General features: G+C 48.1%; 49 protein-coding genes, 2 tRNA genes and 4 pseudogenes (2 of these 55 only partly in view). 29 read left to right on the forward strand and 26 right to left on the reverse strand.

From position 1 onward, the window contains the following. Positions 1 to 13, forward strand: partial view of an AraC family transcriptional regulator gene (locus A4308_RS12010; protein ID WP_198923225.1) — the 3' portion only. It extends 716 nt beyond the left edge of the window; only the last 13 of its 729 coding nucleotides appear in the window; the start codon falls outside the window, past its left edge; it ends in the stop codon at positions 11 to 13. An 11-nt stretch (positions 14 to 24) separates the two neighbouring features. Beyond that, on the forward strand, positions 25 to 306 hold the full coding sequence (gene yccX / locus A4308_RS12015; protein WP_045281283.1) for an acylphosphatase: 282 nt from the start codon (positions 25 to 27) through the stop codon (positions 304 to 306). Here yccX and tusE read toward each other — a convergent pair. From tusE to A4308_RS12045, 6 genes are all read right to left on the reverse strand, one after another. After that, the gene (tusE, locus tag A4308_RS12020) at positions 303 to 632 is read right to left on the reverse strand and encodes a sulfurtransferase TusE (protein WP_008499913.1); all 330 of its coding nucleotides are present in this window, start codon (positions 630 to 632) and stop codon (positions 303 to 305) included. The genes yccX and tusE overlap by 4 nt on opposite strands. Before the next feature lie 69 nt (positions 633 to 701). Continuing rightward, positions 702 to 1,253, reverse strand: a complete 552-nt coding sequence (locus tag A4308_RS12025; RefSeq protein WP_023332622.1) for a LuxR C-terminal-related transcriptional regulator — start codon at positions 1,251 to 1,253, stop codon at positions 702 to 704. Positions 1,254 to 1,263: 10 nt separating this feature from the next. After that, on the reverse strand, positions 1,264 to 2,421 hold the full coding sequence (locus tag A4308_RS12030) for a CfaE/CblD family pilus tip adhesin (protein ID WP_045281282.1): 1,158 nt from the start codon (positions 2,419 to 2,421) through the stop codon (positions 1,264 to 1,266). A 1-nt stretch (position 2,422) separates the two neighbouring features. Then, positions 2,423 to 5,140, reverse strand: a complete 2,718-nt coding sequence (locus A4308_RS12035) for a TcfC E-set like domain-containing protein (RefSeq protein ID WP_045281281.1) — start codon at positions 5,138 to 5,140, stop codon at positions 2,423 to 2,425. 72 nt (positions 5,141 to 5,212) lie between these two features. Next, positions 5,213 to 5,719: a CS1 type fimbrial major subunit gene (locus A4308_RS12040; RefSeq protein ID WP_023332625.1), complete on the reverse strand. Its 507-nt coding sequence runs from the start codon at positions 5,717 to 5,719 to the stop codon at positions 5,213 to 5,215. 75 nt (positions 5,720 to 5,794) lie between these two features. Next, a complete protein-coding gene (locus A4308_RS12045) occupies positions 5,795 to 6,538 on the reverse strand; it encodes a fimbrial protein (RefSeq protein WP_045281280.1) in 744 nt (247 codons plus the stop codon). 308 nt (positions 6,539 to 6,846) lie between these two features. Here A4308_RS12045 and A4308_RS12050 point away from each other — a divergent pair, with 308 nt between their 5' ends. Further along, on the forward strand, positions 6,847 to 7,602 hold the full coding sequence (locus tag A4308_RS12050; protein WP_032637043.1) for a winged helix-turn-helix domain-containing protein: 756 nt from the start codon (positions 6,847 to 6,849) through the stop codon (positions 7,600 to 7,602). Next, complete coding sequence (locus tag A4308_RS12055; RefSeq protein WP_032637041.1) at positions 7,599 to 8,075, forward strand: hypothetical protein; 477 nt, start codon at positions 7,599 to 7,601, stop codon at positions 8,073 to 8,075. Before A4308_RS12050 ends, A4308_RS12055 begins: the two co-directional genes overlap by 4 nt. 54 nt (positions 8,076 to 8,129) lie before the next feature. Here A4308_RS12055 and yccA read toward each other — a convergent pair whose 3' ends face one another. Next, complete coding sequence (gene yccA / locus A4308_RS12060) at positions 8,130 to 8,789, reverse strand: FtsH protease modulator YccA (RefSeq protein ID WP_013097244.1); 660 nt, start codon at positions 8,787 to 8,789, stop codon at positions 8,130 to 8,132. A gap of 269 nt (positions 8,790 to 9,058) precedes the next feature. On the opposite strand from yccA, the gene A4308_RS12065 reads away from it, so the two are divergent. Together A4308_RS12065 and A4308_RS12070 are read left to right on the forward strand one after the other, a co-directional pair. Continuing rightward, a complete protein-coding gene (locus tag A4308_RS12065) occupies positions 9,059 to 10,687 on the forward strand; it encodes an ABC transporter substrate-binding protein (RefSeq protein WP_023338218.1) in 1,629 nt (542 codons plus the stop codon). 144 nt (positions 10,688 to 10,831) lie between these two features. Continuing rightward, positions 10,832 to 10,919: transfer RNA gene (locus A4308_RS12070), tRNA-Ser, on the forward strand. Positions 10,920 to 10,985: 66 nt separating this feature from the next. Here A4308_RS12070 and A4308_RS12075 read toward each other — a convergent pair. The 5 genes from A4308_RS12075 to A4308_RS12095 form a co-directional block, all read right to left on the reverse strand. Then, the gene (locus A4308_RS12075) at positions 10,986 to 11,822 is read right to left on the reverse strand and encodes an alpha/beta fold hydrolase (RefSeq protein ID WP_014883268.1); all 837 of its coding nucleotides are present in this window, start codon (positions 11,820 to 11,822) and stop codon (positions 10,986 to 10,988) included. Positions 11,823 to 11,977: 155 nt separating this feature from the next. Further along, on the reverse strand, positions 11,978 to 12,196 hold the full coding sequence (locus tag A4308_RS12080; protein ID WP_023332630.1) for an acyl carrier protein: 219 nt from the start codon (positions 12,194 to 12,196) through the stop codon (positions 11,978 to 11,980). 17 nt (positions 12,197 to 12,213) lie between these two features. Further along, the gene (locus tag A4308_RS12085) at positions 12,214 to 13,647 is read right to left on the reverse strand and encodes an AMP-binding protein (RefSeq protein ID WP_045281277.1); all 1,434 of its coding nucleotides are present in this window, start codon (positions 13,645 to 13,647) and stop codon (positions 12,214 to 12,216) included. Continuing rightward, entirely contained in the window at positions 13,644 to 14,762 is a 1,119-nt protein-coding gene (locus A4308_RS12090; RefSeq protein WP_045281291.1) for an MBOAT family O-acyltransferase, read from the reverse strand. Before A4308_RS12090 ends, A4308_RS12085 begins: the two co-directional genes overlap by 4 nt. Before the next feature lie 128 nt (positions 14,763 to 14,890). Next, positions 14,891 to 16,027: a D-alanyl-lipoteichoic acid biosynthesis protein DltD gene (locus A4308_RS12095; RefSeq protein WP_049010820.1), complete on the reverse strand. Its 1,137-nt coding sequence runs from the start codon at positions 16,025 to 16,027 to the stop codon at positions 14,891 to 14,893. 278 nt (positions 16,028 to 16,305) lie between these two features. Between A4308_RS12095 and A4308_RS12100 the strand changes: the two genes are divergently transcribed. After that, positions 16,306 to 16,393, forward strand: a tRNA-Ser gene (locus A4308_RS12100). A gap of 133 nt (positions 16,394 to 16,526) precedes the next feature. Here A4308_RS12100 and A4308_RS12105 read toward each other — a convergent pair. The 12 genes and pseudogenes from A4308_RS12105 to A4308_RS12155 all read right to left on the reverse strand — a co-directional run bounded on the left by A4308_RS12105 (position 16,527) and on the right by A4308_RS12155 (position 22,558). Continuing rightward, the gene (locus tag A4308_RS12105; RefSeq protein ID WP_063308538.1) at positions 16,527 to 17,372 is read right to left on the reverse strand and encodes a DUF4942 domain-containing protein; all 846 of its coding nucleotides are present in this window, start codon (positions 17,370 to 17,372) and stop codon (positions 16,527 to 16,529) included. A gap of 81 nt (positions 17,373 to 17,453) precedes the next feature. Then, positions 17,454 to 17,657, reverse strand: a complete 204-nt coding sequence (locus tag A4308_RS21860) for a DUF957 domain-containing protein (protein WP_071890832.1) — start codon at positions 17,655 to 17,657, stop codon at positions 17,454 to 17,456. A 32-nt stretch (positions 17,658 to 17,689) separates the two neighbouring features. Further along, positions 17,690 to 18,178, reverse strand: a complete 489-nt coding sequence (locus tag A4308_RS12110; RefSeq protein WP_063308539.1) for a DUF5983 family protein — start codon at positions 18,176 to 18,178, stop codon at positions 17,690 to 17,692. Beyond that, a complete protein-coding gene (locus A4308_RS12115) occupies positions 18,175 to 18,552 on the reverse strand; it encodes a TA system toxin CbtA family protein (RefSeq protein WP_063308540.1) in 378 nt (125 codons plus the stop codon). The genes A4308_RS12110 and A4308_RS12115 overlap by 4 nt, the downstream gene beginning before the upstream one ends. Positions 18,553 to 18,653: 101 nt before the next feature. Continuing rightward, positions 18,654 to 18,848: pseudogene (locus tag A4308_RS12120) on the reverse strand (type IV toxin-antitoxin system YeeU family antitoxin); the annotation flags it as partial. A gap of 50 nt (positions 18,849 to 18,898) precedes the next feature. Then, the gene (locus A4308_RS12125; protein WP_063308542.1) at positions 18,899 to 19,120 is read right to left on the reverse strand and encodes a DUF987 domain-containing protein; all 222 of its coding nucleotides are present in this window, start codon (positions 19,118 to 19,120) and stop codon (positions 18,899 to 18,901) included. 11 nt (positions 19,121 to 19,131) lie between these two features. Then, on the reverse strand, positions 19,132 to 19,611 hold the full coding sequence (radC, locus tag A4308_RS12130; RefSeq protein WP_063308543.1) for a RadC family protein: 480 nt from the start codon (positions 19,609 to 19,611) through the stop codon (positions 19,132 to 19,134). Between the two features lie 11 nt (positions 19,612 to 19,622). Next, positions 19,623 to 20,093: an antirestriction protein gene (locus tag A4308_RS12135; protein ID WP_063308544.1), complete on the reverse strand. Its 471-nt coding sequence runs from the start codon at positions 20,091 to 20,093 to the stop codon at positions 19,623 to 19,625. A gap of 111 nt (positions 20,094 to 20,204) precedes the next feature. Further along, positions 20,205 to 20,402 carry a DUF905 family protein gene (locus tag A4308_RS12140; RefSeq protein WP_063308545.1) on the reverse strand — a complete coding sequence of 66 codons (198 nt, stop codon included), beginning with the start codon at positions 20,400 to 20,402 and terminating at the stop codon, positions 20,205 to 20,207. Positions 20,403 to 20,524: 122 nt separating this feature from the next. Continuing rightward, positions 20,525 to 20,989, reverse strand: a complete 465-nt coding sequence (locus tag A4308_RS12145; RefSeq protein ID WP_063308546.1) for a hypothetical protein — start codon at positions 20,987 to 20,989, stop codon at positions 20,525 to 20,527. A gap of 64 nt (positions 20,990 to 21,053) precedes the next feature. Continuing rightward, positions 21,054 to 21,458, reverse strand: coding sequence for a hypothetical protein (locus A4308_RS12150; protein WP_063308547.1), 405 nt, complete (start codon positions 21,456 to 21,458; stop codon positions 21,054 to 21,056). 212 nt (positions 21,459 to 21,670) lie between these two features. After that, positions 21,671 to 22,558, reverse strand: coding sequence for a GTPase family protein (locus A4308_RS12155; RefSeq protein ID WP_063308771.1), 888 nt, complete (start codon positions 22,556 to 22,558; stop codon positions 21,671 to 21,673). A gap of 334 nt (positions 22,559 to 22,892) precedes the next feature. On the opposite strand from A4308_RS12155, the gene A4308_RS12160 reads away from it, so the two are divergent. Continuing rightward, a complete protein-coding gene (locus A4308_RS12160) occupies positions 22,893 to 24,362 on the forward strand; it encodes a YfjI family protein (protein ID WP_063308548.1) in 1,470 nt (489 codons plus the stop codon). Positions 24,363 to 24,742: 380 nt separating this feature from the next. After that, positions 24,743 to 25,327: an inovirus Gp2 family protein gene (locus A4308_RS12165; protein ID WP_063308549.1), complete on the forward strand. Its 585-nt coding sequence runs from the start codon at positions 24,743 to 24,745 to the stop codon at positions 25,325 to 25,327. Positions 25,328 to 25,606: 279 nt separating this feature from the next. Here the strand turns inward: A4308_RS12165 and A4308_RS12170 are convergent, their stop codons facing one another. Further along, positions 25,607 to 26,050: a hypothetical protein gene (locus A4308_RS12170; protein WP_063308550.1), complete on the reverse strand. Its 444-nt coding sequence runs from the start codon at positions 26,048 to 26,050 to the stop codon at positions 25,607 to 25,609. A gap of 1,169 nt (positions 26,051 to 27,219) precedes the next feature. Here A4308_RS12170 and A4308_RS22430 point away from each other — a divergent pair. From A4308_RS22430 to A4308_RS22770, 6 genes are all read left to right on the forward strand, one after another. Further along, positions 27,220 to 28,647, forward strand: a complete 1,428-nt coding sequence (locus A4308_RS22430; protein ID WP_156491213.1) for a hypothetical protein — start codon at positions 27,220 to 27,222, stop codon at positions 28,645 to 28,647. Then, on the forward strand, positions 28,644 to 30,338 hold the full coding sequence (locus A4308_RS12185) for a trypsin-like serine protease (RefSeq protein WP_063308553.1): 1,695 nt from the start codon (positions 28,644 to 28,646) through the stop codon (positions 30,336 to 30,338). The genes A4308_RS22430 and A4308_RS12185 overlap by 4 nt, the downstream gene beginning before the upstream one ends. 110 nt (positions 30,339 to 30,448) lie before the next feature. Beyond that, positions 30,449 to 33,379, forward strand: a complete 2,931-nt coding sequence (locus A4308_RS22435; RefSeq protein ID WP_156491214.1) for a hypothetical protein — start codon at positions 30,449 to 30,451, stop codon at positions 33,377 to 33,379. A gap of 398 nt (positions 33,380 to 33,777) precedes the next feature. After that, on the forward strand, positions 33,778 to 35,415 hold the full coding sequence (locus tag A4308_RS12195; RefSeq protein ID WP_063308555.1) for an AMP-binding protein: 1,638 nt from the start codon (positions 33,778 to 33,780) through the stop codon (positions 35,413 to 35,415). 1,040 nt (positions 35,416 to 36,455) lie between these two features. Beyond that, positions 36,456 to 37,946, forward strand: a complete 1,491-nt coding sequence (locus A4308_RS12200) for a hypothetical protein (RefSeq protein ID WP_063308556.1) — start codon at positions 36,456 to 36,458, stop codon at positions 37,944 to 37,946. Positions 37,947 to 38,289: 343 nt separating this feature from the next. Continuing rightward, the gene (locus A4308_RS22770; protein WP_231867140.1) at positions 38,290 to 38,496 is read left to right on the forward strand and encodes a recombinase family protein; all 207 of its coding nucleotides are present in this window, start codon (positions 38,290 to 38,292) and stop codon (positions 38,494 to 38,496) included. A gap of 264 nt (positions 38,497 to 38,760) precedes the next feature. Here A4308_RS22770 and A4308_RS21885 read toward each other — a convergent pair. Next, positions 38,761 to 39,263, reverse strand: a pseudogene (locus A4308_RS21885) (DUF2165 family protein). A 203-nt stretch (positions 39,264 to 39,466) separates the two neighbouring features. Here A4308_RS21885 and A4308_RS21890 point away from each other — a divergent pair. The 14 genes and pseudogenes from A4308_RS21890 to tssK form a co-directional block, all read left to right on the forward strand. Continuing rightward, entirely contained in the window at positions 39,467 to 40,132 is a 666-nt protein-coding gene (locus A4308_RS21890) for a DUF2913 family protein (protein WP_071890842.1), read from the forward strand. A 366-nt stretch (positions 40,133 to 40,498) separates the two neighbouring features. After that, positions 40,499 to 40,916 (forward strand): annotated as a pseudogene (locus tag A4308_RS22440) (CRISPR-associated helicase/endonuclease Cas3); the annotation flags it as partial. A 1,034-nt stretch (positions 40,917 to 41,950) separates the two neighbouring features. Continuing rightward, positions 41,951 to 43,054 (forward strand): hypothetical protein, encoded by a 1,104-nt coding sequence (locus A4308_RS12220; RefSeq protein WP_156491215.1) that lies wholly within the window; start codon positions 41,951 to 41,953, stop codon positions 43,052 to 43,054. 524 nt (positions 43,055 to 43,578) lie between these two features. Further along, positions 43,579 to 44,409, forward strand: a pseudogene (locus tag A4308_RS22285) (IS5 family transposase). 1,756 nt (positions 44,410 to 46,165) lie between these two features. Then, on the forward strand, positions 46,166 to 46,675 hold the full coding sequence (gene tssB / locus A4308_RS12230; protein ID WP_063308561.1) for a type VI secretion system contractile sheath small subunit: 510 nt from the start codon (positions 46,166 to 46,168) through the stop codon (positions 46,673 to 46,675). Further along, complete coding sequence (gene tssC / locus A4308_RS12235; RefSeq protein WP_082826298.1) at positions 46,672 to 48,162, forward strand: type VI secretion system contractile sheath large subunit; 1,491 nt, start codon at positions 46,672 to 46,674, stop codon at positions 48,160 to 48,162. The genes tssB and tssC overlap by 4 nt, the downstream gene beginning before the upstream one ends. A gap of 69 nt (positions 48,163 to 48,231) precedes the next feature. Next, entirely contained in the window at positions 48,232 to 48,780 is a 549-nt protein-coding gene (locus A4308_RS22445; RefSeq protein ID WP_156491216.1) for a hypothetical protein, read from the forward strand. Between the two features lie 195 nt (positions 48,781 to 48,975). Beyond that, positions 48,976 to 49,407 (forward strand): GPW/gp25 family protein, encoded by a 432-nt coding sequence (locus A4308_RS22450; protein WP_156491217.1) that lies wholly within the window; start codon positions 48,976 to 48,978, stop codon positions 49,405 to 49,407. Between the two features lie 272 nt (positions 49,408 to 49,679). Next, complete coding sequence (tssF, locus tag A4308_RS12245) at positions 49,680 to 51,488, forward strand: type VI secretion system baseplate subunit TssF (protein ID WP_197469587.1); 1,809 nt, start codon at positions 49,680 to 49,682, stop codon at positions 51,486 to 51,488. Beyond that, entirely contained in the window at positions 51,479 to 52,417 is a 939-nt protein-coding gene (locus A4308_RS12250; protein ID WP_063308564.1) for a type VI secretion system baseplate subunit TssG, read from the forward strand. The genes tssF and A4308_RS12250 overlap by 10 nt, the downstream gene beginning before the upstream one ends. Position 52,418: 1 nt before the next feature. Beyond that, positions 52,419 to 54,317: a type VI secretion system Vgr family protein gene (locus tag A4308_RS12255; RefSeq protein WP_063308565.1), complete on the forward strand. Its 1,899-nt coding sequence runs from the start codon at positions 52,419 to 52,421 to the stop codon at positions 54,315 to 54,317. A gap of 115 nt (positions 54,318 to 54,432) precedes the next feature. After that, positions 54,433 to 55,653, forward strand: a complete 1,221-nt coding sequence (tssA, locus tag A4308_RS12260) for a type VI secretion system protein TssA (RefSeq protein ID WP_180261886.1) — start codon at positions 54,433 to 54,435, stop codon at positions 55,651 to 55,653. A gap of 300 nt (positions 55,654 to 55,953) precedes the next feature. Continuing rightward, on the forward strand, positions 55,954 to 56,700 hold the full coding sequence (locus A4308_RS12265; RefSeq protein ID WP_063308567.1) for a type VI secretion lipoprotein TssJ: 747 nt from the start codon (positions 55,954 to 55,956) through the stop codon (positions 56,698 to 56,700). Between the two features lies 1 nt (position 56,701). Continuing rightward, a protein-coding gene (gene tssK, locus A4308_RS12270; RefSeq protein WP_063308568.1) for a type VI secretion system baseplate subunit TssK crosses the window boundary here: on the forward strand, positions 56,702 to 57,671 show its 5' portion. The gene runs 431 nt beyond the window's last position; only the first 970 of its 1,401 coding nucleotides appear in the window; its start codon is at positions 56,702 to 56,704; its stop codon lies beyond the right edge, outside the window.

Consider the following 57,671-nt stretch of genomic DNA (forward strand, 5'->3'; position numbering starts at 1 on the left):
AACGCTACGTTAAGGAGAAGAAAAATGTCAAAAGTTTGCACTATTGCCTGGGTTCACGGCATCGTTCAGGGCGTCGGGTTCCGCTACAGCACCCAGCGTGAGGCTCTTCAGCTCGGGATCACGGGCTATGCGCGAAACATGGATGACGGCAGCGTTGAGGTGGTTGCCTGTGGCGACGCGGAGCAGGTAGAAAAACTGATGGTGTGGCTGAAAGCGGGTGGCCCGCGCAGCGCGCGGGTTGACAGGGTGCTAACAGAACCGCATCAACCCGGCCGGGAATACGAGAGCTTCAGTATTCGTTATTAAATGCACTTCACCGGCTTTGGCAGGCCAGCAATTTTGGTGGCCTGTTTTGCCGGGCCTTTCGGAAACAGACGATACAGATAGCGGCTGTTGCCTTTCTCTTCGCCAAACTTATTGGCCATCGCTTTCACCAGCATGCGGATCGCCGGAGAGGTATTAAATTCGAGATAAAATTCGCGCACAAAACGCACGACTTCCCAGTGTTCGGGGGAGAGGGTGATACCTTCGTTTTCGGCGATTTTTTCCGCCAGTGGCTCGCTCCATAGCGTGGTATCTTTCAGATAGCCTTCGCTATCGGTCTCAATTTCCTGGCCTGCAAAAATGAACATAGTGCTCTGTCGATAAAGTAAAAACCGCCCCTAGTCTAGCAAAGAAGGGGCGGCATGAGAAACTTCGGTCTACAGAAGAAGCTGTAGCAGATTGTTGGCATTCAGCTTTTTTAACGCGTTGCATTTGTACGTCGAGACCTGTTTTTCGCTCATCTGCGTCATTGTCGCAACATGTCTTACCGATTGCCCGTTAACCAGCCTGTCGAGAACATTGAACTCCATGCCCGTCAGGCAACAATTCAGGCTGCGGACCCGACGGGGCTCTTTTGCAAGCAGATACGCTGCATCCGCGACGGCAATTCTGTCATCAATAATATATGAGGTCAGCGTGGCAAAACGCTTTCGCAGATGCGTGGCCAGCGCCCAGCCTTTTTCATTGCACACCAGATAAAGCGTTCCTTCCCAGCGGCTGGCCTCTAGCTGAAGCAGAATCTCAACCAGCGCCTGATGCGTCCCGGCGACGGAAAAGCGGCAGCGCACAACGAGGGTGTCGCAGGCCAATAACGAATGGCGCCACGTTACCGCGCCGCTTTCAACCAGCATTTGAGCGTTACGGCGCAGAAGGGCGTAGCGTAAACCTTCGGCATAAAAGCGATTATTATCAAGAATAACGTAATTCACGGCGGCCTCCTTATAACGTACTGGGTGTGTAGATAATGCGTAGCGTGCCGGTGTAATCCCCGGCATTTTTGCTGCTGGCAGTAAATGAAGGGGTTTTCAGGATAATAGGGGCTGGCACGCACAGTACGCTCTCGCGTCCGCCGGGCAGGACGACCTGACGCAGATACTGCGGATCGTTAGTCCCTTGCCAGACCACGGTTTTACCGTTAGCGACGATGTCTGTTGCGCCTGTGATGGGATGGGTGACAAAGACCTGATAGTCGAGACGGTCTCGCGCATCGGTCTGGCTTCCTCCGCGTCGCCTGATTGAAAACGCACCTTCAGTACGGCCCGCTGAGGCGAGTCCGTCGTCCTCAAACCGAAGGTAGGTGCGGGTGCTGGTGCTGTTTTTACCATCGTACAGGCACATATCCAGCGTATTTTCTCCCTGGATCTCACTGCCAGCCGGCCGCCCCGGGAAGTTAGTCAGGTTGAGGTTAACGATGGGCGTGGAGTGCGGAAATGCCGGCAGATAAATCTGCTGATTACCCGGATCGACCACCTCAATGCGAATGTTTGCCTGCCACCTGGCGATAGTGAGATAGCCAGGGCATCCGACGTTTACGTCATTGAAGTTCCCGCCACAGTCGGCGCTCCCCCATTGACGCAGGTTCTGCTTCAGCGTTGCGGTCCAGATCCCCGGCAGGGCGAGCTTATCCAGTTCGCTTTTCACAATATAGAAATCGAAGTAGGGCTCTCTGTTCCAGTCAGCAATTGTGGCTGTTCCGCCTGTCACAAAGCTGGCGAAGGTAAACACTTTATTGTTGATAAACATGTAGTGATCGCCATACACCTTGATATCCACCGTCTTGCTGGTGAGGGTATGCGTGAAACGTAAATTGATGGCATAGGGCGCGGCCGGGTTACCCGAGAACCAGACCGGAGAGTTCATGCAGGCCCCGTACGTGGCGTCGGTCCGGGACTGACAGGTCAGGGTATTACGTCCCCACTTTTGCGGGTCGGCGGTGTCAAAGCCGCCCGATTCATGCAACCAGATATCGAAACGCGCAGGCGGTGCCGTGCGATCGAAGCTGATCCCAACGCTGGTGTTTCGTCCCGCAGGGGCGCCCGCCAGCGTCTGGCCTGTCCACAGGCTTAACAACAGTAAAATAAAGAGGTACTTCATCACATCATTTCCCTTTAGTGAGGTTGTCGGCGTTCATGGCAGTTGGCCCGGCAGGTACCGATCGTCCGGCGAGCATCAGCTGTGCCTGCTGCTGGACGGCATCTGGCAGGGCCGAGAAGGTTAATTCCCGACAAGGAATTGAGCCGACATAGCGCACCACGTCGCGCATACTTTTCACGTTGAGTTCGCACAGATAAAACTGCTGCTGACGCACCAGGTAGAGGTTATGCAGCAGGGCATCGCTCTGGGCGCTGAATCCGCCGTTGCCGAGATCGCTCCAGCCGTTAACGTTCAGCGGCACACCACCGATAAACGGCGAATGACGCTCGTCGGTTAACTGGCCGAGCCAGGTGTAGCTTGCGGTGGTTTGCACATCCCGACGCAGCAGTTTGCCTGGCACCATAAACAGCGTTCTGCTGCCTGAACCTTGCGTGATCTCACTGCTGGCTCCCCGGGATACATCCAGCGATTCGTTAATCGTCAACGTGGTCTGCTGGTAGCCCGGTACGGCGAAGAGGGCGCGGCTATTACCCGGAATGTCTGCGCTCCCGCTGTTATCCAGCGACACGGCAACGCTCGGAGCCTGGGTATCAGTCGGTGTGGCAACGTTAACCGCGACGGCGGAAGCAGGGCGTCCGTCGCTCCAGCGGCCCAGCCACAGGCCAGAACGCGACAGCGCAAGTGTCGAGCTGTAGTTGCCGCTGGTGCTCAGCGTATGGCGTCTGTCCTGACGATCCCAGGCGTCGCTGACGGTCAGACTGCCGTTGCCATATCGCCCGCCCTGGCGCGTATAGGCTGAGGTATTCAGCGAGTCGCTGTTAATGCCTGATGCGCTAAGGCCGTACTCGTTTTCACCGCGTGCATCGCTGTACCAGTTATGCGCCACGTTGTAGTTCAGCTGATTTTTTTCACGCTGCTGGTGCTGCCAGGTCGCCCCCAGAGAGGTATAGCTAGACGCATCACCCTGACGGTTATGCGCCATGGACAGGCTCACGCTCAGGTAGCCGCCTTTGTCCCTGCCGTCGCGGGCATCATCGTTGCGCATGAAGAGGTTAACGCTGCTGTTAATGTTCAGACCATGGGTGCTAAAGGCATTGCTCAGGCCTCCCTGCCAGGCCCGCGAGCGCGAGCGGGTCATATAGACCGATTCCCATGGCAAACCCGCATCGTGGCGATCGTCGCTATCCGGCAGCTCCCGGCGTGAAACGTACCGTCCTTCGTTGCGGTTATCCGAATAGCCGAGGCTCGCATACCAGGCGCCGACAGGGACGGAAAACATCACCGAGAGGGTGCGATAACAGCCGTTCACGGCGTCAAACCCGGCGCTTCGGGTGTTGCAGTTTTCCGCTGATAGCGCGTTGCGATAGAGGCTCAGTGAAAAACCGTCGTTGTAGCTGATTTGCTGAATATTGCCGCGCTGGCCTTCGCTGCCGTAAAGGTAGCTAAACCGGGTACTCAGCACGCCGTCGATCGGGCCCGCGTTGAAGCCCCGGCTCCAGTCGAGCGCATTTTCCAGGAAGCGCTGGTTTTGCTTTATCGTTGCTCCGCTGGTAAGCGCTAAGGTCTCGGTGACGGGCAGGCGTACGCCCGCCTGCGCAACCGCGCTGGGTTCTTCGTTTTGATCGCTATTGTCGGTTTCACCCGCCTGCAGGAACCACTCGACGCGGTCGAATGGCGTAATGCCGGTTCGGGTAAACGGCACCTGCTCGGTGCGCGTTAGCCGGTTATTTTCATAGACCGACAGCGTGACGGTGTAGCTCCCGTCCGGAAACGATCGCGTGTCGAGAGTTTGTGCGCCGGCATTCAGGTAAAAGCTGGCCAGCAGCTGACTGCCACGGCGGGCATCAATACGTGCGTCATGGGAAAGCAGCACGGTGATAGGGGTTCCCTTTGACTGCTGAACCGGATTTATCCACGCCCGTGTTGAGCCTGCGCGCACGCCGCGAATTTTCCCCAGCGGAAGCTGGCTGAGGTTGATATTTCCACCGGCATTACTGAACAGATCGCGGGTATCCATTTCGCCCAGCTGGACATAGTACTGACGCAAGATATCCTGGCGGAACCAGGCATTGTTAACGGTGATTTCCTGTTGCTGCTGGTGCCTTGAACGCTGTCCCAGCCAGGTCCAGTCGAGGTTAACATAGCCGTCCTGCGTGAGCGCCAGCGCGCCATTGCCCTGCACGGTGGCTGACTGATAATCCCTGTCGGCAACAAAATTAACATTCTGCTGATGGATAAGCGCATTTTCGGTGTCCTGCGTGGGCTGATACCACTGATTTTCCGCGGTGGCTTTAGGCAGGAATTTCTTGTCTAAAAACAGGCTAATACGGGCGTTATTCTCGTCATAGATAATGGCCGCGCGGTCGGTATCAATGTAATCGCAGCCCGCTGCGGAGCTGTTGCTGCTGCAGGCCAGGTTGCCGTTACGGGCAAGCGGAACGGCCAGCGTGGCAGACACGGTGGCAACGAGAGCAGGGTCGTCGTTAAACCGTCGTTTGATGGCCGCTACAATGGTTTCAGGTGCGACAAAACTGACCGTTTCAAGCGTGATATCCGTTTCAAACAGGCCAAGCGACTCGCCATAGAGGTTTACCTCTGTCCACAGGCGCTGGGTTTTCGCCAGATCTTCAAAACCTGCCGGGACGGTCATCCCGGCACAGGCGAGTTGGATGGAAGCGGGTAACAAAGCAACAAAGAGGAGAGTATTTCTGTGAAACGCCATGAACGAGCCTCGACATCATCCTGACGTCAGAGGGTGGGCACCCTCTGACGTTATTCCTTAGGTGCTGTGGTGTTACGCACCGCCTTCCGTGGTCGTCGCTTGCGTCAGCATCAGGCTGACAACGCCGCTGTACTGACCGGTTTTCAGAATGCCTTTGGTGGTCTGAGAAATGGTCAGCGGCAGTACCGCTGAACCGTTTTCAATGCTCCCCGGGAACAGTTCGGTACCGGTATATTCAACATCGGCGGTAGAGAGGGTTTTATCGCCCAGCTTCACCGTCATTGGGATGGACTCAGCACCGTCGGCATTTGCCAGCTTCGCGGCACTCACCAGACGGACTTTCACGTTGCTGGTGGCGGAGTTAGACCATACCTTGGTATTCAGGCGGTAGCTTTCCAGACCGCGGCCTGGCAGGTACTGCATATCGATGCTTGCCGGCAGCGGCGTATTATCCGCCTGGGTCATATCCAGCTGTGAATCAACGCTGGCGTTGACGGTAATATCTTTTTGGATCGCCAGCGCGCTAACGGACGTGGTCATCGCGGCAACAATCATCAGGGGTTTAAAATACTTACGCATTGATATCTCCATATTTACAAATGAGCACCCTGGCTCTTTAAACAAACCCTTTGGGGTCTTTACGGTAACGTCGTGTTATTGCACGACGGGTAAATCAGCTTCTTCAGAGGTTTTATTCACCCAGTTGAAGTAGCGGAATTTATATTTATGGCCTTGTGTCTTTGTGAGCGTTTTTAATTTCCGTTCGGTGTCCGGATAAATCGTCGCGTCTTCTTTAATCCATTTACACGACGAATTTGCGTCACAAATACCGATCTCTCTCAGCGGCACGCGCAGCGTACCGTTGTTTTTTAACGTCCCCCTGCGAGGGTCTATCGAGAGTGAAACCACACTTTTTTCCGGGGCGAGGTGGATCAGGGCGCCCCAGATGACATTGACGCCCAATGTCGCCTTCGCCGCAGCGCTTTCTGCCTGACCTGGAATAATGCTGTCAGGTTGCTTTACCCCTTCAAAATAGACGCGCCAGGTGGTCTCTTTTTCCGGTGGCGTGAGCGATACCAGACGAACGACGCGCATTGCGCCAGCCGCCAGGGCAAATTTTTCTGGCGTCACAACAACGCCACCTTCTTTCCACGAGGCCACATCAATCTCTTTTTCCTCGGCAGTGCCGGGATTAAGAATTTTCTTTTGCCTCACCCGAATGAACTGAATATCATCCGTTTTTGAAGCCACTTTTATTTGCGCCGCCCCGGACTTATCCACGTTAAGTTCCATCGGGTACACGCTCATATTGGCCATTGCCATTTCTGAGAAAAATGGTAATGACAGCGCGGCGACATAAAAGGCGGTTGTCATGTTCACTCTTTTTTTCTGTTTCACATTCTGTCTGCCTGCTCTGAGTTCATCGGTGGCGCGTTAACACCAGGACACCGTCTGCTTTCGTATCGCTTCAGGGCAGGGAAACTTTAACCAGAACAGCGGTTTGTGAAAATTTGTATTAATTAACTCGTTAAATACAGTTTTTTATCCTGCTTTTCTGTCTTTAAGGTTGTATAGTTAAGCGAAAATACCGCGACCAGGGATGGGAAGAAAATTCCTTCTGATTACAAAATAAGCAGATCAGGAGGTGATTTTCATGTCGATGTACCAGGGATTAAAAAGCATGCGGTAACAGCCGAGAATAAAAGATGTTTTTTATATGCAATAATTCGTTGTTATTCGATCCTGAATCACATGCAATAAGTCTTGTTGGACAACCCGAGTCTGTATTAACGCTTTCGGCACCGGCCGTTCGTCTTTTACAGGAGTTTATTAAGCACAGAGGTCGTGACCTTAGCCGGGATGAATTGATCGCTCGCGTGTGGGAAGCGTTCGGCTTTACGCCATCAGGAAATAATCTCAATAAAGCGGTAAGCGAATTACGTAAAAGCTTTCAGTCGCTGGGAGAGGGGCATGAATTTATCGTGACCGTACCCCGCTATGGATTTCGTTTTGAGGCCGATGTGATTTTTCAGCCTCGGGAGAATATTCAACCCGTTGATTCTCAGTCTCCGGTTGAACAGCAAGACGTAAAGCCGCGGCGCACATTCCTGAAAAGGGGGGCGATTACGGCGGTCGCGATCGTCGCTGCACTAGGGGGATGCCTGTACTTTAGCCGCCCGCAGGGGATAACCGTTCCGGCGAAACTCACGCCAGTTAAGGAAAAAATTGCGCGTTGCAGTATCTGGATAATTAACGATCATGGACGGCCGTTAGTGTTATCGAAACTAGCGAAACAGCTGGAGGCGAATAACGTGGCATGCGAGCGAGAAGAGTATAATATTTATTATTTCAGCGCCCGTTTTGCTATTTCCGCCGCGGATGAGGTTTTCATTGGTGCCTGCCCGGGAAGTAAAACCAGACTGTGCAAAACCATTCGTTATAAAAGCGGGGCTGAAAAATGAAAATAAAACTTATTTTTGGGCTGAGCGGTGTACTGGTTGGTGGTGCAATAGCGCTTTTTTACTATTCTGGCGGCCTGGGTAAAAAGGATGTGCTTGCCTGCAGTACAGAATTTAATTTCACGCGCAATGAGGGAAAAGCAAGTGAGGTGAAGGTCAATACCTTTGCTCAGTTCTATTTTCATCAGGATGGAACCGGGTTGACGACTTACAAAGGCGCGGCAAGGGCTGGCGGGCAATGTTTGATCGTTGACAGGGATGTCGACTTTACCTGGGAGCAACGGAAAGATGATAACGTCATTGTATTGAGCTATACCAAAACCTGGCGTCGACACAATGACAATACCCCGGATGCTCAATGGGGAAGCTTCGCCTATCCGACCGCACGTTACTACCTGACGATCTCTGAACTGTCGCCCGCCGTGTGGCTGATTCAGGACCGGCGTTATCCTACCTATATCTGCCGGGGAGAATAAGACAAAAAAAGAGAATGCCATGGGCATTCTCTTTTTTCGTATCAGTGATGCAAATTAATCCCGGCTGGCGAAGCCCAGAATGCTCAGCAGGCTGACGAAGATGTTATACAGCGATACATACAGGCTCACGGTGGCGCGAATGTAGTTCGTCTCACCGCCGTGAATGATGTTGCTGGTTTCATACAGGATCGCGCCAGATGACAGCAGGATAAACACCGCGCTAATCGCCAGATGCAGGGCAGGCAGCTGCAGGAAGATGTTAGCCACCATACCAATCAGCACCACCACGATACCCGCCATCAGCATACCGCCGAGGAAGGACATGTCCTTACGGGTGGTCAGCACGTAGGCCGAGCAGCAGAAGAACACCAGCGCGGTACCGCCCAGCGCCATGCCAATCACGTCGCCCATACCGGCAGACAGATACGCGTTCAGAATCGGCCCCAGGATATAGCCCAGGAAGCCGGTGAAGGCGAACGCGGACAGAATACCGACCGGTTTATCCGCGGTTTTGTAGGTCAGGAACATCAGCCCATACATCCCCACCAGCGTCAGGATCAGCCCCGGAGACGGCAGCATCAGCACGGTGCTGGCGGTGGCAGTGATCGCCGAAAACGCCAGCGTCAGGCTGAGCATGAAATAGGTATTGCGCAGCACCTTGTGGGTACTGAGTAGCGATGTGCGGTCGCGTGAAGAAGTAATAATACGATCCATGAGTCACTCTCTTATGACAGATGTAATTAGCGGAAAGAATAGGAAACGGCGAGCCAGTCTCAAAGTGGTTTTACCCATCTTTACTCAGCACGTTAGCGAAGGAGGTGGTTATTTCTTCTGCAGAAATGCATTTCACCAGAATGAACAGCGGTTTGAGAAAATTTACCAGATCAACCTCTTATAGGTTACTGAAAAATATTGCGTTATTACCCTTAGGGCGCTAAGAGTTATCTCCGGATCGTCATAAAACAGACAATAAGGCGAAGGACATGAAACCACAAACACGCACGCGCTTTACACTCTCTTTACTTACCGCCGGGATCCTGTGCGCCAGTACGGCATCCTGGGCGGCCAACGTCCCGGCAGGAACCGCGCTGGCAGAGAAACAGGAACTGGTCAGAAATAATGGCAGTGAACCGGCTTCGCTCGATCCGCATAAAGTCGAAAGCGATGTCGAATTCAATATTATCAGCGATTTATTCGAAGGTCTGGTGAGCGTCTCCCCGACGGGTGAAATTCAGCCCCGGCTGGCGGAAAAGTGGGAGAACAAAGACAATACCGTCTGGACGTTCCATTTACGGCCGGGCATCACCTGGAGCGACGGGACAGCGATTACCGCAGAAGATGTGGTCTGGAGCTGGCAGCGCCTGATCGATCCTAAAACGGCGTCACCGTATGCCAGCTATCCGGGCAACATGCATATTGCCAACGCGGCCGATATTGCCCAGGGGAAAAAAGCCCCCGATACGCTGGGGGTAAAAGCGATTAACGACACCACCCTGGAAGTGACGCTCACGCAGCCAAACGCGGCTTTCCTTGCGATGCTGGCGCACCCGTCGCTGGTACCGGTGGACAAAGTGCTGATTGGGCGTTTTGGCGATAAGTGGACCAAGCCGGAGCATTTCGTCAGCAGCGGGGCGTATAAACTTTCTCAGTGGGTGGTCAACGAACGCATTGTGGCGGAGCGTAACGCGCGCTACTGGGATAATGCGCATACCGTTATCAACAAAGTGACGTATTTGCCCATCACCTCTGAGGCCTCAGATGTGAACCGCTATAAAGCGGGTGAAATTGATATTGTCTACACGGTCCCCATTAACCAGTTTGCCCAGCTGAAGAAAACCCTTGGCAGCGAGCTGGACGTTTCACCGCAGCTCGCGACCTATTACTACGAGTTCAACACCACGCGCCCGCCGTTCAACGACGCGCGCGTGCGTAAGGCGCTGAATATGGCGCTGGATAAAGACATCATTGCCGGGAAAGTGTTAGGGCAGGGGCAGCGTCCGGCGTGGCTGATTAGCCAGCCGGACATCGGTGGGGTCAAGCTGCAGAACCCGGATTACGCCAGCTGGCCGCTGGACAAGCGCATCGCGGAGGCGAAAAAACTGCTCAGTGAAGCGGGGTATAACGAAAGCCATCCTCTGCGCTTCAACCTGCTCTATAACACCTCTGAATCGCACCAGCGCATCGCGATTGCCGCCAGCTCCATGTGGAAGAAAAACCTCGGCGTGGACGCGAAGCTGCAAAATCAGGAGTGGAAAACCATGCTGGATACCATGCACACCCACAACTTTGACGCGGTGCGTTACGCATGGATTGCGGACTACGACGATGCAGCAACCTTCCTGAACAACTTCCGTACCGGCGACAGCGAAAATACCAGCCAGTACAGCAATCCGGAGTACGACCAGGCCCTGATCAACGCCGCGAAAGCGAAAACAGCCGGGGAACGGGGTAAGTTCTACCAGCAGGCGGAGGATCTGCTTGGCCGTGATGTGCCAGCCATTCCGGTTTATCACTACGTTCGTACCCACCTGGTCAAACCGTGGGTAGGGGGATTTACACCGGATAAGCTCGGGTACTATTTCACAAAAGACATGTACATCAAAAAGCACTAAGAGGGCGGGCTGAATGTTATGCTGTTAAAATCGCCGATATGTCGTCAGTTCAACCGATTAAACGCGTTTTGGCTATTTTTACAGCGAACGATTGCAGCCACTCTTTACAGCACGCGGTGAGGTGTTTATAGTTCGCCTCACTTAGGAAGTGTGGCCGAGCGGTTGAAGGCACCGGTCTTGAAAACCGGCGACCCGAAAGGGTTCCAGAGTTCGAATCTCTGCGCTTCCGCCAGATATAAACCCCAGCTTACTCGTTAAGCTGGGGTTTTTCTTTTGGCGTGAATTTAAAACCTGACGTTTATGAACGGATAAACGCCAGAATGTCCGCGTTGATGGTCTCCGCATGCGTGGTGTGCATCCCGTGCGGGAAGCCTGGATAAATTTTCAGCACGCTGTTCGCCAGCAGCTTGTCCTGCAGAAGGGCGGCATTCTTATACGGTACGACCTGATCGTCATCGCCCTGCATTACCAGAACGGGAACCGTGATGGCTTTTAAGTCCTCCGTCTGGTCAGTCTCTGAAAACGCCTTAATCCCCTCATAGTGCGCTTTGGCACTGCCAATCATTCCCTGACGCCACCAGTTCTGAATCGTACCCTGTGAAACCTCCGCGCCATCCCGGTTAAAACCGTAAAAAGGGCCGCTGGCTACGTCGAGGTAAAACTGCGCGCGATTGGCTGCCAGCGCACTACGGAAGCCGTCAAACACCTCGATGGGTGTCCCGCCGGGGTTATTCTCTGTTTTGACCATCAGCGGGGGAACGGCGCTGACGAGCACCGCTTTGGCGACGCGCCCCTGCGGCTGGCCGTATTTCGCTACATAGCGGGCGACCTGGCCGCCGCCGGTAGAGTGACCGACGTGCACGGCATTGTGCAGATCCAGGCTTTCAACCACGGCCGACGCATCGGCCGCATAATGATCCATATCGTGACCTTCACTGACCTGATCCGAACGTCCATGACCACGACGATCGATAGCGATAACGCGATAGCCCTCGGCAAGGAAGAAGAGCATCTGGTTATCCCAGTCATCGGCACTCAATGGCCAGCCGTGATGGAAAACAATGGGTTGAGCTTCTTTCGGACCCCAGTCTTTGTAGTAAATGTTGACGCCGTCTTTCGTTGTTACGAATGCCATACCGCAGACTCCTCTGTTAAAAAACAACACGACCCCTAAAGTGTAGGAGAAATCATATCAGCGGTGGGTTTCATTCCCGTGAAAGGTATTCATTTTGGATTCAGGGCTCTGGTGCGGCGCGCCAGAGCCCCCAGGGCGGGGTCATACCGCGGGGCTTAGCGGTTCTCTTCAATATATCGGGCGAGATCTGCCGGGGTCTTCAACACCGTCGCTACGTCAGTTGGCGGGATCATACAGCCGTAAACGTCCTGCACTTCCAGCACCATATCGACTGCCAGAATAGAGTCGAGAATATCAGATTCAATCAGCTCATCGTGAAAGCCCACTTTACGGGATAATACTTTTTCGAACAGGGCGAGAATTTCGTTTTCCATTATGTTTCCTGGGATAATTAATGAGTGCGGGCGTAAGCGTCCAGCAATTTGCGGTCAATTTTGCCGTTAGGGTTCAGCGGCAACGCGTCTTTTACGATAATTTGTGAAGGCACCATATAGTGGGGAACCACTTTCGACAGCGAGGTTTTGATCGTGTCCGGTGCCATTTCCGTCACGCAGAACGCGGCAATACGCAGCACGCTGCCGCAGGGTTTCATCAGCGGCATCACTACCGCTTCATTAATGCCGGACATGGCCAGCAGACGGTTTTCGATCTCGTTGATTTCAATACGGTAGCCATTCAGTTTGACCTGACTATCGTTGCGACCCTGGCAATAGATCATCCCCGCTTCATAACCCAGATCGCCGGTCCGGTAGCCGCGACACGCGTCATCTTCCCGATGCAGTAATTTTGCCGCGTTCTCCTGCGGCAGGCCGAGGTAGCCGCGCATGACGTTTTTACCCCAGATAATCAGCTCGCCCTCGGCGGAAATGTCCATTCTGCTCTCCGGCATCATGACCCCCACCGGCAGCACGGCGCTGTCCTGGTTAAGGATCTCATCCGTAATTTCAACCACCGTCGTCGCGATGGTCGCTTCCGTTGGGCCATAGGAGTTGATGATTTTGGCCTGCGGGAAACGGCGGCGCAGCTGTTTAACCAGCGCTTTATTGAGCACTTCACCAATGAAGATAAAGACGCCGAGTTCAGGCAAATACTCGCTGTTAAACTGCGGGGACAGCAGCTGCTGGTAGGCAAAAGAGGGCGTGGACACCCAGGCGGAGACCGCGTTGCTTTTGAGTCGCGCCAGCCAGTTCTCTTTCTGAATATCCTCTTTGGCGTTGAGCACGATGTGTCCGCCCATCGCCAGGTTCGCCAGCAAAGGGATCAGGGAGAGGTCAAAGCTGAACACCGCGTGGTTCATCAGCACCGGTTTTGCCGGCAGGGAAAAGTCCTGGCTGACCCATTTCATGAAGTGCCAGACGCTCTCACGTCCAATCTGCACGCCTTTCGGTTTGCCGGTGCTGCCTGAGGTAAACATGATATAGGCCAGATCCTGCTCTTCCAGGACCTTGCCCGCTTCACCGGTGGCAATAAACTGCCGGGTTGCCACGTCGTAATAGTAAGGGACACTGGCCAGGCTACAAATCTCCCGGAGCCGCTCCTGCGGGTAGATGCAATCCACCGGGATGTACGGAATGTTGTGCAACAGGCAGCTATAAATCGCCACGGCGAACTCGGCCTGCTGATGACCATATAATACGACCGGTGTGCCTTCGATAGGCTTGCAGCGTTGATAGCGTTCCGCCCAGTCCATCACGGCGGCGGAAAGCTGTAGCCAGCTGAGGGTTTCGTCGCTACCCGTGATGGCCAGCTGCTGCGGGGAGGCGGGATCGCGCAATGCCGCACGTAAGAAATCCTGCAGTTCCTGCAGATCGGTGTGATTTTTCATAGAGGAGACATTCCACTAAAGATGTAAAGGGATCCTGCGGCGCTGCCCAGCGTCAGAATTCGCCCCAAAAACGCCACTGCCGGATACTGCAAACCGCGGTGTAATGCCGGGCTGCGTTTGGCTGACCACAGCAGCATGTTGTGTGCGACAGAAATGGCGCCAAACAGCGCGCCGCTGATGACATAATGGCGTTCCAGGCCATTCCATGCCCCCATGCAGAACAGGGTGCAAAAAATACCGATATTTTGCGCCAGCGTTTTGTTCTGACGGAAAAAGTTGAACTTCATCAGGTTCATATAGACGGGCATAAACACCACATCGCGCAGCCATTCAGACAGGCTGATGTGGAAGCGCCGCCAGAAGTCCTGAGGGTTCTTTGCAAGCAGCGGCATATTGAAGTTTGCCGGAATATTCAGCCCGAATAAGCGCCCGGCACCGATGGCCATATTGCTGTAACCTGCAAAATCAAAGTACAGATAGGCGCTGTAAGCACTCGACATCACCACGCCGACGGTCAGCGAAAACGGCTTATGGCTCCAGGGCTGCACCACAAGCGAATCGATCAGCATGGCAAACAGGAACTTCTGGATGATACCGGTGACGATCTGCTCTAACGCTGTTAAACATTGTTCACGGTTAAGGGTGAATGCGGGTTTATTCACATCGCTCATCCATGTCCGCCAGCGGTACATCGGCCCGGCCAGAATAATAAAGGGCATAAAGAGGTAGCAGAAATAGTGCAGAATATTCTGGCCCTCTTTTTTACTGCGATACAACAGCACATCCACCGCGCGAAAGGTCATAAAAGAGAGACCGATCATGCCGAGATGGTGATTAAAATGTAATTTCACCAAAAACAGTGGCAGCAGCGTTAACACGATCGCCTGCCAGGTTTTTAACCATCCTTTTTCTTTTAACGTGGCGAAAAGATAAAAACAGCCAAAAACGATCGCCGGAATACGATAATCGCCCTGAAAAATATAGCCCCAGCCCAATGCTGTCAGGACGGACAAGGACGATAACCAGGTCAGGCGATGGCGCAGCAGGCGATTGATCAGCGCAAATACCCCTGCCGATGAAAATAAACAGACAAAAAACAGCCCTGAGCTGTACATCATTCGGCCTCAGAATTTCTGATATTCAAAATGCAGTTGCATACTCATGCTGTCATCGACAGCGGTCCACGCGACGATGGTGATCCCAAGCAGGAGATAAAGGAAAAACAGACGGATCGCGATTTTCATTATTTAAAACTCTGTGCAATAAAGCGAAGCATAGGCACCCAGGCCAGTTCAGTCGGGTGCAGTCGGTCCCAGTTCCAGCCATTCTGATAAGGCATAGCGTACATATCTAAATAAGGGATCTGGTTCTCTTTCAGAATGGATTGAATTTGCTTATCGTACGGGCGGAAAGTGTCGGTATGGTAAAGCGCCCACGGGTTAACCGGGTCGACGATAGCAATGACCTGCACGTGATGTGCCTTCAGCAGCTGGACGGTTTTCCTGAACGCGGCGAATTGGCCGGGCACCACCGGCGTGTCATCCCACTGCTGCGGCTTACCGTCCTCTTCGTAAATCGTTTTGTCCATCCACAGGGTCGCCGCGCTTTGCTGGCGAACTTTATTTAATTCACGGGCATTCGCCAGCTCTTTATTCCAGTCCGGAGTCATGTGGGTGGTTGGCTGTTGCGGCCAGGGTTGCGCCGTCTCAGGCCTGATATTGAGCAGCGACAGCCAGTCGTTTTTTATCAGGGTACAAAAATTAGCGAACTGGAAACCGATCTCATCCCAAATCAGATCGGGGTGCCAGCCGAAGACACGCATTTGCCCAAAGGTTAAATGGCTTATCTCTTTAGCATCAATATGTTTTAAATAATTCACGAGGATCGGACGTGCCTGCGGATCCTTCATCAGGGAATCAAAAACAGAGCCCGGAAAATTATCCGCATAGATAGCGGGTGGCAGACCTTTTGAGTAAAAGCTGTCAGGTGCCAACAATAAAACCACTTTACTGTTTGCGTTAAGGCTATTTTTAAAACGTGAAAACAGTAAAAATTGTGTTTCATCATCGACAAACGCATCGCCATACGCCACGACGGGTTGGTGTAATTGCTGATTAAAATAATGATAGACCGCGTAATGTTCATCTTCGGAGGTGGCAACTTCAGAGGCACCAATGAAGAAAATGGCATTCCCCTCCAGGGCATGGGAAATGGTGGCAATTTTTTCCGCTTGTTCTTTCGGTGTGCCCGCCATGGATTTGATCAGCGGCTGGAATTTAAGCGGCGGATCAAAGCTGGTCACCAGCGGGTGAATGCTGAGGAATAAAATGGCCAGGGCTGCCATCAGGATATGTAAGCAAAACGTATTTTTGATTTTCATCATTAACCAGTAAGACTACATGGCGGCAATTTTCTAAAATCCGTTGATAACCGGCTTTATAACAATTACACAACAAATGGCCGTCTATTTTGGGGCATTCTATACCAGAGCGATTTAGAAGGATGAGCGTTGCCGTGTAACGGTATGTACAAGTGGGAGAGAGCGACGCGGGGATCGGGGAATGAGCGATTTTTTGCGCAGTTAAACGCCAGGGCGTAGAAATAGAAAAATTCCTGCTTTACAAGGCGCTAATAGATGTTTATAGTGCGCCTCACTTTGGAAGCGTGGCCGAGCGGTTGAAGGCACCGGTCTTGAAAACCGGCGACCCGAAAGGGTTCTAGAGTTCGAATCTCTACGCTTCCGCCAAATATTAAACCCAAGCCCTTATACGGCTTGGGTTTTTTCTTTTCTTTCGTTTTCCAGTATGCCATCCAGTATACTATTGCCGTCTGGCTTGTGCTGGCTCACCTGCGAAGGTATCGGACAACTCCTCACTCTTTCATCTCGCTGCAAGAACTCCCGGATAATGCCGGGCAATGATGTCATTGAGTTTATCGACTAGGTCAAGTCGTCTGAAGGTGATATGCGCCGTTCCCTTCTGAAAGTATTTAATCGCAAACATCTCATCCTCGTAACGGTTACTGTGTCGATTAGCATGGATGTGGTCTCCCAAGCGACGGGTAACGTCTGCACGGTTGTCTGGGACAGGTTTTCCATCCAAAAGCATCAGCATGCGTTCAAGGTCTGCTAACCGGTCACGCTGCCAGCCCCAGTTCAGCCCGAATCCCCACTGGTCACATTTGACCAGCCCTGTGACGATGATTTTCGATCCAAACTTGCAGGGACTATTCGTTTTGTAATTCCAACTTAAACCTTTGAACACATTTATCACACCGCGCTCAAACACTTCTCCTTTATTCAGGTGTAACTGTTCAAATGTGCTAAGGATATTCTCTTCACTGACAGCAGGAATATCATCCTTTTCCAGGCTGTTGTACCATTGGTCACGCGCCTGAGCGTCCATGAGCGAAAGCATCCCCGAATTCTTCATCAAATCTCGCCAGATAGCGCGATCGAGATTACGGGTGATGGCTTTCATCGCAGCTTCTCTTTTTTCCATTAACCAGCAGCCGCAACGGAAATCCTGCTTCATAGCCCAGTCCATCGCGGTTTTTCCGCCGATATTTCGGGTCAGCGTCGAAATATCGTCAAGCTGCTGTATCAGCGTTTCAATCTTCGACAGTGCCGCGTTACGTCCGATGACAATGCGCTCAATGCTGGTGGAACAAATAACTTCAGTATGGCCATTTAATACTTCTGCTTCGGTGATAGTAAGGTTTGGCATCATTTATTTCCTTTATGTAAAGCAAAGCGCCAGCCGGTGAGGGCTGGCGCGTGTACGTATGTGATGAGCACGAACAGATGGCTAATTTGTACGGGCTTGTTGCAGACGATGAAGATGGCGAAGGTTACAAACATCCCTGCGCACGTGTTCTATCCATGGCAACAACGCTGCCAAATCTGTACTACATTCATCGTTGTCGAAGTCAATCGCACTGTCACAATTTGTATTGTCCTGCAGCCCGCCAATCAGAACGTTGAGTGCCGCTTCGGTGGTCAATTCCGGCATGTGCTTTCCTCATGGTGATTGAGGTTGGGTCATCAGTCGAACGTAGCGAAGCCCGGCAGTACTTCTCCAAATGCATCCAGATAAACAATTCCAGCGGCGTAGCGACACATTAGTGTCACAACTAACCGGCGGCAGGCTTTCGACACCCCAAGGCGTTTGAGGCGGAGGACTGGAAACGTCCACGCACCCAGACGGAGTATGTAGCCCGAGCCGGTGTAAAGTATCCATTCTGATTCGCCAAATTCTTCATGCTGGTGAGACAGTTTGTACAGCAGGGTGTTGTCGGCTTCGGTGATATGTGCGGTACTGCACTGGATACCGTGCACGCGGGCGACGGGCGGCAGCGGATCTTCAATAACCAGTTTTCCAGGTTCGTCAGCAACGCGATGTGTATACCCATTATCACAGACCACATTGGTCTGGTCGGCCAGTTCAATACCATCGATATCCATAGCGATCCGGCCCATGTTGTGGACCAGAACGTTGAAGGTATCGGGCTCCACAGTCTGGGACGGCTTCATGACTTCACCTCACGGTATTTACCTGTGGTGATATCGTTCATCACTTTGGAATTGTTGCGGGTCATCAACCCGTTGGTTTTACGGGCGCGAAAAATGTCGATACTAGTGAGAGGCGGCGACTGAATTTCTGCGTTAAAACCGCGACGGTCTGTACGAACCTGGTCGTATTTCTCCACGATAAAATTCACGGTGTCGCACAGCGAGATGCTGGCGTCTATATGCTCCTGAATCACGCTGTCGTTGCAGAATGGCGTATCGTTTAGCGACAGCTCGTAGTGACGGTACAGCCGGTGGATCAGAAGCCGCTGACAGATCTCCACGGATGATGGGCGTGGTGAAGCCTCCTGCGTGGAGGATAATGAATAGGTTTGCATAGCGGGATCTCTTTGTTGATAGATTAAAACGAGGGAAATCAGTATGAAGGTTTATGTGGTTACTAATGGTGTGGGTAAATCGCATTATAGACATACCCATGCTAACCGAGGGAACCGGTGTCGTAAGTCAACCCTTTTGCATCAAGCGTGACACCGTGCCGATAGCGGGGATTAAGCTCACCGGATACCAGCATCAGTTCCAGGTGTTTCAACAGCAGTGAAAACGCATGATCGAGATGGTGCAAATCCGCGTCGATGAACTGACCGGTTATGCTGGCTCTGTCAGCGATACCGTGATTTACTGCCGGTATTTTATTCGACAATTTTAGCTCTCCTTACGCGTGTGTTAATTCAGCGTGACGCTGTGCAATACAACATACGGGCCGTTGCGGTCCTGACGGCGCTCCGCAAAGACTGCGAGCACACCGCTGATATCCTGTACTTCCCGGCCGGCATAATGGCAGATGCTGCCGGACCACTGATACCGTCCGGTACAGAACCGAAATAACCGGGAGTGCGGATGCTGACGGTAAATAGCCATAGCCTGCCGTTTACTGATAATTTTCATCACCGGTCTCCTTACAGCCAGGCCCTCTCTGCAAATGAGACGATATCCATGCCGCCTACCACCAGATGGTCAAGGAGGCGGATATCAACCAGCTCCAGCGCCTGCTGAATACGCGTGGTGATAAGCCGGTCAGCATTGCTGGGTTCGGCGAGCCCGGACGGGTGGCAATGCGCCACGATGACAGCGGCGCAGTTATGCTTCAGACCGGATTTCACCACTTCCCGGGGATGAACCTGCGTATGGTTTATGGTGCCGGTGAAAAGCGTTTCGTGAGCAATAAGACGATGCTGGTTATCAAGGAACAGTACGGTAAATTCTTCGCGCTCCAGCGTGGCGAGCTGCAGACGCAGCCAGTCCCGGACGGCATTGCTGGAGGTGAGTGGCGAGCCTGGCTGGCGCAGCTGGCATTCCAGCAGGTTTAAGGCTTCCCGGATGGTCTGTTGTGCTGACGGCGCGAGGCCGGTAGCAAACAGCGGTAACTGTTGTTCCATAGCGGCTGACCTCAGTCGATGATGCGCATGATGGCGCTGCATTCAGGATGACTGAGCGCATAGTCCCGCAGGCGGTAGTAGTGCTCCGTCATGGCGTCGCACCCGGTGCGGCAGGCGTGGTGGCTGTACGCCATCAGACAGACGGCAATCCCTGCGGCTTCGGCGCTGAGTTCGCCGCCATTGCCGTTCAGGGTGTTAAACAGTGACCACGGCTCATCGTTATCCGCTTCCGGGGCCATAAACGCACTCCCGTTGCTCAGCGTGTAAAAATTCCAGATACCTCCGCTGTAGTCTGCGCAGAAGCGGTCCATCCACGCGAAGACAGCCGGTTCAAGGATTATCCACTGCGGTATGCTGCCGAAGTGCAGCGGCCAGAAGCGGATGCGCTGTTCGTCCGGGACGCGTGTGGCAGCAATCTGCGGCTGAGCTGCAGCAGGAACGGTTTCTTCCGGGGTGAACAGTGGCAGGGTGTGGCTGGACATGTTGATTTTTCCTTATGGTTGATTTAACGGCATAAACAAAAAAGCCATGCTCCTGTGGGGAGCATGGCCTGTTGGTGGTGTGGCGGCTATTCGGCTAAGGAACGTGGTGAGTCAGTCCGGGGGATACCGTGGCTGACAGGAATTCCACGCCCGCCGGGTCAACTGATTAGCACTGTCGCGAATGACCAGCCGAAAATGCGTCCCCTGGTCGTCTTCAGGGGTGACGTTGTGGTAAAGCGCCGCCACGGATTCAGCCTGTCTGCGGGTGAACGGGCCTGGTGGTAATGGCATATCGCCAGTGACTTGCATATTCAGTTCCTGTTGAGAGGCACAGAAAAACGCCCTGCTCAAATGAGCAGGGCGTGGAGTGGTGCTGGCTCAGGAGCTGCTAAGTATTGCGGGGTAGCGTTGTTGTTATGTGGCAGAAGAGATTACTGGATATCAAATTTTGCCACGCAGCCGTTATCGCCAAACGGCGGTATGACTCCGGAAGCACCGTTCAGCGTGAAGACAGCCGGTTTTGTACCCGAACCGGATACGACCACGTGCTTACCGGTACGCAGCCTGTTCCACGCCCACATCAGGCTGCTTTCCCCGGCATGGGATGCACTTTCGCTGAGGCTGGCCTCTTCTTCGTTATCAATTTTCATCGTCAGGGTCTGACCGCTGTCCATGCTGACCTGATGGCCGTCTGCGTCGGTGAAGATGATGGTGGCAGCCTGTGAGCCGGAGCTGTCGCAGGCGAGATACAGCTGTGACTGCCCCTTGCCGGTGATGGTGTATTCCGCCGTACCCTGCGCGAAGCCGCGGGTCCAGGTATCGTGGCGGCCGGACGCCAGCGCCTGACCAGAGAAACAGAGTGCGAGGGTTAGCGGCACAATTGTTCTGAATGACACAGTACTTTTCCTTTAATAAACAATGTGAAAGCCGGGAAGATGAGAAGGCGATGCCGGAAGCGGTTTATTCGGTGACCGTGAAGGTGCCCTGGTCGGTGAATACCCTTGCTTCCAGGAAGCTGCAGACCACGCCCGCCGGTGGCTGAAGGTATGTGTGGCCGAAATGCCAGGTCAGACCATCAGCAAAGTGCATCGTGGTGGGCGTGAAGGTTGCACCCTGCGCCACCCATCCCTCAAGCCGTCTGCCCTGATATGTGATGGTCCCCTTTGTCAGCAGCGGGCATTTGCCCCGGTTGACGTCAATATTCTTAATCACGACGGTGTCAGTTTTAGCCGTCACGGTGACATTGATACCCTGTATGTTCTTCTGAATATCGACCTTCATGATGTCGTTTTCAGTCGCACCGGCAGTTGAGGAAAGGGCTGCCAGCAGCATCATGGCTGCAGTGGCGGTATAATGTTTATTCATGTTCACTCCTTAAGACGTGACAAAGCCTGCGATTTATCGCATTGATTTTTAATGAAGAAATTACGTAATGACACGGTTCCCCGTGGATTATGTCGCTGCGGGACTTATCAGGTACAGCGATGAATATCGATCGGGTCGATCGACGAAATCGATCGTGATAAAACAAAAATACTTATCGAAAACGGCGGGGAGGAACATCGAAAGTGAAGAGCCTAGCCGAAGAAAAAACCCCACAGGGAGCGTGCCGCACGGGCGACGGTGTGGGTCACGCCACGCAGCGCCGAGCGGGCCACCTGCGGCAGCGGGGCCAGGTCAATGACCTTATCAATCACCTCCACCACGGCATCGCCAAAGCTGCTGCGGGCGAGGCTAATGACGGCGTCGGTGCGGTATCCGTTCTGCAGATGAGGGACCAGCGGACTGCGGGCCTGCTTTGGGAGGCGGGTAATCATGGCCTCCACCAGGCGTGACACACGGTAACGTCCCCTGACGGAGACCGGCAGAATATCCTGCTCAGCAATCTGCAGCTGACGCGCCACCGTCCGCTGCTTGTGCGCAATGTGTTCAGCCTGTAACGGCGAGGGCCGGGCGGACGGCCAGTTCCACAACTCAGCGGGTTCGGTCTTGTCCACCTGGTTGAGCACCCACAATACCGCCGGGTGCGGCCCGCTGAACTGTGCGAACACGTCCTGATAAAACTGCTCTTCCACCGCATATGCGCGGTCATCAGCCTTGAGTACCCACAGCACCATGTCGAGCTGTGGCAGAAGAGTCCGGTACAGCTCACGGTATTCGCCGTCACGGGTAACGCTCTCGCCCACGCCGGGTAAATCCACCAGCGTCAGAAAATGGCTCCCGAAGCGCAAGCGGACACGCTGTGGCTGGCGGGTACAGGCTTCCACCGCATTGACGGCGCAGACCGGACTTCGGAACAGCGCGTTGCACAGCGAGGACTTCCCGACGCCGGTTTTGCCCATGATGCCAATCACGGGTTCGTAAGTGACCAGCCGGTTAAGCTCCTGCACCAGATGCTGACGCAGTGCGTGCGGATACCGCCGCAGATGGCGGCGTATAAGGGCATGACCTGAGAGATGTTTCATAAGCGCCTCTGAAATAAAAAAGGCCATCCGGTGGAGATGACCTGTTGAAAATAAGCGGGAGGGAATTCAGTCAGGTGATATATAGCTGAGAATCATTTAAAAACATACAAACGCATATTAACTGGCCGGGGGGGTATCAGGGCTGTATTATTTGCCTGTTTTTTATTTCGTTAATAAAGAAATCACAGGCGAATGAAAACGCCGAAAGCTGCCCCCTGACTAATTTAGTCCGGTGCTGTCGGAACGGACTGTCTCTCGTCTTTTTATATTGACTTCTGCTACATGGTTTGCGATTTGTAATTAACACAAACGTTAAACAATCCACAGGTGATTTATGAGTGAGTTCCCGTTAAGCGCTATTCCGCCATTCTTACGTGAGGCTGTTAAAGATGTTCATAAGCTTACACAGGCCCCCATTCCACTTATTGTATCATCCGCAATAAGCGCGATGTCACTGGCCTGTCAGGGGCTGATTGAAGTCAGGGTCAATGAGAGCGTGACTTCACCTGTGTCACTGTTTCTGCTGGTCATCGCAAACTCAGGCGAGCGGAAAACATCGGTAGACAGAAAAATGCTGAAACCCTTTTATCAGCGTGATGCGGACAACCTGCGTCAGTTCAGATTAAAAGAAAAAGAACACGACGTCAGCCAGGTCATCTGGCGTGAAAAACAAAAGGGCCTTTTAAGCCAGATAAGAAAGGCTGCCGTAAAAGGGCAATGTACCAGGGTACTGGAACAACGGCTGCAGGCATTAAATGATGATATACCCGTGCCACCTAAAAACAGCCGAATGATTTACAATAACGTTACCCCTGAGGCTTTACAGTCAGCGATGTATAACCACTCATCAGATGTGGGGTTGATTGCAGATGAGGGCGCTAATGTCCTGGACAGACAGGTTATGAAAGATTTGAGTTTTATTAACTCCCTGTGGGACGGTGTCAGCTTCCATGTTGAACGTAAAACGACGAAGAGTTTCACCATAGAGGAAGGAAATATCACGCTGTCCGTGATGGTGCAAAAAAAGGTGTTTGATTCCTACAAAAACAGGCAGGGTGAAAAAGCCCGCGGCAGCGGTTTTTTTGCCCGTTGCCTGGTGGTTCATATCGATGAAAGTCTTTCCACGCAGGGAGAGCGTTTTATTCGCCCTCATTATCATGATTCATATTCTCTGGACGTTTTTCATCAGCGTATTGTCGATTTGTCAGAAGAGTACCGGGCAAATGAAGGTTCAGGGATAAAAAAGCAGGCTTTTTTTGAACCGGCGGCACAGTACGAGTGGGACTGCATTTATAACCATATTGAAAGCCTGATACGCCCCGATAAAGCCTATGGAAGCATGAATGACTTTGCTTCCAAACTGTCCAACAATGTTGCGCGATTATCTGCTCTGTTTGCCTGTTTTATAGACGGCTCCACTGCGATTAAAAAAGAATATGTTGAAAGCGCCTGGATATTATGCGAGTGGTATATGCAACAGGCCATGAATCTGTTTGGGTATGAGGAAGGGTATTATGAGGCATTACTATTGTCATGGCTGCATCATAAAATGGAAACCACAGGAAAACGTTCTCTGAGGTTTAACAGCATCAGGCGTTTCGGCCCTAATGTCCTGCGAAAAGGAACGTTACTGGAAACCGTCATGAGGAACCTAGAAAAAGCAAAGGTGATAGAAATTGATTATGGTCTCTACGGGGCCAGGATGGTGTTTCGTGGCCGCGACTTTGATGATAATACCTATACCAGAAACCCCGTTTTTTCATTCTACGGAGCTGCTACAGTTGCGACTGTAGCAGGTTTTTAGAGAGTAAAACGGGTGGGAAATGGAAACTAATATCAGAGTGAAATTACTTTCATGCTCATTATTTTCTTGGTGTTTGCTCAGCGGGAAGTGCTTATTGTTATATTTTCACTGATGAATTCACTGTCGGTATAGTAATATATGTTTGTCAGTAATACATATACTCTTTGTTCAGGTTAATTATTATTAACATACTAATACACTATACCTTACAGCCAGTTAATTATAACGCAATACACATTGATTATGTAACGCCATACGGTTAATGATTATTATCCGATAATGTTCATGGGTATATCTGCATGTAACATTACCAAGATTGCCAATCGTATGGTGGCTTACTCTCACTTATCGTAATGTTAATTATTTATTCAGGTTTATATATGCCAGACAATTCCCTGAATGCTGATTACCAGCAGGCATTTTACGATGTGGCTGGTAATGCTGCAGAAGAATTTCCACGTACGTTAGCGTTACGTGTGGATTTACGATTTCCGGGAGATTACCGGTATGGTGATTCGAACAGAGAGATGACCCGTTTTATTGAATCACTGAAGGCTAAGCTGCTGGTCGATTGTCAACGTAAAAACAAGCGCTGGGGGCGTAACAGGCATAACCGGTTACGGTATGTATGGGTACGTGAAGTGGGTGAGCGTAACCGCCGGAAGCATTACCATATATTACTTCTGCTGAATAAAGACCTCTACCGCGGTGCCGGGCGATATAATGCCGATGACAGTTTATATGCATTAATCCGGCAGGCGTGGTGTAGTGCTTTAGGTCTGGCACCGGAGCAGTACTCAGCCTTAGTGAATATGCCCCGAAACGGATGTTATTACTTAAACAGAAAATCTCCTGATTATATGCAACAGGTTACCGACTTGCTGAAGCGTATGGAGTATCTGGCAAAAGACCATACCAAATGTTATGACGACGGCTACAGGTCAATCGGGATGAGTCGGGGGTAGTATTACCGTGAGTGATTGCTACGGGTGGTTAATGGTGGGGGTTATTCCCTGAGTGAAGTATCGTGGTGGGGGAGTAATGGTGTTAGCGTTGACGTACGGGGGATGGTTGCGGGTATCCGGGCGATTCCCCCGGCCCCCAAATATCACCTGCGTATTGCAGCTATGGTGATGTATTGCTTACCCTCTACTGCCTGATGCATTATTCGTATCCAGATGGAGCATCACAATTGTATCAGCCATCTGGAATGGCTGATTATCTGTGCAGGTGAAAGTCCATTATTATGAATTATTGATCATCCCGACATATTCCAGCACTTCCCGTTGGTACATCATCTTTCTTAACGCCGGAACCCAACACTGAAGGCCGTGATACTCCACATCATGATTCTGGTATAGCAGCGGAAAACATTCATAACCCCCGGTCTGGACAGGTTCCGCTGCGGCATTAATTAACCACCAGTCACGTGCAGGCAAGTTGGGAGGCAGACTGACCGTGACTGAATTGACGAAAAGCAGTAAATCGTAACAATCCCAGTCATTCATCACCTTCTGGATACTGGAGACATAGTTTGACTGAGTTCGTGTCTGGTGCGACAAATCAACCAGTATTCTCCGGTTAGCTCCTGTAGGGTCATTCCTGTTTACAATCAGATAGAAGGTGGTGTTTCCAGCAGTGGTCGTTGACAGGGTGGTGCAATGAGCCAAAATTCTTAGTATTTCCATTTTATTGTTTCCTTATGAGATGAAGGCACACAAAGCCAGTCAGCGAGGGGAACGCGCATTTTATCTTTGCAGATACGTTGTGCTGTATTGTTTATTTTTACAGACTGATGTGATGTCCAGCTGGCGTGACCAGACTTTTCCTGGTGAAGATACCATATCTGCGATGAGAAACTAGCCAGCAATGCCGATGTTGGTAGCGCCTCTGCAACAGGCAGATGACTATTTCTCACGACTTGCGGCGTTCAGCTTTACGCTGGCATTGCCGCACCGCGCAATCCCCACCGACTATCTATCTTCAACTCTATGTTTCATACCGAAGTCTGGCAGCGCACTGGCGAAAACTCGCGGTAACGTCAGCAGGCTCGTTAGAGTTCACCGACGACGCTGTTACGCTGGATGCCCTGCGCCGTTTATACCTTCGCTTACTTCACCATCGTGGTGATCTAGGGTGATCAACCTGGGACAGGAATGAAAAGCTTCGCGGGTAAAACACTACTTGTTACCGGGGCCGTGAGAGGCCCTGGCAGAGAGATGGTGTTAATGATGACTTCTGAAGAAGCGTTAGTCGTTATTGCTGACCTCAGTCTGGCCTCATGCGAAGAGGTGGATCGGGAAATACAACTGACTGGCGGAAGAGTATAGCTGTTCATCTTGAAGGGGCATTTCTGACCACTCGTGCGGCACTGAAACATATGTACAGAAGCCAAAAAGGGTCGAGGGGGTTAACGGGGAGCATCAAAGATCTGGATTCCCTGCTATTTACGAACAGCACTTGCATGCAGAAAGATACCGTCGCCTCTGTACCCTGCGGGCACGGAAAATGTGCTCCATCTCTGATTATCGGCCATTCCGTTTGACGTCTGGAGTGTCCCATTGGGTTCCTTTACAGGCAAATAACGTCCTGCGCGATCGGCCAGAATATGCACTATTCCTGTACGGGGTGGTGGCCAGGCAGCAGTTACAGCCGCCTGCTATAGCGGTTTGAGGTTGTAGCACAATGATTCATTACACAGGGAATAGATTTTCCGTCAAAAATGTAAAGGAAAGTTCAATGCTTAAAAAATTCAACAGGGATATAAATTCCCCAAGGGAATATACGGCAGACACAATCAATATGTGACAAATTTTTCTCACCCTATCAAGATACGCTAACAGGATTAAAACAGTTAATGAAAATAACGCGACATTTATTGATGCTAATATTACTGTTGCCTCTGAGTTGCATGGCATCAGAATGGCATACCATACACATTAAAAATAATAGCCAGCACACCGTAGTTATCAGTGATTATCTTCAGGGCGCAGGCACCTATCAATGTGTCACTGAGGTAAAACTTGTTCCTGATACACCCAGTCTGCCCGCCGGAAGCTCTGCAGAGCTCCAGTGGAACGATAAGGATTCTGGAAATTGTTGGCAAAATTTTAAATGGCAGGCCTTTGCGTTTGAAATTCAGGGCCGTCCCGATGCGTATTCGGGCTCTCTTGGGATGGTACATCGACCGATAAATTGTGGAATTACCGACTGTACCTGGTACAACGGCCTTTTTTATGCAGAAACTATTATCAATTCATCCAAAAACCAGGCAGAAGATGGACCCGTGCCCCCACCGTACATTGTTGCCAGCTGTAATGAGGCTTCTTCCGGATGCATGGGCGCATTTAATAACATGACTTATTATTCCACCCATCTTATCACTTCTCCCCCGATTTCTCAGAAAACAGAAGATGGCTGGACATTTACCATTAACGAACCTCCATCTGACAGGAAAGCCCAGATAACATCACCAGCCAATAACGGCTGGATTGATAATACTCGGTCCGCTTTCACCATGTCTGGCACTGTTACCCCCAAAGACGCTGCCGGTAATATGGAGTGCTATATGGATGGAAAATACGCAGGGCGGGTGACAGCGAATGTCGATTATGGAACCTGGAACTGTCAATATTTCATGCCTGCTGCCGGAAAACATACGTTTTCAACAAAATTTGATCCTCCCATCAATGGGGATGCCAATCCAGAATATACCTATATGATTGCCGCCCCCCTGACCATCACCTCACCGCCAGATAATGCCCTGGTCAATTCCCCGGTCACTCTGTCCGGACAGCAGCAGTCCGGCGCAACCGTCACCTATACCTCAGATAACTGCGGGTCAGGTACCGCGGGCAGTAACGGCAGCGCCTGGACGACATCCCCCATCACCGGAGCAGGGCGCTGTGCCTTCAGTTTCATTCAGACCTGGCAGGGGTTAAGCAGCCCTGTCGTTTCACGCACCCTGACCCTGGCGGCGGCACCTGACGTAAAGGTCCCCGCTCAGAACGTGCCGGAAGGCACCCGGTACGCCATCAGCGGCACGGGTGAGCCGGGAGCCACCATCGATATCTCCCTCGACAACGGCTGGTATGCCATTGACAGCGTCACCGTCAGAAGTGATGGCCAGTGGCAGGCTGTGAACCCCGGTCCCTCCAGCGGCAGCGGGGAATACCGGCTGACCATCAGGCAGAAGAAAAATGGAGTGGATTTAGGGATGCAGGAGAAAATCATTAACGTCACGGGTACCGGCACACCATCACAGGCCAGCAGGAAGCAAAAATGATTATAATGAAGAAAAAACAAATCCGTCTGGCCGGGTTACTGCTTGCTGCAGCCCTGCCGCTCAGCGGCGCGTGCAGCGCCCCGACCGGACCGGCGGTATCGTCCTCCGGCGAGCCGCATCTGACCACAGGGAAGGCCATCACGGGCGGCCAGGACTACCCGTCAGACCCCCCCTCATGGATTGCTTATATCAAAGATGCTGGAGGCAACTGCACAGGTCAGTTTATTACCCCGTCACTGGTGATGACCGCGAGGCACTGCGTTTTCGATAATGAAGGTAATAAGCTTGCAGCTTCCTTCAGCGTATACTGGGCCGGCTCTGACGCAAAGACGCTGCCGGACGAAAATGGTGTCCCGGTACAGGACATTATTCCCTGGAAGGGAACGAAGGGTGAGCCACAGAAAGATGTGGTGCTGTTAAAGCTGTCAAAACCGTATCCGGCAGGGGTGAAGGTGGTGACCTCAGCCCCCCTGTTCCACGGGTATGCGTTCCGCCCCAACGACTTTATCCTGCCCATGGGATACGGTAAACAGGAACCCCCCGGCAAAAAGCTCAAATGGGCAACCATTATAACCAGGACTTTAGCCACGGATGGTGTCGGGGGAGACGCTGTTCATTCACAGGTTGCACCGACTGAAAAAATCTTACCGGATTACCCACCTTCAGGAAGCAACGACCGGGGAGACTCCGGAGGTCCGGTGCTGTCGATGCCTTTTACAGGAGAGGCGCCCCATCCCGCCACGGGACGGCCCGGTAAAATAGTTGCCGTGTCATCGTTTGGTGATGAAGTTGACTCGATGGATTCCCTGATAAATAAAGATACTCTGATCTGGATTGCCGGCCAGGACGTGCCGGTGATTAAAACGCCGGTCGACGGGCAGACCTTCGCCCGTGACGCCCGCACCCTGACGGTGACCTGGTACGGGGATAAATCCTTCAGCAGCGTGACGCTCAAACGCCGCGCAGCAGACGGCACATTAAGTGATTTAAATCCGCCCGGCGCGTTCTCCTGTCAGGGCAGCGCGTGTACCTTATCCACAGATAAGCTCTTTGAGGCCGGCAGCAGTGCACCCTCAGATTACACTATCCTGGCAACACGGGCTGACGGCTCGCAGGACAGCGTTGATATCCGGCTTATCCCGGACGGCAAACCGCTGAACATCACTTTTCCCGAAAAAAGTCCGGAAGAAACCTTTAAAACCACCACGACCTATACCCTCACCGGCACCGGTAACCCCGGCGACACGCTCCGGGCCCGGTTATCTGCATCCGGTAACGGTAATGACACCCCCTGCCAGGATACTGACGGCGTCGTTCTGCAGGCCGTCACGGTGTCACCGCAGGGAGACTGGAGCTGCACCCTTCCGGCAGACCCGGCGACCCGGAACGCGGCTCTGCACTATCGGTTTGAAATCAGCGTTCTGCATGATACTGAAAAAAACCGGTACCCGCAGGCTGCCTCTCAGACACCACAACCGGTCACGACAGTCACGGTCAGCTATTCTGTTGACGGGCGCAATGTCACTCCACTGATCATTGACAAGCCGCCAGCAGAATATAGCTATGTGGACACCTTTGTTGACCTTCCCCTTTTAGGGGAGGCACCCCGGGGAGATTTCTGGTTCTCAACACAAACCAGCCAAGAAGCGAGGCTCACGGAGCTAAGGTTGATGAAAACGGTAAATGGTTAATACGCTATACCCGGGGGGACTGGGATAAAACCACGCTTACCGTCAGTAGTTATCTGACAGAAGAGGCGGCCACTTTACAGAAAAATCCGCTGGAAACTGAAACCACCGACGTGAGTTTTGTACATGCAGAATTCACTAACCCGGAAGGTGAGTTGACAACGATTTCACCGTTGCTGCCACTGCCTCTAGAAGGCGAAGTGAAATGGAATGGTGCCACGGCTCTGAATTTAAGAATTGATGCTTTTGATGAAAAAGATAAAACCACCACCACATTGTGTAAAATACCAGCAGGAAATAGTGCCAACTGGAGTTGTACATATCAGGGACGCCTCACTCCGGGAAGATTATATACATTAAATATGTACGGTCTGTTTAGCGGCGGCCCTGGAAAAAGTTTATTAGCCCATACTCAGGTCATTGTTTCCACCCAGGCAACGTTCCTGACTCCCACACAGGTCAGTCGTTCGGGGGAAGGTGATGTCTACCCGCTCACTTATGCTGAGGGAAAAGGTATTGAAATTACCGGGCGTATGCCTGTCTCCGAATATCGTGACGAGGATTATCGTCCGGCAACGGCTGACATTTATCGACTGGAAAACGGAACCAGTAAGTACGTTAAAGAATGCTCTCTGGGAAATGGTGGTGCCGGGACTGAAGAGGGTGTCGCCTGGTACTGTAGAGGGAATGAGCGCCTGACGCTTGTTGAAGCCGGGCAATATGGGGTTGTGGCATTTTTTAAACAGGAGGGCTCCCCAAATGAAACCAGCATTACCACCTACTTTTCGGTGGGAGATGGTGATATCACCTTTACGTCGCCTGAGCAGGTTTTTCACAACGATAAGGGGCAGGAATTTGACGTTCAGCAGGCCACCGACCCGGGCATCACGATAACGGGTTTTTACAACCGAAATATCGAGGTTCAGGAAGGATACATGCCTGCTTCTGCCAGAATTTACCCGGCAGACAAGCCTGACGAACCGACGGCATCCTGCGGGCTGGAAAAAGATAATTCGCCAAAAGCAGGTCCAACAATTAACTGGCGATGCGTCGATAACAAACCGGTGGAAATACCAAAGGATGAAGCCAGCGCCGGCCGGTATCAGATTATTGTTACATTTACCCGCAAAGGTTATCCGGACAAAACGGCCAGCACGTATTTCACGCTCTTGGACGGCAGTGCGCCTTCCATCCGCCATCCGGATAATGGCTCAACTACCAGTGCACAGACGGTCAGCGTCTCCGGTAAAGCCGCACCCGGTGCAGACCTGAACGTGGCCCTGAGCGGCTCGTCCGGCACGTCCGGGAAAATGCTGGCGGGGCAGCCGGACTGCCAGACCCGGGCGTCATCGAATGGCTACTGGAGCTGCGCGAAGCCATTTGCCACCCCAACGGACGGGGTTTACACCGTGAACGCCACCGATACGGATGATAATAAGCAGGCCGTCCCCGTGCATTTTACCGTGAAGCATGACAAGAAGCCGGATGCGAATGACCCGCCGGCCTCGCCGCCGGGGTTACCGGCATTGCCTCCTCCGCCGCTTCCGCCGTTCCCGCCACCGCCGCCGGGAGGTAAACCGCCATTCCCGCCGCCGCCGCCGCACCACAATGACAAGTGCCCGGTGGGAGAGGTTCTGAGCAACGGTAAATGCGCGTTCCGGCCGGGCAGCGGCAGCGACCCGGGTAATTCCGGCCTGCCGGCCGGGCGGATTTGCCCCCCGGACTACACCTACGATGCCGCCACGCACAACTGCACGTCACCCCCGCCCGCGGGTCCCGTCAGTGCCGACGGCTGCCCGGGTGGCTATCAGCTCAGCGAAAGCGGTCAGTGCTATGGCCCGCCCGCCGGCGGCCCGGCGTTCAGCATCGCCTCGCCGTATAACGGGCAAATCTGGGACTGCGGTAATGACTGTCATATTTACGGTCAGGTCCCGGAAGGAGATACGGTGATGACCGGTATTTACGATGCGGATACGGCAAAATGGCTGTCGGGCGCGGTGCCTGCCGTCACGTACAATAACGACCCGACCCTGTGGCAGGTCCCCATAACCGCAGCGATGCCTGCCGGCCATAAGCTGGAGGTGTTCGCCTGGCGCATTCATAATGACAGCATGCTGTCGAGCCCGGATGCCACGCAGGGGCTGGAGGTGCTTTATCCGCGGTGGCTTGCAATCACCACGCCGGCAACCGGCACCACCCTTGCGGAGTCGTACCAGATAACGGGTACCGGCCAGCCGGGCGCCCGGGTGACAGTCTCGGGCCTCGACGATACCTGCCAGAATGTGGCTGTTGGCAGCGACGGCAGCTGGAACTGCGGCGTCACGTATCCCGCCGTGGAGGGAAGCTATCGCATCACGGCCGTTCAGACGTACAGTGACCAGACGCTGGGCGTGCCGGCCATCAGCGATTACAGCATCAAGCCGGTGGTGTACCACCTGTTTATCTTAACGCCGGAAGAGCATGCGTCCATCACAACATTCGACAGCAATGACCAGTACAGCCTGACGGGAACGGCCAGACCCGACACCGATATAGTGCTGTATGCGCAAAAAGATGGCAGGACGTTTGATGCAAGCCTGTGCCGGACCAGAAGCAGTGACCGGGGGGAGTGGAGCTGTAAGGCCCGTGATGGCAGCAACGGTAGCTATACAATTTATGGACAATATGCCGATAAAAGCGTGACCAGTGAGGAAAGACACTATCGCATAGCGCTTAACCGACAGGTCACTATTAACTATCCTCAGGAAGGCGCCCGTGACTGGCGACGTATTAATCAGCCGTATATGGTCAGCGGAACAGGCAGGTCGGGCGATACGGTTACGGTCAGTGGTATAAACAATGATACAGGGGAAGCAGCCACATCCCCTGTCAGCCAGGCGCAGGTCGCGAATGACGGGACCTGGAGTTTCCCTCTGGATATTCCCGCCGCCGGAGACAGAAAACCGCCCTCATCCGTCACGGTTCAGGTCCGGGCATGCCCCCAGGGAGGCCAGTCCTGCGCGCAGGCTTCGGTTGACAGCTTAATGAATGTCTCTGCCTATTAAACACGGCGTCCTTTAACCTCATCCCCCATCGTTCGATGGGGGAATGTCTTGTAGGCTCTGAGACTCTCATGTCCCTTTGTTTTGTAAGCAATACCAGCGAAAGCACTGAAACCGTACCGACTGTTTTTTCAAAGACTAGCCAATTAACCAGGTCAGAGAACTGCTGCCGAGACGAGTAAATCTGACGGTGAAATTATCTACCTCTGGTCAATACGCTTCCGGCGTACGCGTACTGTTTTTGTTGCACGTAAAACAAATCATTAACACTGAGGGGGCTCTTCGTACCTGTTGCCTTCACTGTTACGTGACTTACCCCCCGATTCCGACATGATTTTATGGTGACGACTTCCGTTACGTTGTTAGAAGCATGTTTTTGACTTGTAAATAAGGTGATATGGATGGGATTTCCAGAACTGGCTAATTATCCGGATGGTGTAAGGGAGTATTGTGGGCAGCATGCTTCGCTGACCCTGCCAGATATTTTTGAGCGCGTTTTTATTCAGCATGCCTCCCGACCGGCTTTCGAATGCCAGGGGACTGTGATGACCTTTGGTCGTTTAGACCAACTCAGTCGCGCTTTTGCTGCCTGGTTGCAGAATGATCTCCAGCTCAGAGAGGGGGAACGCGTTGCCATTATGCTGCCGAATATCCTGCAGTTTCCGGTTGTACTGGCGGGATTGCTGCGGGCCGGTCTGGTTGGGGTATGCGTTAACCCTCTTTATACACCAGCAGAACTTCTTTATCAGCTCAGGGATTGCGGGGCCAGGGTTCTGGTTGTTGTTTCGACCCGGGAACATATAGCCAGGGAAATACTCAATGATAGTCCCGTGGAACAGCTTGTTGTTACCGGGCATGATGATATGTCTTTCATGACGGGAGATGACTCATTCGCCGGGATAATGAATCACACTCCCGGAGCGATTCAGGGGCTGAGGCTTACTGACATCCTCCTGCGTGGAGCCGAATTAAATTATCATCGCCCTCATTTAACCGGGGACAGTCTTGCTTTACTCCAGTATACCGGTGGTACAACTGGAGTCCCCAAAGGCGCGATGCTCCTGCACCGTAACCTGGTCGCTAATCTGGAACAGACATTATGTTATTTTTCTCCTCTGTTGCGTGAAGGTATGGAGCGGGTGATAACGGCGTTGCCGCTGTGCCATATCTATGCGCTTACCGTAAATTTCATGCTGTTTTTTAAACTGGGCGGCTGCAATGTTCTGATTCCGGACTCCAGAAATCCCGGTGAACTAATCACTGAGCTTCAGCGGGAACCGTTTACGGCGATCACGGGTGTTAATACCCTGTTTAATACATTGCTCAACCATCCCGGATCTGAATCGGTTAATTTTGGTGCATTGCGTATGGCGGTTGGGGCCGGTGCGGCAGTTCAGCAGGGGGTTGCACAGCGATGGGAAAACCTGACGGGATGTCCTTTACTGGAAGGATACGGACTTTCTGAATGTTCTCCGGTTGTTGCTGTCAGTCCCTGGGATTTGCAGCAGCACAACGGTAGCGTCGGGCTCCCCCTTCCTGGTACAGACATCCGCCTGGTGGATCCCGAGGGGCTGGATGTGCGCAATGGCCTCCAGGGAGAGTTACTGATAAAAGGACCACAGGTGATGGCTGGTTACTGGAATCAGCCTGAAGAAACACAGAATGTGTTCAGGGACGGCTGGCTCGCGACCGGCGATATTGTCAGAGTGGACGAAAACGGATACCTGAAGATAGTGGATCGCAAGAAAGATGTGATCCTTGTTTCTGGCTTCAATGTCTATCCGAATGAGATTGAAGACGCCATTTGCCTTCACCCGGGTGTTCTTGAGTGCGCTGTTGTGGGAGTGCCATGCACAGAAAGTGGTGAACGGGTACAGGCCTGGGTAGTTAGAAAAGACCTCTCCCTTACAGAACAACTGGTGGCCATCCATTGCCGTCAGTTTCTGACCAGGTATAAACAGCCCCGGGAAATTGTTTTTTGCGACAGCCTGCCCAAGTCGATCGTGGGCAAAATTCTTCGCAGGCAGCTAAAAAAGTAAAATAAGCCCTGCAAATGCGGGGCCTTCTTCAGGGAGGCTGCATCATCCGTTCAGGCAGGTGAGGGCGACTCTTTGAACGTCTGGTCTCTCCGTAATGTGATATTTCTCTCAGTTCAGTATCTGTTTGGCTGAGTGGAATTGTATTGCGTTGGCAGAGCGAATCGCCACAGATTTCTGAAGTGGCCGATGCGGGTCATATTCCCGGTAAATGCTATGGCATGGAATGTTCACTCCTGGGGATGCTTATTGCGCAAGGGCGCTTTATGTTTCCGGTTCGGCGCTGAGATGTCGCCAGAGCGCTGGACTTCACTACGCGAGCCATAGCAAATAAAGCACGTTTTTCATTCAGCAGCCGGGGCATAATGAGAGTGTTGATAAAGTGTGCAAATTCTGAAAGGAAATTACAATTCCAGATGTGTTTTCATTAATTTTTTTTAAATAATGGTTACATTTTTTATATTCTTCTACATGATTCCTCGTTGCTAAGTTGGGAGGGCATGGTGATTCATCTTGCAGAGTTAATAGCGATTGTTAGACAATTAAAGGATTAACGAATGAAAGTCACTGATACATATTACCTAAATAATGGTGAGTCTGTTACTATCCCTACAGGAGCGTTTCACAGTTCTATCTCAGTATCGTTATTACTTTCTGTAACTCAAAACCATAAGCAGACTTAAAAGTTAGAACTTTATTTATGCGGATCTTTAGTATAAAAACTCAAGGCTGATACCAGTTCTATTGATTGTAAAAGCTGGGTTGGATTAATTCAGTCTGGAGTATCAACGACAATTAATGTAAAGACCAGCTCTTCAAGTGGCGGACAATTCTCTCATGGGGGCATAGTCATTACTGCAATAACATCCGCAAATGAAAATTCAATTTCTTTGGATTGAAGTGCTTAGTGTGGATAACTCAAGGGTAAGCAGAAGCGAAAACTAGCTCAACTGATGAAATAAAGTAAAAAAGATGGCAATATCACGCTAACAAAACGTGTCCTAAATCACCGTAATACACCGTTCAATCAACTGGAGCCATATATGCCTTATGCTGATATGTATCGTTTTCGTAAACTGATTCGTCAAAATAAACGAGCTAATGACGGAGAGCTAAATTTCGAACAAAATTTAATCAATGAAGTTACGGGTGATATATTAGAGAGAATAACCAATCAGTCCGGGGATTTGGTCAGTAGCCCGACTGGAGTCAACGTCAACGGAAAAACAAATGACCTGATATTCCATAACAAAATACTGGAAGCTTTTATTTCTATTAATATAATTAACGAACCATGTGAAATTGGTATGTATTTGGACAAGTATACAGAAAAGCTAAGTAAGGTTATTTGTAAAGTTACATCTTCAGATAAATTTGGGGGCCAAGAAGTAGTTTTTAACGGTATGGTGAAAACTCTAAGAGAGGTCTTCAAAACCACAACCCTAAATCCTCTTTCTTTCAGTTCAGATCAGATAGGTCGGATGTCCATAGATAACAATGATCATGTAATACACTGGCTGTACAATGAGTTGAATGCTATAACAGAGTCATACAATTTCAAACGAGTGCTCACCAAAGTCAAAGCCATTAGTTCATTTGGCACTACCATTTGGCAACTGCTTTCCTCTGGGCACGCGGTTAACTTTGACGCTTTGCAACGCTTATTTGATAAGTCTGGACTTGATAATTCAGAAAAAATAAGAAGAAGTTTCTATCAATTTCAAAGCAAAACTCGCTCAGCATTGTTTGATGATCCCATTACACGTGCTCGAAGTGAAAGGATGCCACTGCTGAATGGTTCACCTGTCAATGGGGTGTATTCTAATGCTGCTACTCATGGTCTTGGTTTTGGTCAGGTGGTCCAGGAATCATCCGATACGATTGAAACTGAAGAATTGAAAAGATTATTAGCTGGTGGTGGTCAAGCTAATAGTCAGATTAACGCCATAGCCCGTCAGAATGCCCCCATTAGTGATAGCTACCGACCTTATATGTTGTCTGAGAAAGAATTCAAAAGATTACCGACAGCATACAAAGATTTCGATATTAAGAACAAGATAAATCATCAGAGATTTCATCATGGGGCAGGAATAAACCGCTGGCAAGCGTATGGCACTTATGGCACTCAGGCAAATCTTGCAGGATTCCCTTCTGCCGGTGCACAATCAGGAGGGATGACGGATGTGATACTAGCTTTACATATGTTAAGTGGGGGGAACATATATATTCACAAGAATAGCAGAGCAGTAGAAGCAATCACCCTGGTTGTTGCGGCATTTATGAACTTCGGTGGTTATCATACTTTCTCAGAGGTCTACCCAGTTGGCATGTCCGTAGCACGCAATGAAGTGATGAATCCCGCTATCACGGCCTCGGGCTTTAGACATTCTCCGTTATATCAGGAGGTGCTGGCGAGTTATTTTAAATTTAACAGAAAAGCTAATGCCGATAAGATTGCCAATGATGTATTGAAATTCTTCAGAAAATACAGAGCACAGACTATCTCTCATCGTAATCCTACAATTATCGAATAAAAAGGGAGGCCGCTGTTAAGTGATTTCCACCCTGATGGAATTGACCTATTTTCCGTCAGTTCCTGTCGTTGGAGAAAATTTATGGTATAAACTCCATATTTTTACGTGACAAACAGTATCGGAATAAGACAATGTACGACAAGCTCAATTTTAAGGTTTGTCGTACATGTTGATTGGCTGTATGCGAGTACCAAATAATGATGAACGTTAGTCTGTTGCTTTGCAGTGTGACCTATTGATCGCTGTCGGAGTAGATCCCCGCCATCTGCATCAGGAGCATGCATCAGGCGCGCGATGATCCCCTGCGTTTAAGAACTGTCTTTCAGAGGTACGCGAAGGTGATGTGTTGTTAGTCTGGAAGTTGAATTGGCTTGGTTGCTCACTCTCACATTTGATCCGAATTATAGAAGATCTGAGAAATTGGGGTTTTGCCTTAAAGTCACTGACTAAAGCCATCGATATAACAACGCCATACGGCTCGTTCCTCTTTAATCTTTTCGGCACTCTCGCTGAATATGAAAGAACGCTATCACCGAACGTGTTAATGTAGGCTTGGCTGCAGCTCAGGGTGTGGGCGATAAGGTGGAAGACCACAGGCGATAGATGCCTAAAAGGTTGTGCAGGTCCTCACTGCTCTGTAAACAGGTGCCAGTAAAGCGTCAATGCAGGGTATCGCAATCGACACTCATTGATACTCAGCGGCGAATCGGTTGGACCGGGCCTGGGTCCTGCAATCTGAAGCCGGACCAGGTCGATGTCTTTATTCGAGGACATAGCCATGGAGAATAGTTGATGTAATCATTACCAGCAAACTTTATTCTGATTCCGGTCGGGTAATATAGATTAAACTCAGCAGAATAAAACTGATGAATGTGTAAGCCTTGGTTTGCCCGTTCCACTGATTCGCCCACATGGCAAGATACTCACCTCCGGCCACGGCAAAACCTGTATACCAGATCAGTACCGCTGGAATACAACCGGCGATAAACAATTTTTTTCCTGTGATAATGGTTTCCTGAGCACTTTTGAATGCGCCATACAGCAGAGCCAGTCCCCCAGAGAACACAGCAACCCCGTTATAAATTCACCTGTGATAATCGTGATGTAGCCAGCCTGTTGCCAGAATGGCGAGGTAATAGCGCGGGTACGAATTGTGCTTCCGTTAAACCAGGGCTCCATACTGTCCATCGACAGGACATGTTGCACGAACTGCCAGTTAGTGTTGTAATCCAGAACGTTATCGACGGCGACAAGAAGCCCGAAAGCCCCCACCGAAATAGCCAGTATGCCTTTCAGTAAACGTTGTAAAAAAATCATCTCAACTCTCCTCTGAAAATGACTTTTTGTTTATGTCAACGGGAGTCGGAAAACTCAATCAGTTATAAATTCTTTCAGTTCTTATATGGTGCAAGTCGTCACTGATGAACAGCATTCAATGAGCTCGCGAAAACAGGAGACAGCCCAGGGGTATGAGCTTTCGCCTGCTTTTCCATGAACTGTAACCCCGTTATACTTCACACATGAAAAAGAATCACACCGCATTACCTCCCGAAGAATCCCTCGCCGCTCTCGCCCATTTTTCATGGTGTGCGCTGGTGGGCTTACGTCTGGCTCAGCAGGATGGTCAGGCGCTGACACCTTTGACCATTCACGCCTTTTTAGTACGCTGGCTTGCTGAGGCGCAAAAGCAACGGCGGTTCCCGCGCTCTGTAGCACCTGAAATAGACAGTCTGCTTCGACTTGGACGCCAGAAAGGTCCCGCGGCCGGATTGTTAAAGCGGCTGGAATACCTCCACCAGTCCTGTACGGAGCCGGTAACGCAGCAGTCGGAATTATTCCGCCTGACCCAGGCCATTGAACGTCTCAGGGCGCAGGGCTGGGTAAATGCGGTAGTTACCGATGAGGAGTGGGTTCCCGAGTCGTTATACGCAGAATATGCAGACGTATCCGCGCTGCTGGTGAGAAAATCTGAATTAGAGCGTCATTTTACAGCACAGGGTCAGTTGTCTTCACCGATTGATTTCATCGTGGCTGGCGACTGTCGCGTTGTGAACGGTGTCCTGGATGCGAGGGGGCTGTGTTACTCGACAGGGGAGCAACACTCTGGCTGGTGTTTGCTGTCGCTTTTGCCGGCAGCAGATATGAATGTTACTGAAATGACGATGGCTACAGTTCAATCGAAATGATTCGGGGTTAGTATTACCGTGAGTGATTGCTACGGTTGGTTAATGGTGGGGGGGCCCTGAGTGAAGTATCCATTAGTCACTCGACTAGCTGTACCATTTATTTTCACAATATTGGGATATTCTGTAAAGCATTCCTTACCTGCGAACATCGCTTATGCCGCGAATATTCGCGCGTTTCCGCAACAGGCAGATGACTATTCCTCACGACTTGCGGCGTTCAGCTTTACGCTGTCATTGCCGCACCGCGCAATCCCCACCGACTATCTATATTCAACTCTATGTTCATACCGAAGTTTGGCAGCGCACTGGCGAAAACTCGCGGTTACGTCAGTGGGCTCGTCAGGGTTTACCGACGACGCTGTTACGCTGGAACTTGATATCAGCCAGCCTTGCCCGCAGTCATTTGTTCTTGAAGAGGTAACACGGGCGGGGAAACTGAAGCTGCGTTGATTCTTACATATCGGTTGATGGCAGCAGGAAAGGCTCAGGAGCTTTTTTTTGCCTGCCAACGATGGCAACGGCTAATGATATCTTTGAGCGTCTGCTTCAAGCATGGTTGGTATTATATAAACCCAGATCACGCCCTAGCCTGATGCTGGCACACAGCGCACGCAGGTTGGTTGAAGGCTTTAATAAGACAATATGGTACGGTAATTTTTCTGGTTCGGAAGAGGCTTATGACGAACAACGGCTGCGCCGCGTGGTTGCCTACAGCAATATAGAAACGCTGCTGGTGAAGGTTGGTGTTGGTACACTCGACCAGGCAGTGATGGCAGCTATTCCTCTTTCATCGTCTTGAGTGCTTCTGATGGTGAGTGGCGTACAGTGCGCAGGTTATGGTTGGGCTTGTTTTCACCCTCTGAAGGCAAATAAACGACTGTTTTGCACTAAATTTCATGTTTAATGTTGACGAAGCTGTCTCCCGTGTTGAAAGTAAAAAGAATCTGGTTTTTAAGAACCAAATACGTGTGCAGTAATTCCGGGGCGGATTTCCCCCTTAGTTACCTTCTTTTAGGCAAGATTAACATCATGACAAACTCAGACCTTGTACATATTTTTAACCAGCTGACGCAGCTGGGCCTAATTCGGGAATACAAGACCGCCGAAGGATTGGTGTCTTAAATGTATCGAAATAGCGTTCATTCACACAGTATAAATTCATCAATACCCTTTGCGCTTGAGATAATGGGGTTTATTCCGTATGACCGCCGGAAACTAGGTCAAATTCATCTCATATTAGGATTGCCATCAGGTGTAAGTATGGGGTTAAATACTTATCGTTCATGTGTTTTATCTTTTCTGCCCGGCCCCTCCTTCCCTAAGAGGATTGCCTCAAGACATCCCCGGGTTCGGTTCAACGAACAGGTAAAGGTAAGAAAATATGACCCCTTTTCAGATGAGTGGAATGAAAAATCAGCGCAATTGCAAGATATTAAAAGCCCCCGGAGTTGGTAAGTGAAATAATGTGTGCAATAGCGAACTTTATGTATCAGGAATTTGATGTTCACTCCTCTAGTGTTGTTAATTCCTGTGTTAAATCTTTGCCTGGTTATCAGGTGATGGGCCTTCCGAGTTATTTGTTGGATGTCTTTTGTGTGACAAATTTGATTACCTCCGGCCCGCATCACGTGGTGATGACGGATTATGCTGCGGGCACGCCATGAAAATGAGGTGAAGGTAAATAGCAAATCTTGGAATACCGCTAACCTTTTGGACGGACATTGAGGTTAAAAATTCATGGGTTCGTCCGAGCCAAAACAATTAAGGAAAAGAGTTATGCCCCAGAGACATGAAGCTCCTACGCTCGCACGCATTGACATGATGGAACGCGGTCTTCCCGCTCCGGGGAACGCCGGGATTATCATCCCGGATAATAATTCGACGTGGCTGCGTCGGCAGATTGGAAATGCCAGCGCCATTGCTAGCCGTAATATCATCTCCGTCGTGATACCTACCGCGTTGCGGGAATTTATTCGGCGGGTGGTATTTAGCCGCATTGCCGAAGGTGGAACTTCACTGGCCTTTGGGGCTACGGCAGGATACCTTCCTTGTGTTTTGCAGGTCGGAGGGCTTTATAACGATATTCAATCACATACTTATACACGATGGACGATAGCGGGTAGGATGGCCTGTATCATTCTTCCGGGGGCTGGCGTGACAGCACTGATTGCGGTGGGCGGGATGGGGTCTTCCGCGGCTGCAGCGCTGGGAGCCGCCAACTTCATTTATACCCCCCTGCGTGATATTGCTCAGAATTATTTCCGTCGTGACAGTAATCTGACCCCGGATGAGCATGAGAGACGGATCTGTGCGGCTATCGGTGCGGTTGCTTATGTTCCTAACCAGATGGCTGTCAACGAGGGGATGCAGTATGGGGCCGATTTTCTGACACCTTACCTGGGTAGCGTGGGGGCAAACGTTGTTGCGCGTGCTGGTGTGAATTTTTTTGGTGAATGTCTTGATGATACCGTATCACTGGCCAGTACATCTTGTCTTACTGGTCAGCAGGTTAGAACCCATACTCGTTTTAGCCCTCCTTCAGAACATACGTGGGGGCAGGTAGCCGATCGGATACTGAATATTCATGCCAGCCGTAGTGCGTTGTTTTCATCCACGTTCAGTGCTGCATTTTTGGCTGACTTACCTGCAAGAGGCAAGAGCTCACCCGGCATGACTAGCACCATCATGCCCGGAACAACCACGGGCTGCGAAAGTCCAACGCTCCCTAAATCATCCTATGATCATGAGGGATTGTTAAAGGAAAGTGCAGTGGTAGGTTTGACTGCCGGCGTGGGGTATTTTCCCTTTATCGTGTCGGGTGAACAAACTGCACCCCGACGTCAGATGGATCTGGAAGCGGGGAGAGGAACGGTGCCCGGAAATGATATTAGAATGACGCGGTTTAGCGTGGTAAATGAATAAATCATGTGAATGGAAGTAAATGAGGATGAGGGATGTCGTCCTATGGTGTAAATCGCTGAGAAGGTATTTTTTTCAGCGTGGAGTTAATCCGGAAGCTGGCGTTCCAGGGATTGTCATTGCTACTGATGTTCTGCCCCTATGTTGATAGGCTTTCAGTTAATTCATCTTCACAATATTTTCCAGGCAGTTAGCTTGACCGGCATTCGTACCATTCTCATCAAGACTGAGCAATGCCAAAAATTCGATGGAGACTTAACCGGAAATATCATCACGTCACTGCATATCGGCCCAGCGACCTTAATAATGAGCAATATTGCAACCTTTACGATATGCTCTTAAAACCTCTTCGACAGCGGTCGCATGATGTAGCACAGGCGAAACGGCGTGCAAAAGCGCCATAAGCTATTCCGATCAGTGTTTCGGCTGCACCGGCGAGTGATAGACATTTATCCCTGAACTGAAGATACACCAACAGACGTCCTCAATGAGGTGCTTACACTTCAACGACACAGACTGTGTCTTTTATAGCTCGCTACGACCTACCTGATAGCTTGGGGACTCATCCAGCTTCTATTACCTGCAGAACTTGAAATACCACAGGCCGGACGTACTTGGACAGAACATTGTATGATAATCAGCGGCATATACAGACCGCTATGTTCAGGGGCGCCATGGCGCGATTTGCCTGAGCGGTAGGGGTCATGGAAAATGGTATATAACAGCTTAAATCAATGATCTAAGTAGTGAGTGATTAACATTTTTTTTCAGTAATTTACTTTCATCTCTTTACACTCATGGCTTCGTCGAATAGACAACAACGATGCTGGATGGCAGTAATATCCGGTCGTTCAGAAGTGCAGCCAAAGCGAAAAAAATCCTAATGTCTCCGGAAGTAACAGCCTGAAGTGCTTTGGCGGTGGTTGACCACCAAAATCCATCTGTTAACAGACGGAAGCAGCCTGCCATTAAAAATCGTGCTAAACACCGGATAAATCTTTGAAAGCCAGTTTGCATAACATCTACTAGACGGTATTGGTGTCCAGCGACAGAACGGCAGCGTGAATCTGACTGGTCATGCGGTACTGACCGATTAAGTCAATTCAGGCATGCTTTACGTAACGAACTGAAAAGCATAGTTATAAAAATAATCATTCCCCGCAAATACAACGAGAAAATGGCTTCGGATGATCGGGTCCGATCGAGATACATACCGCAATCGCTATGTTGTTGAGGGTTGCTTTGGTAACCGGAAGAATATCATCGCAATGCCAAACGTTATGAAATAACGACAAGAAATTTTCTGGCACTGGTAAAACTGGTCCACATCCGGTTTTTATCGACGGTTATGCCATTAAGGGACGCAGAAAATATTTGGTCTACCTTACGTGAGTTTAAAATTTCATGCCAGAGGTTTCATTACCTACTGTCTCAGCGTCTAGAATCTTCCGCGACAATATATCTGATTAACTACGGGGGGGGGATTAAATACCACCGGAAAAATCATACTGACAATAAACGGGAGACTCATCATGGCAAGATGAAATTGCATGGTGTGGTTAGTTAATGCTCCGATTTAACTGAAAGGCTTAGTAATGCGCACGTGTAGATAAGACAGGGGAATGCCCTGACGATTTTATTTTTTACCTTCCTTCATTAAGTGCAAATTCGCATGGTGCTCGAACGCCAATTCTAAACTCCCTCGTCAAACATTGATTTATTTAGAGGCCATTTTTAACTATGTTCAGCACGATAAGCTTAAAATAAATAGGTAACCGATTGTACATGATACAGAAAAAAATCATTTGAAATGGGTTGGTATTTAATGATTGCACAAGTCAACTTAAAAAGTTCTTTAGTTCTTATGAAATTTAGGGCTTGCATTGTTTTTTATGTATCTAATTGCATTGGTTTGTATGTTTATAATAATTTTTTTTGAAGTTGTATCTATAATTATGTAACTGGAAATTTTATTGATTTTGTAAGGCGTAACTATTATTCTTTTATCAAGAATAAAATAGAACTGAGTTTTGGAAAAAGAGATGGGTGCTATCCTCCTTATGCGAATTGGTGTGTGTCGATGGGCGGTAGCGTGCAACCAAGGATGAAATGGATGAAATTAAGTATCTGAGCATAGATATCCCCCTATCGTTCCAGAATTATCTACTCTTTTATTTAGGTCTGCCGATGTCTCAGATATTCCTGCAGTGAACGGTAGCTTGGCAGTACTATGCATAGCCATTCATTGGAATACTAGAACTCCATCGTCAGGTTCTGTACTACTGTATAGGTTTCCGCTTGTGGCTTAATAATATTGTAGTCGGCTTTATCGTCTTTTTCTGATTTTCACAAGTCAGACAAAGTTGAGTATAAGTTATTTGATATTTTGCATTTGATTCTTTTTCCTGTTGCCACCAGCGCTGAGGTTGGGAGGATATCGAGGATTATGGCAATGTTCATCAGGTTTTTTATGAAGCTAAATATGGGGATGGAATGTCAGTGAATGGGCTTTACTGAATAAAAGGAAAATTTGCTAAGTATAGTGATTAGATCACGTATCTCCTCACAATACCATGTAGCTAAATGGTAAATTATAGTCTCGTAAATGAGGTTGCAGGATGGTTATGATGAATTGTAATCAGCTGTTTTTATTTGAATGTTTCTCTTGATAATAATCTCAATTAGCATATAAGTGGCTAAATATGATTGGGGTTAGACAATTTGGTAGAATAATCTAAGGGGACCATTAATTATAGGATTACTAATATGGTTTATTTTACTGCTATATCCATTTAAGGATAGAACAGTTTTACTTCCTTCACAGAAGAAATTATTCAAAGAGAGAGAAGCGAAAACATGGGAATACAATAATATAACAAGAGCTTGAAGGTTACTGGAGCTCACTATCAATGCTGGGGTGACGGTTCTGTTGCGTTAACATAGTTGAGGCTTTTAGTTGTTTCCATTATCAAATGATAAGATCTTGTGCAGAAATTTTTATGTTCTCACAAATCTATATGATCAGAAATATGTGAATATAGACCTTATTCACCTTAATAGATGGTGATAGGCAGCAATGTATGAATATTTTAATAACAATTTGAGAAAAAATGAATGAGCACACAACATAAGTTGGCTAAAAATCGTTCTCCTCGAGTGAATATTACCTACGATATGGAACTAGGGGAGTCAAGTGAGAAGACTGAATTACCTTTTGTTCTTGGCGTCATTGGTGAGTTTTCTAAAACAGATGTTCCATTGAAAGAGAGAGAGTTTATTTCTATCACAAAAGAGAACTTTAGCTCAGTTATGCAAGGGCTTAATCTTTCATTGGCTATGATTGTCGATAATAAGCTGATCGATAACGAAGAAGAACTTCTTAACGTTAATCTTGAATTTAAATCGATGGATGACTTTTCGCCGGAAAGAATTGCTCAACAGATTGAACCATTGCGTAATCTGGTAGAGGCTCGTGGGAAACTAAGCGATTTAAAAAGTCGCGTGTTGTCAAACGAGCGTTTACGTGAGCATCTGGAGTCAATAAAAGAAGGTAATAAAGATGCAGGAAATTTTGCTGATGATTTGAGTAAGAAATCCATAGAAGAGGAAATTGATAAGCCATGAATGCCGCATCTCAACAAAAAACCAGTACGTCTTCAACAGGGCTAAAGAATGATGTAAGTTTACTGGATAGTGTGATTGATAATACCAAAGCTATTCGTCATGAAGTTGATCGTGACCGTGCACGTGAACAGTTGGACCAATTTTTGCAAGAAATTTCAGATGGTACACTGGTCATTTCTGATGATATCATCAATGGAATTGATGAGAGAATCAGCATTATAGATAATTTACTTTCGGAACAGATCAGTGTTATTTTACACCATCCTGATTTTCAGAAAATAGAGTCAACTTGGACTGGGTTAAGTACATTACTTTCTTATAAAGAATCAGATAGTACAAGTATCAAAATATTCACTGCAACAAAAGCAGAACTTAGCCGGGATTTTAAAGTCTCCGCTGATTTCGATCAGTCAGCTTTATTTAGAAAAGTCTATGAGAATGAGTTTGGAACTCTAGGTGGAACACCTTATTCTGCGTTAGTGGGAAATTATTTGTTTGATAACACACCGGGTGATCTGTATCTTCTGGAACAGATTTCACATGTTGCAGCCGCCGCTCATGCCCCTTTTCTGAGTTCGGCATCTGCGGGGATTTTGGGCTTGGATGATTATACGGATTTACATAAGCCACGAGATCTGCAAGCACTATTTAATAGTACTGACTATTTGCGCTGGAAGCGGTTCCGGGATTCTGAAGATTCTTGCTATGTCGGGCTCACATTGCCGAGTGTCATTGGGCGACTTCCTTATGGTAGTAAAACGGTCTCAGTAGAGAGCTTTAACTTCGAAGAGAAAATGATAGAGGGAAAACGCAACCAGTATCTGTGGGTAAATGCAGCTTTCTCGCTGGCGGGCGTCATGGTGCGGGCATTTGAAGAATATGGCTGGTGTACTGCTATAAGAGGTGTTGAGGGAGGTGGTGTAGTTGATGCATTGCCAACCTATAAATATACATCTATTTCTGGCGAACGAGTTGTGCAGTGCCCTACGGAAATTGCTATAACTGAGCGACGGGAAAAAGAACTGGCTGAATTAGGATTTATCCCACTGGTCTATTATAAAGGTACAGAGAAAGGAGTGTTTTTTTCGGTTAATACACCGAATAAACCACGCCAGTATGACAGTGAGCAGGCAAATGCTAATGCGCGTTTAGCCGTACAATTGCAGTATATTATGGCAATATCACGTTTTGCTCATTACATAAAAATTATCATGCGAAATAAATTGGGAGGGTTTACTACTCAGCTTAAATGCCAGAATCATCTGCAGAAATGGATTAACAAATATATCCTCAGTGAGGATGATGCACCATTAAAATACAAAGCAAAGTTTCCACTTAGAGATGCTAAGGTTACTGTGGTCGAACAGCCCGACGCACCAGGTAATTATCGGGCAATACTCTATTTGCGACCACATTTTCAACTGGAAAGTTTAAGCATGTCTTTGAGGTTGGTTGCGGAACTTCCTGATAGTGCAAGTGGTGGCTAAAAAGGTTAATAAGAACCAAACTTAAATATTAATAACAACTTTGATAAAAGTAAATAAGGAGATAGAAATATGGCTAGTCAAAACGGTCAGCAACATTTTATGTTTGTTAAGATTGAAGGGGATAATATTCCTGAGAGAATTGCAAAAGGAAATAACAAAATTAAAGGGTATGAGGATCAAATTCAAATTGATAATTGTGTTTTTGAAGAAGCAAACTGTACATTTGAAAATGGTCAGCAATATTTATCTTCATCAGATAATTGTCATACTATTCGCTTTGTTGGAACTAGTTCAAAATTAGGTGGAAGTATAGATGCCTCTTTTTCGAATGCATTTAAACAGCTAAGTAGCCCGAGTTTGAAAAAAACCACAATTACTTTAAATTATGCCCAGTCTATTAATGATCAGGTAGAAACAATAAAGTCAATTGAACTAACAGACGTTGATATTACAAGCATCGATTCAGGGATGGGAGGAGAGGCTTTATCTAGTTTCAATGTTGTTGCTAAAGGACTCGGAGGGCATATTACAGTTACACCTTATGATGAAGAAGGAAAAGCCGGGTCTGCTGAAACTTATCACTTGACTGATTTAAGCACTCAGGTAAAAGGTAAGTAACGTAGCCTAATTCATGATACAGAGTTACCCTGGACAGTGCGAAAATGACAGAGCGAACATGAAATGCTCGAGGTTTGGATTCATATATTTTACACCTACATGGTGTTCAAATGCATGCCCATTTATTTAAGACTGTCCAGGGTAAGAATAATAAGAGAAGTCGCCTTATAGATCAGCTTCTAACACGCTCTCACTATGACTATTTCATTATTACACCGACTAAAAAATAAAGGCGATTCCCCTAGGAATACTCATACAGAATACAAAGAATCAGTATGTGCATTGTTTGTAGATTTGTGTCTACTATTTTCATCTCGACCATTATTACCAGAGGATAATAAATTTCCTTCTCTTGAGAAATCAGTCCTTAACTATGGGATCAGAATAATTCAGGATTCAATGATAAAAGAAAGTAAAGAGCTTATGACAGAAAAATTGGCTAAAAATATTGTCCAGGCTCTGTATTTATATGAAAGAAGATTAAGCAATATTACTATTTCCCGATACAATGTAACGGCAGAAAAAATCAGTTATAGAGTTGATGGTTTATTTAATGGTAATCCCCTTGTGTTTATTGTTTCATGGGAAACAAGTGTCTCTTCTTATTCTCTGGATGCGATTCTATAAACAATTGCAAATGTAATAATTTTTTTCTATATTATTTAATAAAGTAAGAATAAATGCAGAGCACTTGATGTAAAGAGCTAATTATACCTGTTATTAAAAATGGATCCTGTTTGTGACGTTTTCTTTAGTTTTGGCTGACGTAAGTGATTGCTGCATCTCGGTGCATCAGTATCAACTCGGGAATATAATAGGGTAATGCCTAATAAAATCATTGCAACGGCAATGTAATGTATTGTTTATGGCCACATTGTTCTGTTTTAGAGACTAAAATAATGTCATTTCCTGTTAAGTTACTTGAATATTACAGCAAAGAATTAAATACATTAAAACATTACGGAATAATGTTTAGCAAAAAATTTCCAGACATTGCGAAAAGGCTGGGTTTTATTGATGGTAAATCTGAAGATCCTCATGTTGAGAGGCTGGTTGAATCTTTTGCCTTGTTAACTGCGCAGTTACAGCAGCGAATAGATGAAGACTTACCTGAATTAAGCCTTGGTGTTCTGGAAACCTTGATGCCACAGGCTGTGCGTCCGATCCCGTCGGTCACGGTTGTTCAGTGCCACGATAATCCTGGTGCTTCTGTTCGCCAAAAAGTATTGATGGTTCCCAGACATACTCTGCTTCACTGCCGGGAAAGCAATGGAGACGGTTGCCGTTTTAGAACATGTTACCCATTACTGATTCTTCCTATTCAGTTAACATCTGTAGCGCTTGTTGCTAAGAATTATGAAAATGACTGGCAGCTATCATTAACACTACTATCCAATGCATCATCACTGCCTGTTGATGCCTCCCTCAGAATCTATCTGGCAGGAGAGAGTGATTTCAACCAGTTATTTTACGAGGCATTATTATCTCAGGTCCATACCTTGGAATATTGTCAACATGACAAAAAGTTGATTTTTTCTTCAGAAAAGATCAAACCTGTGGGTTTCGAAAGTGAAAACTATCTCTGTGCAGATGACCTAACTATTGATCCAGTCCATCATCTTATCCGTGATTATGCAGTTTTTCGGGAGCGTTTTCTGTTCATTGATCTACCGCTGCCTCCCGAATTGTTCGTAAGTAAAATACCGTCCCCAATATCAGTTACAGTTAAGTTTAATAATTCTTTTGTTATTAGTAAGTTAGGTGGAATATATCAGCAGTGTAACATAAGTAATATCAAGTTAAACTGCGTACCCGCGGCAAATCTATTTACGTTACGTTCAGAACCAATCACGCCAGATGCGAATATACATGAGTATCTTCTCAATCCTGATGTTCGTAATAAGGAAAATTATGAAATATATTCTGTCAATAATGTTGAGTTGAAAAGGAAGCAAGACGGAATTACTGAAACGTATAGTATAGCGCCCCTTTTTTCTTCTAAATTATTAGGTTGTTCTGAGTTAGATGACCTTCTCTGGCAATCTACACGAAAAAAAATTTTGCAGGTAGGAGATGAAGTCAGTAATACTTTTCTTTCTTTTGCTGAAACAGACACTTTCTCTCTGAATAAACAGACTGATATTATTTCTGCCTCACTGGTCTGTATTAATAAACAGGGGATATCTGAACTGACAACAGATAACCCTGAGGGTGATTTTTTATCCCAGATAGACTTACCCGGCATCCGTATCTGTGGATTAATGCGTCCGCGCTTACCCATTCAACCCCAGCTGACTAATCAGCAGCAGTGGCACCTTGTTTCGCAACTGTCACTGAATAAAACTCTGTATAGTGGTGGGGACGGAGTAAAAATATTGAAAAAAGCACTGGAAGTTTATAATATTGAACGTAATCAACAGTTTTCATACATGACAAGTCTAATAATAGATATGCAGGTAATAGCGATCAGCGGAAGATTATATCCGGATGATCCACTCTCTATTGCCAGAGGATTATCACTAACACTGACTTTTCATAAAACGACCCGAGAACATGCAGGATTTTATCTTTTTTGTAGTATTCTGGAAAAGTTTGTCGGCCAGTATGCGCCAGTAAACAGTTTTATTCAGACTACTATACATATTGAGAGTGAAGATGAACCTCACTCTGTCTGGCCGAAACGGGCAGGTAATCTGGTATGGTTGTAAAAAAATTTGTCCTTCCCACGACTAGGCGCTTCTACCAATCCGTCAGGATGATCCTGAAATTCTGGCGCAAAAAGAATCCCCAGCGATTGTATGACTGGCGGGTCAATGCAGTACAGTTTAATTCGTCACTAAAACTCACTGCAACAGAAACTGAAGTTGAAGAGCTTACCGCTATACGGCATACGGAAGGTGCTGATTTTGAATTAATAGTCAATGATTTTGGCCTTCTGGGGACTTATGGTGCATTGCCTCATGGTTATACAGAATGGATTGCGGAACAAATCTCCTGTCATAATGATATAGCGATAAAGCACTTTCTGGATATCTTTAACCACCGGATTAACACAATGCGCTTTGATATCTGGAAAAAAAGCCATCTTTTTGTTGCCAGAGAGCTGGATGATAATTTCCATTACCCAGCAATATTTAACGCGGTAGCCGGTGTTAGCCAGCATGACAGTTTTATAACTGGATTCGTTAGAGCGAATAATGCTTCATTATGGAACCGGCGTACACTGGTAAATCTGGTCAGGCTGTTACAGCGTGAATTTAATTGCTTGGTAGAGATTTTTCCGTTTCAGGGGGCGTGGATAGAGATTGAACCTGCTGCAAGGGGGCGATTAGGCCATAGCTCACTTGCTTTAGAATCTTGCGCGGTGTTAGGAAAAAAATACTGGGATATGCATGCATCTTTTCATATTAAAATTGGGCCTATCGAACATCCTGACACAGTAAAAGAAAATGAAAAGCTATTAAAGAAAATAATACAACAATATATGTATCCTTCAGTTTCTTTTACCTATGAATATGTTTTTCCGACCGTGCATTGTAAAAATAAAATTAATGGGCAATATCAAATTGGCGTGAATAGTTGCCTTGGATACTACTCGGTTGACCGCTGTTTTTTCTCGGGGAGTGAGAAGGGATAAAATGACTGATAATCATAGGAAGAAACGTTATATAGGATTTACTGGTGAATTTTCAAGTGTGGCAGATATTATATCCACTGAAGGGAGTGAAGGCTTTTGTCAGTCTTTTAGTTTCAATCTTCATATCAATACTCATCGTTCATTTAAGGATATGTCTGATTATATTGGCCGTTCAGTAGGATTGAAAATAGATTTTGATGATGATCAACGCTACATACATGGTATTATTACTGAAATTAAACAAATTTCAACCGATGCTGATTTCTCTGCGAGAAAATCAGAAGAGGAAGACATTGCTTTTATCGGTACACAGTATACTCTAAAAATAGAGTCAAGTTTGGCATTGTTAAAGAAAAATATTACCTGTCAGGTGCATAGCGCAAAAAAAGCTATGGATGTGGTTTTTGATGTACTGAAAAAATATCATATTCACTATGATTCATCCAGGTTAAGTACTGATGCATCTGCTGCTCAGACTCGGGTGCAGTATAATCAGTCAGATTACCATTTCATAAGTGAAATATTGCAAAGTATCGGTGTCTATTATTTTTTTATACATTCTGAAGATTCACATTGTTTAATGTTTTATGACAGTCTTTCTCAATTGGATAATTTGGGGGGTGAGAATTATACACTTTCTGAAATTTATGGTCTTTATGGCATTAGTGGATTAACACAGCAGCAGACATTGGTTCCATCATCTGTTAAAATGAATGGTTATAATATTGCAAATAATGTCGCTTTTAGCCAGGAAGGTTCCGTAAAATTAAAGATTCAAAACAACATTGATATTTGTCACTACACGGATAGCTTCTTAGATGATCAGGAACGATTGCACGATCAAATAAAATTTAGAACTGGTCAGTTATTTTATGCTTCAGCTATGGGGAAAATAGCTAACACATCTCCCTCAATAGTAATGGGTAAACGTTTTAAACTTAATTCAAACGAATATGCACCAGAACTGGAAATTGATTATTTCATCAGCGAAATCTCTCTGAAGGCTAGTAATAGTTATTTCCGCATTATAGACGGTGAAGAAAAAATTAACGAGGGTAAGTTTTTAGCTGAGCTAACTGTTCATCCCTATATTGAAGGTACATGTTACTATTCACCATTTAACATATGTCGCCAGTTGATTTCTGGTACATTATCGGCTTTTATTACCGGTCCGGAGAAGGAGGATATTCATACTGATGAATATGGTCGGGTACAAATCCGGTTTTTATGGCAGCCAGAAAAATATGGTACCGAATTTAACCAGAAAGACTATTGTTGGGCCAGGATTAGCCAGGTCTGGAGTGGTCGGGATATGGGGGGGCAGTTTATACCAAGGGTCGGCAGCGAAGTTTTAGTCAGCTTTTTAAACGGCGATCCTAATTATCCACTAGTGACAGGTTGTGTATTCAATGGTAATAACAAGCCACCTTTTGATCTGGAAAATGCTCAGTCTAAAACATGTAGTGGTTTTATATCACATAATACTGTAAAAGATTCACGCATGGCTGGTCATCAACTTTGTTTTCAGGACAAGAAAGAAGAAGAGTTTATTCTTCTGCAATCTCAGAAAGATTTGCATTTTAAAGCGGAGAATGATGCCACTCTAACTGTCAGCAACGGAAGCTATACGGTAAAGATAGAAAAAGGAAAAATAAAAATTAGTTGTGCTGATGACATTGAAGTGAGTTCTAAAAATGGTATCAGGTTAAGTGTTGAGGATAGTCAGATAAATATCACACCTGAGCAGGTAAAAATATCTTCGCCAGAGGTGACAGTCAATGCAAAAGGTGAAACTACATTATCAGCGAAAGGAAAAGTCAGTATCATATCTGATGGGGAAGCAGAAGTGTCAGCACATGGTCTTGTTAATATAAATGGTCTGAAAGTCAAACTAAACTAATTGTATGGAATTAAATAGATAATGAATTTCTTACTATAAAGCGATGTTTAATGAGGTGGTGAAAGTTATTGTGCAGTGTTTTCACTTTCATTTTTCATTATGTGGAGTATATTTTGTGAATTTGATTGATTTTGATAAAATTTTGCAACCGATCTCTGCTGAGTTACCTTGTGGTATTCCCGCAGAGAATTTTCCTCTGTATGAAGCAATTAACCAGCATCGAAAATCTGATACAGACGGAACTGATGATAAACAGGGGTGGTCATACCAGCCAAGGCAGTCCGACTGGCCAAAAGTTAAAGAATTGTGTGAGGAAATGCTGGTCACCAAGAGTAAAGATTTACAAATTCTATACTGGCTGGTCCAGGCGTTGATCGAACTTGAAGGTATCGCTGGTGCGACGGAAGGAATTCTGCTGATCAGTCAGTTTTTTAGTCAGTACTGGGAAACATTGCATCCCGCTGAAGACAGTGATTTTGCGTTCAGGGAAAGCTATTTGAATGGTCTTGATCGCTATTTTTCCCGTTATTTGCTGCTGCTGACATTGGATGATGACAATACCATCAGTTTGTTTAACTGGAAGCGTGTACAGATTTTTGAGCAACGCGTGGCTGGAGTAGCGAATTCTCGGGAGCGTTTAATCAAAGAAGGTTATATTTCGTTACAGGACTGGCAAAAAAAGGTTACCGTTACCGCAAGAAGTCATATTTTGATTGTCAGGGACGCATGTGCCAGCGCAGGGCAGGCAATTACTGTGCTGGAGTCGTGTTTATGTCAGCAGATCGGTGAATCCTGGCAAGGTTTTTTGGAAACCAAGAAAAAGCTACGTGAGTTACTGGAGTTTATTTCACGGTTTTATCCGGAGCATCATTATGCTGCAGAACAGAATGATGTGCATGAGCAGGGTGCAGATACCATTTTAACCCTGACTGAACAGATGTTACCAGCGACGGATCTTCCTGGAATGCAACCACCATGCTTTGCTGAAGAGGTAGAGAAAGCAGTCCCTTATAGTGAGCAACGTGCTCAAGCACTCAGACAGCTGAATATGATCATTGCATTATTTCGGGAGAATGAACCAGGAAGTCCGATTCCTTATCTACTTGAAAGGGCGATTAGCTGGTCATCAATGAATGCGATTGAGTGGATGGCAGACATTTTTGGTGAGGAAACTTCACACTATATGGATGGTGTTAACACGCTGTTTGGTCCGAAGTATATACGAAATATTCAAATTTCTTCAGGGACTGAAAACCAGCAGCATGAAAATTATCAGATGCAGCATAATCAGACTTACCATAATCAGATGATATCTGGCGAGTTTACTGGCCTTTGATAATTGTCAAGAAAATAACATCTTAAGAATAAGATGTGAATGATAGCATGATTTTTATTTCATATAGATAATCTGATAAGAAAAACCTACTACATCATCATCATCACTACTATTTAATTCAAAACAAATGTTCTAAAGGATAAATAATGATTCCATTGGTGCGCTTAACCTATCAGACTACTTGGTGAGTATAAAAAATTGCTTAGATGTGGAAAACTATTTAGGTTTGAACGAGATAACAAACAGCCTATTGAGAGAATCGCTGATGGTACTACATGTCAGGAGGATGCGTTTAATAAAATGCAATATTTTCGCGATTTCAAATTCCCTTTCTATTTGTCGGTGCTTACTACTTTACTGAGCATGTTGACAGGAGGATGTACACAATCGCCCTCAACGGTTGAGCTTAAATCCGCTTTTGAAAATGCTATTCCTTATTATTCTGATGATGCTATAAATTTATTTGTCACCACGTCAGTAGATTTAAATTCGTATCATAACCAACCTAATAGTTGCTCACTTTTAATTATTCAATCTGATAATAGAGGCGTGTTGGATACATTGATCTCGGATGCCGATTTATTACAGGGGGTATTCAATGGGGAACAAAAATCCCCAGGTGTATTACAAATTAATCGGTATTTTTTAATGCCAGGTGAAATTATACGTATTACTCTGCCAAGGGTAGAACGTGCACAGTATGTTGCAGTAATTGCTGGCTATTACCCTTCGCCGGGGCCTGAATACTCTTTCGTCTCACCTATACCTCTAAAGTTGAACACAAAAGGATGGTTCTTTCCTGATTATTATGCAGAGTATCAGCCACTACATATTAACCTGAAACTGGGGCGGTTAAATGTTACGCAGATTAAATTTACACCACGTGGAGATCAGTATCTGCTTATGTCAACTAAAACGAATCAAGTATCAAGTAATGGTACGGAAAAATCAAACTCAGGTTCTTTGTTTACAGAGAAAATTAATAAAATAGTCTCTGATGATATTGAGAATATGGGGAATATGAAACCTAATGGTGAAGGTAAATAAAATGAATAATCACTTCCAGCCTGTTTACTGGCATTCAGGTTTGTATCTACAGCCACAACATTTTCAGCTAACAGATATACAGCAACAATACTGGAATCATCGTTATCATCAAATTAGCCACCCTTTCTACTGGGGGATGATTCGTTTTGAACTTGATTTACAGGCGCTGCGTAACCAGGAACTATCTATAAATCATGCTGTGCTACTATTCCCTGATGGTGCGCTGGTTGACTGTGATGTCAATGGTGTTTTGCCTTCCCGCTCATTGCATCAGTTCACAGAAAGTTATACTCAACCAATACCTTTCTATATTGGTTTACGTCGTTTTCAGCCAGGTAACTCAAATGTTATTGAGAGGGATACACTCCCGGTTAATATTCAGGAAGTTTGCCGGTGGACGTTGCACAATAATTCCTGTCTTCAGCCTGATCTGTTTGGGAAAGGACCCGATGCGGATATCCAGACGCTACGCTATCAGTTGAGTTTTTTCCTTGAAAATGAAATTGAAGAATTGACCGGATACAGTTTATTACCTGCTGGAGTGCTCAATAATCAGGATGGCAATATTATACTGGATGAACAGATGATCGTTCCCAGTTTGTCAATGAATGCTACCGTAGCAGGAAAAAAGTGGCTGAATGGTTTTTGTCAGACGTTATTGTCGAAAATCAGAAGATTGGAACTATTGAAAACTGAAGGTAAAGCGTTGACGAAATGTACGCCTGATGAGTTTCGTACGTTGATGCTAATATTACAGACATTATGCCGTTATGCCGCTGTACTGGAACAGTATCGCCTGACTGAATCTATCCATCCATGGCAGATTTACATTGTGTTACAACAGCTTAATGCTGAGTTGCTGTCATTCAATACCACTAATAGTTCAGTGGACAGTGAAGCACTGATCAATGCGTTACGCACGCCATGGGATCATCAGAAACCGGATCAGGCTCTACACTCCGTGGTTTCTA

Source organism: Enterobacter sp. ODB01 (assembly GCF_001623605.1).
Classification (GTDB): domain Bacteria; phylum Pseudomonadota; class Gammaproteobacteria; order Enterobacterales; family Enterobacteriaceae; genus Enterobacter; species Enterobacter kobei.

Coding starts and splice junctions, on each gene's coding strand:
- yccX (WP_045281283.1), top strand. CDS start 25: ATGTCAAAAGTTTGCACTATTGCCTGGGTTCACGGCATCGTTCAGGGC.
- tusE (WP_008499913.1), bottom strand. CDS start 632: ATGTTCATTTTTGCAGGCCAGGAAATTGAGACCGATAGCGAAGGCTAT.
- A4308_RS12035 (WP_045281281.1), bottom strand. CDS start 5,140: ATGGCGTTTCACAGAAATACTCTCCTCTTTGTTGCTTTGTTACCCGCT.
- A4308_RS12040 (WP_023332625.1), bottom strand. CDS start 5,719: ATGCGTAAGTATTTTAAACCCCTGATGATTGTTGCCGCGATGACCACG.
- A4308_RS12050 (WP_032637043.1), top strand. CDS start 6,847: ATGTTTTTTATATGCAATAATTCGTTGTTATTCGATCCTGAATCACAT.
- A4308_RS12055 (WP_032637041.1), top strand. CDS start 7,599: ATGAAAATAAAACTTATTTTTGGGCTGAGCGGTGTACTGGTTGGTGGT.
- yccA (WP_013097244.1), bottom strand. CDS start 8,789: ATGGATCGTATTATTACTTCTTCACGCGACCGCACATCGCTACTCAGT.
- A4308_RS12065 (WP_023338218.1), top strand. CDS start 9,059: ATGAAACCACAAACACGCACGCGCTTTACACTCTCTTTACTTACCGCC.
- A4308_RS12075 (WP_014883268.1), bottom strand. CDS start 11,822: ATGGCATTCGTAACAACGAAAGACGGCGTCAACATTTACTACAAAGAC.
- A4308_RS12080 (WP_023332630.1), bottom strand. CDS start 12,196: ATGGAAAACGAAATTCTCGCCCTGTTCGAAAAAGTATTATCCCGTAAA.
- A4308_RS12085 (WP_045281277.1), bottom strand. CDS start 13,647: ATGAAAAATCACACCGATCTGCAGGAACTGCAGGATTTCTTACGTGCG.
- A4308_RS12090 (WP_045281291.1), bottom strand. CDS start 14,762: ATGTACAGCTCAGGGCTGTTTTTTGTCTGTTTATTTTCATCGGCAGGG.
- A4308_RS12095 (WP_049010820.1), bottom strand. CDS start 16,027: ATGAAAATCAAAAATACGTTTTGCTTACATATCCTGATGGCAGCCCTG.
- A4308_RS12105 (WP_063308538.1), bottom strand. CDS start 17,372: ATGCCAAACCTTACTATCACCGAAGCAGAAGTATTAAATGGCCATACT.
- A4308_RS21860 (WP_071890832.1), bottom strand. CDS start 17,657: ATGCCGGAATTGACCACCGAAGCGGCACTCAACGTTCTGATTGGCGGG.
- A4308_RS12110 (WP_063308539.1), bottom strand. CDS start 18,178: ATGAAGCCGTCCCAGACTGTGGAGCCCGATACCTTCAACGTTCTGGTC.
- A4308_RS12115 (WP_063308540.1), bottom strand. CDS start 18,552: ATGCAAACCTATTCATTATCCTCCACGCAGGAGGCTTCACCACGCCCA.
- A4308_RS12125 (WP_063308542.1), bottom strand. CDS start 19,120: ATGAAAATTATCAGTAAACGGCAGGCTATGGCTATTTACCGTCAGCAT.
- radC (WP_063308543.1), bottom strand. CDS start 19,611: ATGGAACAACAGTTACCGCTGTTTGCTACCGGCCTCGCGCCGTCAGCA.
- A4308_RS12135 (WP_063308544.1), bottom strand. CDS start 20,093: ATGTCCAGCCACACCCTGCCACTGTTCACCCCGGAAGAAACCGTTCCT.
- A4308_RS12140 (WP_063308545.1), bottom strand. CDS start 20,402: ATGCAAGTCACTGGCGATATGCCATTACCACCAGGCCCGTTCACCCGC.
- A4308_RS12150 (WP_063308547.1), bottom strand. CDS start 21,458: ATGAATAAACATTATACCGCCACTGCAGCCATGATGCTGCTGGCAGCC.
- A4308_RS12155 (WP_063308771.1), bottom strand. CDS start 22,558: ATGAAACATCTCTCAGGTCATGCCCTTATACGCCGCCATCTGCGGCGG.
- A4308_RS12160 (WP_063308548.1), top strand. CDS start 22,893: ATGAGTGAGTTCCCGTTAAGCGCTATTCCGCCATTCTTACGTGAGGCT.
- A4308_RS12165 (WP_063308549.1), top strand. CDS start 24,743: ATGCCAGACAATTCCCTGAATGCTGATTACCAGCAGGCATTTTACGAT.
- A4308_RS12170 (WP_063308550.1), bottom strand. CDS start 26,050: ATGGAAATACTAAGAATTTTGGCTCATTGCACCACCCTGTCAACGACC.
- A4308_RS22430 (WP_156491213.1), top strand. CDS start 27,220: ATGAAAATAACGCGACATTTATTGATGCTAATATTACTGTTGCCTCTG.
- A4308_RS12185 (WP_063308553.1), top strand. CDS start 28,644: ATGATTATAATGAAGAAAAAACAAATCCGTCTGGCCGGGTTACTGCTT.
- A4308_RS12195 (WP_063308555.1), top strand. CDS start 33,778: ATGGGATTTCCAGAACTGGCTAATTATCCGGATGGTGTAAGGGAGTAT.
- A4308_RS12200 (WP_063308556.1), top strand. CDS start 36,456: ATGCCTTATGCTGATATGTATCGTTTTCGTAAACTGATTCGTCAAAAT.
- A4308_RS21890 (WP_071890842.1), top strand. CDS start 39,467: ATGAAAAAGAATCACACCGCATTACCTCCCGAAGAATCCCTCGCCGCT.
- A4308_RS12220 (WP_156491215.1), top strand. CDS start 41,951: ATGATGGAACGCGGTCTTCCCGCTCCGGGGAACGCCGGGATTATCATC.
- tssB (WP_063308561.1), top strand. CDS start 46,166: ATGAGCACACAACATAAGTTGGCTAAAAATCGTTCTCCTCGAGTGAAT.
- tssC (WP_082826298.1), top strand. CDS start 46,672: ATGAATGCCGCATCTCAACAAAAAACCAGTACGTCTTCAACAGGGCTA.
- A4308_RS22445 (WP_156491216.1), top strand. CDS start 48,232: ATGGCTAGTCAAAACGGTCAGCAACATTTTATGTTTGTTAAGATTGAA.
- A4308_RS22450 (WP_156491217.1), top strand. CDS start 48,976: ATGACTATTTCATTATTACACCGACTAAAAAATAAAGGCGATTCCCCT.
- tssF (WP_197469587.1), top strand. CDS start 49,680: ATGTCATTTCCTGTTAAGTTACTTGAATATTACAGCAAAGAATTAAAT.
- A4308_RS12250 (WP_063308564.1), top strand. CDS start 51,479: ATGGTTGTAAAAAAATTTGTCCTTCCCACGACTAGGCGCTTCTACCAA.
- A4308_RS12255 (WP_063308565.1), top strand. CDS start 52,419: ATGACTGATAATCATAGGAAGAAACGTTATATAGGATTTACTGGTGAA.
- A4308_RS12265 (WP_063308567.1), top strand. CDS start 55,954: ATGCAATATTTTCGCGATTTCAAATTCCCTTTCTATTTGTCGGTGCTT.